The 55879-nt window shown below is 64.7% G+C and carries 52 protein-coding genes and 3 tRNA genes (2 of these 55 only partly in view); 33 read left to right on the top strand and 22 right to left on the bottom strand.

Annotation, left to right across the window (positions count from 1 at the left end):
• From J3U95_RS04960 to moaD, 4 genes are all read left to right on the top strand, one after another.
• On the top strand, window positions 1–1066 hold the 3' portion of the coding sequence (locus tag J3U95_RS04960) for an L-serine ammonia-lyase (RefSeq protein ID WP_208277533.1). Its footprint begins 323 nt before the window's first position; only the last 1066 of its 1389 coding nucleotides appear in the window; its start codon lies off the left edge, out of view; the stop codon is at window positions 1064–1066.
• A 146-nt stretch (window positions 1067–1212) separates the two neighbouring features.
• Entirely contained in the window at window positions 1213–2688 is a 1476-nt protein-coding gene (gene thrC / locus J3U95_RS04955; protein ID WP_208277532.1) for a threonine synthase, read from the top strand.
• A complete protein-coding gene (locus tag J3U95_RS04950) occupies window positions 2688–3935 on the top strand; it encodes a molybdopterin molybdotransferase MoeA (protein WP_208277531.1) in 1248 nt (415 codons plus the stop codon). Before thrC ends, J3U95_RS04950 begins: the two co-directional genes overlap by 1 nt.
• 7 nt (window positions 3936–3942) lie before the next feature.
• Window positions 3943–4200, top strand: coding sequence for a molybdopterin converting factor subunit 1 (gene moaD / locus J3U95_RS04945; RefSeq protein ID WP_208277530.1), 258 nt, complete (start codon window positions 3943–3945; stop codon window positions 4198–4200).
• Window positions 4201–4239: 39 nt separating this feature from the next.
• Here the strand turns inward: moaD and dctP are convergent, their stop codons facing one another.
• The 5 genes from dctP to J3U95_RS04920 form a co-directional block, all read right to left on the bottom strand.
• On the bottom strand, window positions 4240–5280 hold the full coding sequence (dctP, locus tag J3U95_RS04940; protein WP_208277529.1) for a TRAP transporter substrate-binding protein DctP: 1041 nt from the start codon (window positions 5278–5280) through the stop codon (window positions 4240–4242).
• Window positions 5281–5497: 217 nt separating this feature from the next.
• Complete coding sequence (locus J3U95_RS04935; RefSeq protein ID WP_208277528.1) at window positions 5498–5716, bottom strand: hypothetical protein; 219 nt, start codon at window positions 5714–5716, stop codon at window positions 5498–5500.
• Window positions 5717–5730: 14 nt separating this feature from the next.
• Window positions 5731–6687, bottom strand: coding sequence for an alpha/beta fold hydrolase (locus J3U95_RS04930; protein ID WP_208277527.1), 957 nt, complete (start codon window positions 6685–6687; stop codon window positions 5731–5733).
• Window positions 6684–6887, bottom strand: coding sequence for a helix-turn-helix transcriptional regulator (locus J3U95_RS04925; RefSeq protein WP_123071259.1), 204 nt, complete (start codon window positions 6885–6887; stop codon window positions 6684–6686). The genes J3U95_RS04930 and J3U95_RS04925 overlap by 4 nt, the downstream gene beginning before the upstream one ends.
• Window positions 6884–7282 carry a hypothetical protein gene (locus J3U95_RS04920; protein ID WP_208277526.1) on the bottom strand — a complete coding sequence of 133 codons (399 nt, stop codon included), beginning with the start codon at window positions 7280–7282 and terminating at the stop codon, window positions 6884–6886. The genes J3U95_RS04925 and J3U95_RS04920 overlap by 4 nt, the downstream gene beginning before the upstream one ends.
• Before the next feature lie 137 nt (window positions 7283–7419).
• Here J3U95_RS04920 and J3U95_RS04915 point away from each other — a divergent pair, with 137 nt between their 5' ends.
• The 5 genes from J3U95_RS04915 to J3U95_RS04895 all read left to right on the top strand — a co-directional run bounded on the left by J3U95_RS04915 (window position 7420) and on the right by J3U95_RS04895 (window position 11965).
• On the top strand, window positions 7420–8670 hold the full coding sequence (locus J3U95_RS04915; RefSeq protein ID WP_208277525.1) for a TIGR03862 family flavoprotein: 1251 nt from the start codon (window positions 7420–7422) through the stop codon (window positions 8668–8670).
• 90 nt (window positions 8671–8760) lie between these two features.
• Window positions 8761–9183 (top strand): YsnF/AvaK domain-containing protein, encoded by a 423-nt coding sequence (locus tag J3U95_RS04910; protein WP_208277524.1) that lies wholly within the window; start codon window positions 8761–8763, stop codon window positions 9181–9183.
• A gap of 24 nt (window positions 9184–9207) precedes the next feature.
• Entirely contained in the window at window positions 9208–10320 is a 1113-nt protein-coding gene (locus tag J3U95_RS04905; RefSeq protein WP_208277523.1) for a YsnF/AvaK domain-containing protein, read from the top strand.
• 79 nt (window positions 10321–10399) lie between these two features.
• Window positions 10400–11581, top strand: a complete 1182-nt coding sequence (locus tag J3U95_RS04900) for a tetratricopeptide repeat protein (protein ID WP_208277522.1) — start codon at window positions 10400–10402, stop codon at window positions 11579–11581.
• A gap of 54 nt (window positions 11582–11635) precedes the next feature.
• Window positions 11636–11965: a hypothetical protein gene (locus J3U95_RS04895; RefSeq protein ID WP_208277521.1), complete on the top strand. Its 330-nt coding sequence runs from the start codon at window positions 11636–11638 to the stop codon at window positions 11963–11965.
• Between the two features lie 9 nt (window positions 11966–11974).
• Here the strand turns inward: J3U95_RS04895 and arfB are convergent, their stop codons facing one another.
• Entirely contained in the window at window positions 11975–12370 is a 396-nt protein-coding gene (gene arfB, locus J3U95_RS04890) for an alternative ribosome rescue aminoacyl-tRNA hydrolase ArfB (protein ID WP_208277520.1), read from the bottom strand.
• An 86-nt stretch (window positions 12371–12456) separates the two neighbouring features.
• Between arfB and J3U95_RS04885 the strand changes: the two genes are divergently transcribed.
• The 5 genes from J3U95_RS04885 (at window position 12457) to J3U95_RS04865 (ending at window position 15752) form a co-directional block, all read left to right on the top strand.
• Complete coding sequence (locus tag J3U95_RS04885; protein ID WP_208277519.1) at window positions 12457–13674, top strand: YeeE/YedE family protein; 1218 nt, start codon at window positions 12457–12459, stop codon at window positions 13672–13674.
• A 96-nt stretch (window positions 13675–13770) separates the two neighbouring features.
• The gene (locus tag J3U95_RS04880; protein WP_208277518.1) at window positions 13771–14124 is read left to right on the top strand and encodes a helix-turn-helix domain-containing protein; all 354 of its coding nucleotides are present in this window, start codon (window positions 13771–13773) and stop codon (window positions 14122–14124) included.
• A 92-nt stretch (window positions 14125–14216) separates the two neighbouring features.
• Window positions 14217–14624 carry a hypothetical protein gene (locus J3U95_RS04875; RefSeq protein WP_208277517.1) on the top strand — a complete coding sequence of 136 codons (408 nt, stop codon included), beginning with the start codon at window positions 14217–14219 and terminating at the stop codon, window positions 14622–14624.
• 76 nt (window positions 14625–14700) lie between these two features.
• A complete protein-coding gene (locus J3U95_RS04870) occupies window positions 14701–15078 on the top strand; it encodes a hypothetical protein (protein ID WP_229519644.1) in 378 nt (125 codons plus the stop codon).
• On the top strand, window positions 15075–15752 hold the full coding sequence (locus J3U95_RS04865) for a hypothetical protein (protein WP_208277516.1): 678 nt from the start codon (window positions 15075–15077) through the stop codon (window positions 15750–15752). The genes J3U95_RS04870 and J3U95_RS04865 overlap by 4 nt, the downstream gene beginning before the upstream one ends.
• Before the next feature lie 144 nt (window positions 15753–15896).
• Here J3U95_RS04865 and J3U95_RS04860 read toward each other — a convergent pair whose 3' ends face one another.
• From J3U95_RS04860 to hpnC, 8 genes are all read right to left on the bottom strand, one after another.
• A complete protein-coding gene (locus tag J3U95_RS04860; RefSeq protein ID WP_208277515.1) occupies window positions 15897–16166 on the bottom strand; it encodes a hypothetical protein in 270 nt (89 codons plus the stop codon).
• A 148-nt stretch (window positions 16167–16314) separates the two neighbouring features.
• A complete protein-coding gene (locus tag J3U95_RS04855; RefSeq protein WP_208277514.1) occupies window positions 16315–16527 on the bottom strand; it encodes a DUF7661 family protein in 213 nt (70 codons plus the stop codon).
• Window positions 16528–16558: 31 nt separating this feature from the next.
• A complete protein-coding gene (locus J3U95_RS04850) occupies window positions 16559–17353 on the bottom strand; it encodes a head GIN domain-containing protein (RefSeq protein ID WP_229519643.1) in 795 nt (264 codons plus the stop codon).
• Between the two features lie 19 nt (window positions 17354–17372).
• The gene (locus tag J3U95_RS04845; protein ID WP_208277512.1) at window positions 17373–18170 is read right to left on the bottom strand and encodes a DUF1700 domain-containing protein; all 798 of its coding nucleotides are present in this window, start codon (window positions 18168–18170) and stop codon (window positions 17373–17375) included.
• Window positions 18171–18187: 17 nt separating this feature from the next.
• On the bottom strand, window positions 18188–18337 hold the full coding sequence (locus J3U95_RS04840) for a hypothetical protein (RefSeq protein ID WP_177185558.1): 150 nt from the start codon (window positions 18335–18337) through the stop codon (window positions 18188–18190).
• 31 nt (window positions 18338–18368) lie between these two features.
• A complete protein-coding gene (gene hpnE, locus J3U95_RS04835) occupies window positions 18369–19778 on the bottom strand; it encodes a hydroxysqualene dehydroxylase HpnE (protein ID WP_208277511.1) in 1410 nt (469 codons plus the stop codon).
• Window positions 19765–20598: a presqualene diphosphate synthase HpnD gene (gene hpnD, locus J3U95_RS04830; RefSeq protein WP_208277510.1), complete on the bottom strand. Its 834-nt coding sequence runs from the start codon at window positions 20596–20598 to the stop codon at window positions 19765–19767. Before hpnD ends, hpnE begins: the two co-directional genes overlap by 14 nt.
• A 108-nt stretch (window positions 20599–20706) precedes the next feature.
• A complete protein-coding gene (gene hpnC / locus J3U95_RS04825) occupies window positions 20707–21516 on the bottom strand; it encodes a squalene synthase HpnC (protein WP_208277509.1) in 810 nt (269 codons plus the stop codon).
• A gap of 142 nt (window positions 21517–21658) precedes the next feature.
• On the opposite strand from hpnC, the gene J3U95_RS04820 reads away from it, so the two are divergent.
• The 11 genes from J3U95_RS04820 to J3U95_RS04770 all read left to right on the top strand — a co-directional run bounded on the left by J3U95_RS04820 (window position 21659) and on the right by J3U95_RS04770 (window position 35201).
• Window positions 21659–22798 carry an efflux RND transporter periplasmic adaptor subunit gene (locus J3U95_RS04820; RefSeq protein ID WP_208277508.1) on the top strand — a complete coding sequence of 380 codons (1140 nt, stop codon included), beginning with the start codon at window positions 21659–21661 and terminating at the stop codon, window positions 22796–22798.
• Window positions 22795–25884: an efflux RND transporter permease subunit gene (locus tag J3U95_RS04815; protein WP_208277507.1), complete on the top strand. Its 3090-nt coding sequence runs from the start codon at window positions 22795–22797 to the stop codon at window positions 25882–25884. Before J3U95_RS04820 ends, J3U95_RS04815 begins: the two co-directional genes overlap by 4 nt.
• Window positions 25885–26127: 243 nt before the next feature.
• Window positions 26128–26214: transfer RNA gene (locus tag J3U95_RS04810), tRNA-Leu, on the top strand.
• Window positions 26215–26245: 31 nt separating this feature from the next.
• On the top strand, window positions 26246–27586 hold the full coding sequence (gene tig / locus J3U95_RS04805; protein ID WP_208277506.1) for a trigger factor: 1341 nt from the start codon (window positions 26246–26248) through the stop codon (window positions 27584–27586).
• Between the two features lie 70 nt (window positions 27587–27656).
• On the top strand, window positions 27657–28274 hold the full coding sequence (gene clpP / locus J3U95_RS04800) for an ATP-dependent Clp endopeptidase proteolytic subunit ClpP (protein ID WP_109343602.1): 618 nt from the start codon (window positions 27657–27659) through the stop codon (window positions 28272–28274).
• 196 nt (window positions 28275–28470) lie between these two features.
• Entirely contained in the window at window positions 28471–29739 is a 1269-nt protein-coding gene (clpX, locus tag J3U95_RS04795; protein ID WP_109343601.1) for an ATP-dependent Clp protease ATP-binding subunit ClpX, read from the top strand.
• A gap of 272 nt (window positions 29740–30011) precedes the next feature.
• Complete coding sequence (gene lon / locus J3U95_RS04790; RefSeq protein ID WP_208277505.1) at window positions 30012–32426, top strand: endopeptidase La; 2415 nt, start codon at window positions 30012–30014, stop codon at window positions 32424–32426.
• Window positions 32427–32592: 166 nt separating this feature from the next.
• Complete coding sequence (locus J3U95_RS04785) at window positions 32593–32904, top strand: HU family DNA-binding protein (protein WP_162819654.1); 312 nt, start codon at window positions 32593–32595, stop codon at window positions 32902–32904.
• Window positions 32905–32986: 82 nt separating this feature from the next.
• Window positions 32987–33063: transfer RNA gene (locus tag J3U95_RS04780), tRNA-Asp, on the top strand.
• Between the two features lie 26 nt (window positions 33064–33089).
• A tRNA-Asp gene (locus J3U95_RS04775) sits at window positions 33090–33166 on the top strand.
• A 115-nt stretch (window positions 33167–33281) separates the two neighbouring features.
• Window positions 33282–35201: a SurA N-terminal domain-containing protein gene (locus J3U95_RS04770; RefSeq protein ID WP_208277504.1), complete on the top strand. Its 1920-nt coding sequence runs from the start codon at window positions 33282–33284 to the stop codon at window positions 35199–35201.
• Window positions 35202–35267: 66 nt separating this feature from the next.
• On the opposite strand, the gene mnmH is transcribed toward J3U95_RS04770, so the two are convergent.
• Together mnmH and J3U95_RS04760 are read right to left on the bottom strand one after the other, a co-directional pair.
• Window positions 35268–36320 (bottom strand): tRNA 2-selenouridine(34) synthase MnmH, encoded by a 1053-nt coding sequence (gene mnmH, locus J3U95_RS04765; protein ID WP_208277688.1) that lies wholly within the window; start codon window positions 36318–36320, stop codon window positions 35268–35270.
• Window positions 36321–36332: 12 nt separating this feature from the next.
• Window positions 36333–36959, bottom strand: a complete 627-nt coding sequence (locus J3U95_RS04760) for an arylesterase (RefSeq protein ID WP_208277503.1) — start codon at window positions 36957–36959, stop codon at window positions 36333–36335.
• Here J3U95_RS04760 and J3U95_RS04755 point away from each other — a divergent pair.
• On the top strand, window positions 36958–37686 hold the full coding sequence (locus tag J3U95_RS04755) for an ABC transporter ATP-binding protein (protein ID WP_229519642.1): 729 nt from the start codon (window positions 36958–36960) through the stop codon (window positions 37684–37686). The two genes, J3U95_RS04760 and J3U95_RS04755, sit on opposite strands and share 2 nt — an antisense overlap.
• A 5-nt stretch (window positions 37687–37691) precedes the next feature.
• Here the strand turns inward: J3U95_RS04755 and J3U95_RS04750 are convergent, their stop codons facing one another.
• The gene (locus tag J3U95_RS04750) at window positions 37692–39191 is read right to left on the bottom strand and encodes an NAD(P)H-hydrate dehydratase (protein ID WP_208277502.1); all 1500 of its coding nucleotides are present in this window, start codon (window positions 39189–39191) and stop codon (window positions 37692–37694) included.
• Window positions 39192–39300: 109 nt separating this feature from the next.
• On the opposite strand from J3U95_RS04750, the gene J3U95_RS04745 reads away from it, so the two are divergent.
• Complete coding sequence (locus tag J3U95_RS04745; RefSeq protein ID WP_208277501.1) at window positions 39301–42903, top strand: hydantoinase B/oxoprolinase family protein; 3603 nt, start codon at window positions 39301–39303, stop codon at window positions 42901–42903.
• Between the two features lie 19 nt (window positions 42904–42922).
• Here the strand turns inward: J3U95_RS04745 and J3U95_RS04740 are convergent, their stop codons facing one another.
• A complete protein-coding gene (locus J3U95_RS04740; protein ID WP_208277500.1) occupies window positions 42923–43294 on the bottom strand; it encodes a hypothetical protein in 372 nt (123 codons plus the stop codon).
• A gap of 166 nt (window positions 43295–43460) precedes the next feature.
• On the opposite strand from J3U95_RS04740, the gene J3U95_RS04735 reads away from it, so the two are divergent.
• A complete protein-coding gene (locus J3U95_RS04735) occupies window positions 43461–43775 on the top strand; it encodes a hypothetical protein (protein ID WP_208277499.1) in 315 nt (104 codons plus the stop codon).
• Between the two features lie 22 nt (window positions 43776–43797).
• On the opposite strand, the gene J3U95_RS04730 is transcribed toward J3U95_RS04735, so the two are convergent.
• Window positions 43798–44754, bottom strand: coding sequence for a LysR family transcriptional regulator (locus tag J3U95_RS04730; protein ID WP_208277498.1), 957 nt, complete (start codon window positions 44752–44754; stop codon window positions 43798–43800).
• Between the two features lie 121 nt (window positions 44755–44875).
• Here J3U95_RS04730 and J3U95_RS04725 point away from each other — a divergent pair, with 121 nt between their 5' ends.
• From J3U95_RS04725 to J3U95_RS04715, 3 genes are read left to right on the top strand one after another with little or no spacing between them, the layout of a single operon-like run.
• On the top strand, window positions 44876–45640 hold the full coding sequence (locus J3U95_RS04725) for a 3-oxoacyl-ACP reductase family protein (RefSeq protein WP_208277497.1): 765 nt from the start codon (window positions 44876–44878) through the stop codon (window positions 45638–45640).
• Window positions 45641–45660: 20 nt separating this feature from the next.
• Complete coding sequence (locus J3U95_RS04720; protein WP_208277496.1) at window positions 45661–46275, top strand: NADPH-dependent F420 reductase; 615 nt, start codon at window positions 45661–45663, stop codon at window positions 46273–46275.
• Between the two features lie 35 nt (window positions 46276–46310).
• Window positions 46311–47522 (top strand): MFS transporter, encoded by a 1212-nt coding sequence (locus J3U95_RS04715; RefSeq protein WP_208277495.1) that lies wholly within the window; start codon window positions 46311–46313, stop codon window positions 47520–47522.
• A gap of 11 nt (window positions 47523–47533) precedes the next feature.
• On the opposite strand, the gene J3U95_RS04710 is transcribed toward J3U95_RS04715, so the two are convergent.
• Window positions 47534–49165, bottom strand: a complete 1632-nt coding sequence (locus J3U95_RS04710) for a response regulator (protein ID WP_208277494.1) — start codon at window positions 49163–49165, stop codon at window positions 47534–47536.
• Window positions 49166–49375: 210 nt separating this feature from the next.
• Here J3U95_RS04710 and purL point away from each other — a divergent pair, with 210 nt between their 5' ends.
• Together purL and J3U95_RS04700 are read left to right on the top strand one after the other, a co-directional pair.
• Window positions 49376–53395, top strand: a complete 4020-nt coding sequence (gene purL / locus J3U95_RS04705; protein WP_208277493.1) for a phosphoribosylformylglycinamidine synthase — start codon at window positions 49376–49378, stop codon at window positions 53393–53395.
• A gap of 100 nt (window positions 53396–53495) precedes the next feature.
• Window positions 53496–54212 (top strand): hypothetical protein, encoded by a 717-nt coding sequence (locus J3U95_RS04700; RefSeq protein ID WP_208277492.1) that lies wholly within the window; start codon window positions 53496–53498, stop codon window positions 54210–54212.
• Between the two features lie 331 nt (window positions 54213–54543).
• Here the strand turns inward: J3U95_RS04700 and J3U95_RS04695 are convergent, their stop codons facing one another.
• Together J3U95_RS04695 and J3U95_RS04690 are read right to left on the bottom strand one after the other, a co-directional pair.
• Entirely contained in the window at window positions 54544–55167 is a 624-nt protein-coding gene (locus J3U95_RS04695) for a hypothetical protein (RefSeq protein WP_208277491.1), read from the bottom strand.
• 328 nt (window positions 55168–55495) lie between these two features.
• Window positions 55496–55879, bottom strand: partial view of a GNAT family N-acetyltransferase gene (locus tag J3U95_RS04690; RefSeq protein ID WP_229519641.1) — the 3' portion only. 48 nt of this gene lie beyond the right edge of the window; the window shows 384 of its 432 coding nt (coding positions 49–432); its start codon lies off the right edge, out of view; the stop codon is at window positions 55496–55498.

Here is a 55879-nt window from a genome sequence, read left to right as displayed (position 1 = left end):
CAACCTGGTCTGGCATAAGGCCTCGACCCTGCCGGAACACCCGAACGGCATGCGCTTCGTGCTCCATCTGCAGGACGGCAGCATCATCGAGCGCATCTATTATTCGGTCGGCGGCGGCTTCATCACCGCGGCCGGCGAAAGCCAGGTGCGCGCCGCCGAGACGCCAGCGGCGCCAGTGCCGTACCCGTTCGATACGATGGCCCAGCTGCTCGAGCATGGCCGCCGTCATGGCCTGAGCATCACGCACATGCTGCGCGCCAACGAGTGCGCGCGCATGGGCAACGAAGAACTGGACGCGGGCCTGGACAATATCTGGCGCGTGATGCGCGAGTGTATCTGCCACGGCCTGGTGACCGAGGGCCGCCTGCCGGGTGGCCTGGACGTGCGCCGCCGCGCGGCCGGCCTGTGGAAACAGGCGCAGCAAGCCCAGCAACAACCGCTGAACGCCTTGCCGCATGACGCGGTGCAGCAGGTGAGCCTGTACGCGATGGCGGTCAACGAAGAAAATGCGGCCGGCGGCCGGGTCGTCACTGCGCCGACCAACGGTGCGGCCGGCATCATCCCGGCGGTGCTGCGCTACTACGCCGAGGATTGCCGGCCGATCGATCCGCAGCGCGGCGTGCGCGATTTCCTGTTGGCATCGAGCGCGATCGGCATGCTGTGCAAGAAGAACGCCTCGATCTCGGGCGCCGAAGTCGGCTGCCAGGGTGAAGTCGGCGTGGCCTGTGCGATGGCGGCGGCCGGCCTGGTGGCGGCGCTCGGCGGTACGAACGAACAGATCGAAAACGCGGCCGAGATCGGCATCGAGCACCACCTGGGCATGACCTGCGACCCGATCGGCGGCCTGGTGCAGATTCCCTGCATCGAGCGCAATGGCATGGGAGCGATCAAGGCGATCACCGCCGCCTCGCTGGCGCTGAAGGGCGACGGTACCCACTTCGTGAGCCTGGACAGCGCGATCGAGACGATGCGCCAGACCGGCGCGGACATGCAGGTCAAGTACAAGGAGACATCGCTCGGCGGCCTGGCGATCCATGTGGTGACGGTCAACCACGCGGCTTGCTGAACCGCAGCCCGGCAATTCCTGGGCGGCCCCATCCGGCGCCGCCCAATTTTATTCACCCAAACAACTTTTTTGCAGCACAGCATACATTTCCGCCCGCTCCCACTATAATAAAGTTTCAATGTGAGCCAACCGGATCTTCAAACTGTATGCACTATGTGTCCACCCGCGCGACGAGCGCGTCCGCAGCACGCAATCCCCAGCAATTCTCCGACATCCTGCTAGGCGGCCTGGCCCCGGACGGTGGCCTCTACCTGCCGGCCGAGTACCCGCAGGTGACCGGCGCCGAGCTCGATGCATGGCGCAAGCTGTCGTACGCCGACCTGGCCTATGAAATCCTGCGCAAGTTTGCCACCGACATCCCGGACGCCGACCTGAAGGCCCTGACCGCACGCACCTATACGCCGGAGGTCTACCGCAACGCCCGCGCCGACGAATCGAACGCGGACATCACCCCGCTGCGCGTGCTGGAAGACGGCCCGCAGGGCAAGCTGGTGCTGCAGGCGCTGTCGAACGGCCCGACCCTGGCCTTCAAGGACATGGCGATGCAGTTGCTGGGCAATCTGTTCGAGTATGCGCTGGCCAGGAACAACGATGAACTCAACATCTTCGGCGCCACCTCGGGCGACACCGGCAGCGCAGCCGAGTACGCGATGCGCGGCAAGCGCGGCGTGCGCGTGTTCATGCTGTCGCCGCACAAGAAGATGAGCGCCTTCCAGACCGCCCAGATGTTCAGCCTGCAGGACCCGAACATCTTCAATATCGCGGTGGAGGGCGTGTTCGACGATTGCCAGGACCTGGTCAAGGCGGTCTCGAACGACCTCGAATTCAAGGCGCGCCAGAAGATCGGCACCGTCAATTCGATCAACTGGGCGCGCGTCGTGGCCCAGGTCGTGTACTACTTCCGCGGCTACCTCGCAGCGACCACCAGCAACGATCAGAAGGTATCGTTCACGGTCCCGTCGGGCAACTTCGGCAATATCTGCGCCGGCCACATCGCCCGCATGATGGGTCTGCCGATCGACAAGCTGGTGGCCGCCACCAACGAGAACGACGTGCTGGACGAGTTCTTCCGCACCGGCGTCTACCGCGTGAGAAAGCCGTCCGAGACCTTCCACACCAGCAGCCCGTCGATGGACATCTCCAAGGCCTCGAACTTCGAGCGCTTCGTGTATGAACTGGTGGGCCGCGACGCCGAGCGCACGCATGCCTTGTTCCGCAAGGTCGACACCCATGGCGGCTTCGACCTGTCCGGCGCGCCGGGCAGCGATGGCGACGAATTCAAGGACGTTGCGAAGTTCGGCTTCCTGTCGGGCCGCTCGACCCATGCCGACCGACTGGCCACGATCCGCGACGTCGCCGACGACTACGGCATCACGATCGACACCCATACCGCCGACGGCATCAAGGTCGCGCGCGAGCGCCTGGAGCCGGGCGTGCCGATGATCGTGCTCGAGACCGCGCTGGCGGCCAAGTTCAACGAGACGATCCTCGAAGCGCTGGGCCAGGATGCCGAGCGTCCCGCCGGCTTCGAGGACATCGAGTCGCTGCCGCAGCGCTTCGTCGTCATGCCGGCCGACGTCGTTCGCATGAAGGCCTATATCGCCGAACACACGGGGCTGTGATGAACGCACCGGTACAGAAAGCCCCCATGCTGTCGGTGCGCGAGGCGCTCGACTTCCTGCTGGCAGCCGCGCGGCCCGTCGAACAGGTGGAAACCATCCCGACCCTCGAGGCAAACGGTCGCGTGCTGGCCGCGGACCAGCTGGCAACGATCGATGTGCCGTCGGCCGACAATACGCAGATGGACGGCTACGCCGTGCGCGCGGAGGATTGCGCGAGCGGCAGCGCCACCCTGGAGGTCAGCCAGCGCATCCCCGCCGGCAGCGTCGGCCATGAGCTGGAACCCGGCACCGCGGCGCGCATCTTCACCGGCGCCCTGATTCCACCGGGCGCCGATGCGGTCGTGATGCAGGAGCAGGCCGAGGCGGTCGGCGACAGCGTCACCATCCACCATGCGCCGCGCGCCGGCGAGTGGATCCGCCGCAAGGGCGAGGACATCAGCGCCGGCGCCGTGATCCTGCCGGCGGGCAGCCGCCTGCGCAGTCAGGAACTGGGATTGGCGGCCTCCGTCGGCCTGGCCAGCCTGCCGGTGCGCCGGCGCCTGCGCGTGGCGGTGTTCTTCACCGGCGACGAGCTGACCATGCCGGGCGACGTGCCGCCCGAAGGGCTGAAACCCGGCGCGATCTACAATTCGAACCGTTTTACCCTGCGCGGCCTGCTGGAGAACTTCGGGTGCGAGATCAGCGACTATGGCATCGTGCCCGATTCGCTGGAAGCGACCCGCGCCACCTTGCGTGAGGCGGCGCGCGAGAACGACCTGATCATCACCTCGGGCGGCGTCTCGGTCGGCGAGGAGGACCACATCAAACCCGCCGTGGAAGCGGAAGGGCGCCTGTCGATGTGGCAGATCGCTGTCAAGCCTGGCAAGCCGCTGGCGTTCGGCGAGGTGCGCCGTGACGATGGCTCCGCGTTCTTTCTAGGCCTGCCCGGCAATCCGGTCTCGAGCTTCGTCACCTTCCTGCTGTTCGTGAGGCCTTTCCTGCTGCGCCTGCAGGGCGTGACGGGCCAGGTCGAGCCGCAGGGATACACCGTGCGCGCCGATTTCGAGCTGCCGAAGGGCGACCGCCGCAACGAGTTCCTGCGTGCGCGCCTGAACGCGGCCGGGGGACTGGATCTGTTCCCGAACCAGAGCTCGGGCGTGCTCACCTCGACGGTGTGGGGCGATGGCCTGGTCGACAACCCGGCGGGCAGCCGCATCGCCGCGGGCGATCTGGTGCGCTTCATCCCGTTCGCCGAATTACAGTATTAGGAAAGACATGAAGATCAGTTTGAAATACTTCGCCGCGCTGCGCGAAGCAGTGGGTATCGCGCAAGAGCAAATCGACCTGCCTCCGGATGTCACGACGGTGGGTGGCGTGCGCGAATTGCTGCGCGCACGCGGCGGCGTGTGGGCGGAAGCCCTGTCGTCCGAACGCGCCGTGCGCATGGCCCATAACCAGGTCATGTGCGACGGCGATACGCCGGTCAAGGAAGGCGCCGAAGTAGCGTTTTTCCCGCCGGTGACCGGCGGTTGAAAGAAGCCGGCCAAGGTTTATCCGGGGCCGGCTTTTCCTTCACAGGGCGGCGATCGATTCCTCGGCCAACGCCATCAACTTCGCGCAATTGCTGTTGCGCGCCGCGAAATCCTTCCACGCCGTATTGCGCGCCACCGACTGCCAGCCGCGCAGGGCTTCCGGATTGAGGTCGACCACGCGCGCGCCGACGCCGCGATAGACCGACACCACCGCCGCATCGTCGATGCGCGCCATCTTCATCGCGAATTGCTCCAGGTCGGCGCCGACCTTGAGGATGGCTTCCTGCTGCGGCTTGGCCAGGCGCTCGAACACGGTGCGCGACATCAGCAGCGGCTCGAACATGAACCAGTACGAGCCGCCGCGCGCCGTGGTCAGCGAGCGCGCCGTCTCCTGCAGGCGGAAGGAAATGAGCGACGTCGACGAGGTCAGGGCGGCGTCGAGCGCGCCGCTGCGCATCGCGTTGTGGATCTCGTTGGACGGCAGGCTGACGACGGTCGCGCCGGCGTCCTGCAGCAGCATGTCCATTTCGCGCGAGCCGCCGCGCACCTTCAGGCCGCGCACGTCCTCGGGCGTGACGATCGGATCGCCGCGCGAGGCAACCTCGCCGGCCTGCCAGATCCAGCTGACGATCACCAGTCCCTGTTCGCCCAGGATGCGCGCCAGCTCGCGCCCGACCGGGGCGTTCTTCCAGCCATAGCCCTGTTCGTAGGACGTGACCAGCGCCGGCATCAGCCCGATATTCGCTTCCGGCGCCTCGCCACCTGCATACGACAACGGCACCAGGGCCATGTCGAGCGAGCCGCTGCGCAGCGCGCCGAACTGGGCGTTCGGCTGCATCAGGCTCGACCCCGGGTGGATAGAGAACTTCAGGCCGCCGCGCGTGCGCTTCTCGACCTCGGCCGCGAACATGCGGCACAGCCGGTCGCGAAAATCGCCCTGGGCGATGCTGCCGCCGGGGAACTGGTGCGAGATCTTGAGATTGCTGGCCTGCGCCCAGGCGGACTGCATCCATAAGGGACTGGTCGCGATCGCGCCCAGCATTGCCCTGCGGGTCGTAAACGACCGGTTGATTACCGACATATACATCCTCCAAGATGTTTTAACGGACTGCCGGGTGAATCGTGGCTGACCTCGTCGAGCGGGCGCCATCGTTCACATTGGCGTGTACAAGAATATTCCTGCTACACGGCATGTCAAGCGGAATATTGCAGCTATGACAAAGGCATACCTATGCCAACGCGGCAGTATCGCGCAGGCCGGTGGAACCGGTCTTGATGCAACTTGGAGAATGTCCTGGTCAGCGCGCCTTGTCGGTGATCGCCTGGCTGGCCGAGCGCCAGCGCGCGGCGACGAAGATGGCGGCCGCGGCAAGCGACCACAGCAGGGTTGGCCCCCAGGTGTCTGCCAGGCTGTCGCCGCGCATCAGGTCGATCGCGCACAGCAGCAGGAACATGGTGGCGGCGGCCAGCAGGTACTGGCCGATCCAGTGGAATAGAGGACGGGATGCAGGACGCATGAAACGGATTCCTTTCAACGGCGGTCGAGATAACGGCGCAGGATGCCGGCCAGCGCCAGCGGCTGGTCGATCATCAGGAAGTGGCGAGACGGCGCGATCGGCACCACCTCGACCGATGGAATCCCTTCGACCAGCATCCGGTAGTGCTCGACCTTGTCGTTGACCGTCAGCGCATCCTGAGCCGCATCGTACTGGTAAACAGGCGCCACGACCAGCACCGGGGCGCTGATTTTCGACAGGCCTGGGCGCAGGTCGAGCGCGAGCAGGTCGGCCACGTAGGCGCCGACTGCCTCGCGGTCGCTGCGCAGCAGCAGCGGCGTGATGTCGTCGGCCTTGCCGATGTCGAGCACGCCCTGGCCGCGCATGTACTGGCGCTGCTCGGCGGCATAGGCATCCGGCCGGCTGGCCGCCATGCGGGTGCGCACATTGATCGCCGCCTGCGGGCGCTGCTGCGGCGGCATGTTCTCGGTGCCGGGGAAGACCGGCAGGCCGTCCAGCGCCACCACGCCGCCGATGCCGTTGCCCAGGTCCTGGGCCACGGCATAGGCCAGCGTGCCGCCCAGGCTGTGACCGACGATGACCGGCTTGTCCAGTTTGCGCTCGGCGATCAGGCCGCGCAGCGCGGCGCGCGCGCTTTCGAACGGCGCCCAGTCGGGAGATCCGCTTGGCGCCGGACGGCCGTCGAAGCCGGGCAGGGTGACCACGTAGAGCGTGAACTCGTCCTTGAACTGGCGGATCGTCTCCTGCCATACCCAGGGGCCGCTGGCCAGGCCTGGAACAAGGATCACGGGCCGGCCGCGACTACCATGGCGCTCGACCAGCAGGCCGCCGGATTCGAAGCGTTCGGCAGGTTCGATGGTGGCGGCGAAACGATTGGCGACAGGCGCCGCCGGGGGCGAGACCTGCGCCTGGGCCTGGACGATGGAAGTCGCGCCGAGCGCGAGCACAAACAACAGGGAAGCTTTCTTCATGCGGTCTCCTGATCGGGGGAAAAGATGGCTTCGACCGGCAGGCCGAACAACCGTGAAATGGCGAAGGCGAGCGGCAGGCTGGGGTCGTAGCGCCCGGTCTCGATCGCGTTGATGCTCTGGCGCGAGACGTCCAGGCGTTCGGCCAGGTCGGCCTGGCTCCAGCCGTGTTCGGCGCGCAGCTCGCGGATGCGGTTCTTCATCGCTGGCGCAGCGCCCGCACCGTGCAGACCAGGGCGGTGGTCGCCCCGAGCACCATCCAGACCGCGAACATCGACAGGCGCGGGTAGCCGGCGGTCTCGAGGAAGCCGTAGCTGAAGGTGAGCCCGGCGGTAAGCGCGGCGGCCAGCGCGAACGATTCGAGCAGGTAGCGGCGCAGATATTCGTCGACCCGATTCAGGTGGCGCGCGATGGCCCACAGCATGAGGCAGAATCCCAGCATCGGCGACAGCAGGACTACGGTGCGCAGTACGCCTTCCTCCATTGGCCGGCCGTAGCGGATGGTCGCTACCAGCAGGATCGCGTACACCGCGAAGGAGATGCCGAGTTCGCGCAGGTAAGCCTTGCCGACCCGTCTTTCATGCGTGTTTGCTTTCATCGTCCGAACCTCATGTAGTAAAGGATGCTTTACATCGTAGGCCCGTAGAGGCGCCATGTCAAGCATCCTTTACATCGCCTTTGGCTGCCCGAACTCGACTACAATGCTGGTCCTTCTTTGCCTTACCCCGCACCGTCATGACCCAGTCTTCCATTTCCTCCAAGCGTGTCGCCGTGATCGGCGGCGGCCCCGCCGGGCTGATGGCGGCCGAGGTGCTGGCGCAAGGCGGCGCGCAGGTCGACGTCTACGATGCGATGGCCAGCGTGGGCCGCAAATTCCTGTTGGCGGGGAAGGGTGGCATGAATATCACGCATTCCGAACCCTATCCCGATTTCGTGCGCCGCTACGGCGCGCGGCAGGACGAGGTGGCGCGCTGGCTGGACGGCTTCGACGCCGACGCCGTCCGCGCCTGGATCCACGACCTCGGCATCGAGACTTTTATCGGCACCTCGGGCCGGGTTTTCCCGCGCGAGATGAAGGCCGCGCCATTGCTGCGCGCCTGGCTGCACCGCCTGCGCGACGCCGGCGTACGCTTCCACATGCGCCACCGCTGGCTGGGCTGGCAGGATGGCCGGCTGCGCCTGGCCACGCCGGAGGGCGAGCGCCTGGTCGAGGCCGACGCCACGATCCTGGCGCTGGGCGGCGCCAGCTGGGCGCGGCTCGGCTCGGACGGGGCCTGGCAGCCGCTATTGGCCGAACGCGGGGTTGCGTTGTCCCCGCTGGCGCCCGCCAACTGCGGCTTCGACGTCGGCTGGAGCGAGCATTTCAGCAGCCGTTATGCCGGAGAACCCCTGCTCACGGTGGCCGCCGGTTGCCAGGACCAGGATGGCGGAATTGCCTGGCGCAAGGGCCAGTTCGTCATCACCGCGGGCGGCGTCGAGGGCAGCCTGGTGTACGCGCTGTCGGCGCCGCTGCGCGACGCGATCGCGCGCGATGGCAGCGCCACCCTCTGGCTCGACCTGGCCCCCGACCACGATGCCGACAGGGTATTCGACGAAGTGACGCGCCCGCGCGGTTCGCGCTCGATGTCGAGCCACCTGCAAAGCCGGCTCGGCATCAAGGGCGTCAAGGCCGGGCTGCTGCACGAATGCCTGTCGCGCGAGGACTATGCCGATCCCGCGCGCCTGGCCGCGGGCATCAAGCGCCTGCCGCTCAAGCTGCTGCGCACGCGCCCGATCGACGAAGCGATCAGCAGCGCCGGCGGCGTGCGCTTCGATGCGCTGATGGATGACACCGCGATGCTGGCTGCGCTGCCCGGCACCTTCGTGGCGGGCGAGATGGTCGATTGGGAAGCGCCGACCGGCGGGTATCTGCTCACCGCCTGCTTCGCCAGTGGCCGCGCCGCGGGACGCGATGCGCTGGCGTGGCTGGAGCGGGCCGGCGCTTGAGCGGGTAATTGAACACCAACGGTGCGCATGCCGTTCGTGGATTGGCGTAGGCTGAATCGTTCTTCTCGCAGCCTTGCCCAGGAGCGGACCATGTCGAGCACGCCTACCGAGCCGAGCGAACAGGAGCCGATGCGTATTCCTGTCGTCGAGGAGCAGCTTGCGGTCGGTACCCGCATGGTGGATACCGGCCGCGGCGTACGCATCCACAAGACCGTTACCGAACATCCCGTTACCGTCGACGAGCGGCTGCTGCGCGAGGAGCTGCGCATCGAACACGTTCCGGTCGACCGCATCGTCGGCGCCGACGAGGCGTCCGGTCACCGCCATGAAGGCGACACCCTGGTCATTCCCGTGCTCGAGGAAGTGCTGGTGGTCGAGCGCAAGGTCCGCATCAGGGAAGAACTGCACATCACCCGAGTCCGGCACGAGGAGCGTCACCTTGATACCGTTCCGCTCAAGGCGGAACGGGTCGAGGTCGAACGTTTCGACGAGACCGGCCATTCGGGCGCCTGAAGTCATCACCCAAGGAGGCACATCATGCACCATACGCTAGTCGCGGTTTTCGACAACCGCACCGACGCGCAAAGCGCGTACGACCAGCTGCTGTCTTCCGGTTTCAGCCGCGACAGCGTGCGGCTTTCCGACGCCAATGCCGCCTCTGGCGGCGCCGCCACTGCCGAAGGCATCGGTACGGGCATCAAGCACTTCTTCCAGGACCTCTTCGGCGACGAGCACAAACACCACGCGAGCCGCTACGAAGGCGCGCTCGCGCGAGGGCAGCACGTAGTGACGCTGAGCGCCGATTCGCTGCCCGACGTCGAGCGCGCCGCCGACGTCGTCGAAGCGTTCGGGCCGGTCGACATCGACGAGCATTCGGAAGGCGTCGCTACGCCGGGCGCGCTGCTGACGGGCGCCGGGTCCAGGCAGGGTACGACGCAGGGCGCGGCGCTATCGAGCCAGTCGGCGGCCGGCCAGTTGCAGGGCGGCGCCAGCGGCGCTTCGCTGCAGCGGGATACGTCGACCAGCGCGACCATCCCGGTGGTCGAAGAGCAGCTGCGGGTCGGCAAGCGCGAAGTCCAGCGCGGCGGCCTGCGCATCTTCTCGCGCATCGTCGAGACGCCGGTGCACGAAACCATCGGCCTGCGCGAAGAACACGTCGACGTCCAGCGGCGCAAGGTGGACCAGCCGATCAGCCCGAGCGATGCGGCGGCATTCAAGGAACAGACCATCGAGATGCGCGAGAGCGCCGAGGAGGCCGTGGTCGAGAAATCCGCCCGCATCACCGAGGAAGTCTCGATCGGCAAGCAGGTCAGCGAACGCCAGCAGCAGATCGACGACACGGTGCGCCACACCGAGGTGGACGTGGAACGGCTTGGCACGAGCATGGGCGACGACGAGCGCTACTACCGCGAGCACTTCAAGCTGACCTATGGCGCGAGCGGCGGCGCATACGACGACTATGCGCCGGCCTACCTTTACGGCTCGCAGATCGCGGGCAGCGGCAGGTACGCGGGGCGCCGGTGGGAAGAGATCGAGCCCGAGCTGCGCACCGACTGGGAAAAGCGTCATGGCGGCGTCTCGACCTGGGAAAAGATGAAGTCGGCCGTGCGCCACGGATGGGACCGCATGACGGGCAAACTCGGAACCTGAACCGAGCCGGCATGTGACATTCCGTGATCAATGGGGCCGGGCTGCGCGGTAACATGGGCTTTTGTTGCCTGGCCATCCCATGAAATCGATTCGTGTACTGACAGTTGCCGCGCTGCTGGCGTTCTTCAATGCGACCGCAACCGCCTCCATGCAGTGCGGCGAACCATGCCATACCCTCGTGCGCGAGGCCCACGTGCTCGAGGGGCAGGGCAAATACCAGGAAGCGCTGGACAAGTACAAGGCCGCCGAAAAGGCCGATCCGCAGGCCTCGCTGCCGGTGTCGCTGCAGGCCGGCCTGATGCTCAAACTGTCCAGCGTGGCCCCGAAAGACAAGGCGGCGCAGGTGCGCCGGACGGCGCGCGCGCTGGCCGAGCGCGCGACCACGCTTGCCGCCGACGATCCGATCGCGCACGAGGTCTTGCGCATGCTGGACGACGGCGGCGCCTCGCCCCTGCACACGCCGAATCCTCGCGCCGCGAGGCTGCTGGCTGAAGGCGAGGCCCTGTTCGCGCAGCGCAAGCCGAAGGAATCCCTGCTCAAGTACGAAGCGGCGATAGAGGCCGACCCCAAGGCGTCGAGCGCCTGGGTGGGGGCCGGGGACTGTTACTTCGTCCAGGGCGACTGGCCGCGCGCCGAGGCGCTGTTCCGGCGCGCCACCGAGATCGAGCCGAAGAATGCGCAGGCGTGGCGCTTCCTGTCCGATGCCTTGCTGGCGCAAGGCCAGCGCGGGCCGGCCGAAACGGCCTTGTATGCGTCGATCGCGGCCGATCCATCGCAGCGCCCGAGCTGGGGCAAGCTGGCCAGGTTGCGCGCCGCCGCCGGCCTGCCGCTCAAGTCGCTGGCGTTCAGGCGCGGCGTGCGCGTGGAGCAGGGGGCGGACGGCAAGTACACGATCCAGGTCGACGAGTCGGCCGCAGGCCAGGCCGACACCCCGAACTATGCCATGCGTCTCCTGCTTGGATTCAGCGAGTCGAACCAACGCCAGTCCGAAAATGCCGGCAGCAAGTCGCCCTTCGAGATCGAACTCGGCGCATGGCGTACCGCGCTGAAGGTCATGGACGAGACCACTGCGCTCGGCAGCCAGCGCGTGACCGACCCCGCGCTGCTGGAGATGCAGGCGCTGGGAAGGGATGGGCAACTGGAACCGGCGATCCTGCTGCTCATGTTCCGCCAGGCGTATCGCCCGGCGCTGGAAGCCTGGCTGGAGGCCAATCCGGGCGGCGTCAAAGGGTTCATCGATCGCTACGGTCTTCGGCCTTGATTCATTGGTAGTAAGCGAACGGCTGCGCACGCCCCCTTTGGGTATAGTGCGGCCATGCCTTCACCCGACAAACATCCCACTACGCCCGACGGGCGGTATTTCGTCGTCTCGGGCCGCCTGTGGCGAGCCAGTAATCCCGGCCTTGCCCCGGACGAGCGCCAGCAGCTGGTCGACCGGCTCATGAAGGCGCGCCGGGACGTCGGCGCCGCCCTGAAGGCGCGCGACGGCAATGCCGAGCGGACCGCGCGCCAGGCGGTCGACGCGGCCAAGCGCGCGCTGGGAGAACGTGGGCCGGTGTGGTGGACCGATGGCGCGCCGGATTTCAATCGGCGGATCGTGGCGAATACGCCGTACGCGGCGTGGTTCGCGTCGCTCCAGGCCTGAAGGCGAAGATCAGTCGCTGACCTTGCCGCGCAAGGCCTTGGTCTGGCTGCTGCGCGCCTTAGCGTCCAGGCGCCGCAGTTGCGACCCACGCGTCGGCCGGGTAGGGCGGCGCGTCACCGGCACGATCGACGCCTTGTCGACCAGCTCCTGCAGGCGGCGCAGGGCGTCTTCCTTGTTCTGTTCCAGGCTGCGCGACTGCTGCGCCTTGAGTACCAGCACCCCTTCCTGCGTGATACGGGCGTCGCTCGACGCCAGCAGGCGTTCCTTGACGTGCTGCGGCAGCGACGAGGCGCCGATGTCGAATCGCGCATGCACGGCGCACGAAACCTTGTTGACGTTCTGGCCACCCGGACCCTGGGCCCGGATTGCGCTGAATTCGACTTCGAGAGGATTGATGACGGCCATGCCGGCATTGTAAACCGGCCGCTTGCCTGCACGGAACGCGAAGATGTTAGAAAATAGAGGGTTCCGTCTCATCTTCATCGACTTTCATGACCAATTCTGCATCCTTGTCAGGCGCCCGACGCGCCGACATCAACCTGCGGCCCTTCGGCGTCGCGTTCGTGCTCATCGTCCTCGGCGCCTGGTACCTGACGCAGGTCGTCGGCCCGCGCCAGGCCGCGCTCTATGTGGTCGGCGCGCTGCTGGGCGTGGCCCTGTACCACGCGGCGTTCGGCTTCACGTCGGCCTGGCGCGTGTTCATCGCCGACGGCCGCGGCGATGGCCTGCGCGCGCAAATGCTGATGCTGGCCGTTGGCGTCGTGCTGTTCTTCCCGGCGCTCGCCGCCGGCACGCTGTTCGGCAACCCGGTCACCGGGCTGGTGCAGCCGGCCGGCACGTCGGTCGTCGTTGGCGCCTTCATCTTCGGCATCGGCATGCAGCTGGGCGGCGGTTGCGCCTCGGGCACGCTGTACACGGTCGGCGGCGGCAGCACGCGCATGATCGTCACGCTGATCTTCTTTATCGTCGGTTCGCTGATCGGCACTGCCCACATGCCGTTCTGGACCGCGATGCCACAGCTGCCGCCGCTGTCGGCGGTCAAGGAACTGGGCCTGGCCCCGGCGCTGGCGCTGAACCTGGTCGTGTTCGCGCTGATCGCGGCCGCCACGGTCGTGGTCGAAAAGCGCCGCCACGGCCGCCTGGTAATGGGGCAGTCGCAGCCGACCGGCGGCGCGCGCTGGCTGCGCGGCCCGTGGCCGCTGGTGGCCGGCGCGCTGGCGCTGGTCGTGCTCAACTTCGCCACCCTGGCCCTGTCGGGACGTCCATGGGGCGTGACCTCCGCGTTCGCGCTGTGGGGCGCCAAGGCGGCATCCGTCGTCGGCATCGACGTCGCCAGCTGGACCTACTGGTCGAGCGGCGCCAACGCCGCCGCGTTGGCCGCGCCGGTCTGGAAGGACGTGACGTCGGTGATGGACATCGGCATCGTGCTCGGCGCGATGGTCGCGGCTGCGCTGGCCGGCCGCTACGCGCCGGTGTGGCGCCTGCCATTGCGCTCGCTGATCGCGGCGATCGTCGGCGGCCTGCTGCTCGGCTACGGCGCGCGCCTGGCCTATGGCTGCAATATCGGCGCGTATTTCAGCGGGATCATCTCGGGTAGCCTGCATGGCTGGCTGTGGCTGGTGCTTGCGTTTGCCGGCAATGTCGTCGGTACGCGCTTGCGGCCCTTGTTCGGGCTGGAAGTGGAGCGCGTGAAACCGAGCGGTTGCTGAGTGGGCGTACGGCGGGCCGGTCTGACCATGCACTTAGTAAGTTGACAGAAAAAAGATAGCTCAGCATACTGTCGCAGCTACTTTCTCCGACCGACCATGAATTCACTGCCTTCCGTCACCGATCCCACGTTTCGCGAAAAGCTGCGCGAGGCTCGCGAAGCACGCGGCCTCTCACAGTACGCGTTGGCGAAGCTGGCCGGTATAGCAGGCGTCATGCCCAAGCGCTACGAGGATGCGTCCGACTGCTACGCCACTCTGCCGAACGTCAGCACATGGAATAAGCTGAATGCGGTTCTATTCCCAACCGCGGCGCAGCCGAATACAGGGCCGGGCAATGCTCCTGGGGGTACCGATGTCGAGCCACGCAACTTATTAGCGGAGGCGACTATCGAGGACATCGTCGCTGAGCTCAAGCGGAGGGGAGCCTCGGCTGTCGTCATCAATTGGTGATTACTTGACTAATTACGTATATTAGTGAGATGCTATGTTTGTGCTGCGTGGAGTGATTGCTCCCCGGGCCTCCAAACGATAGGGCATAAAATATGGGTACCTCCAAAACAGCACTCGAAGCGATCTGGAATCACATCGCTCATGCATGCGATGGCATCCGGCTGGAAACGCCTGCGAAAAAGTCCGCATTCACAGTGTCCGAAGTGCGGGCGGACGAGCTCGTCATTATCTTGAGTTCGGATAACACCATGAAGATCGGCAAGGCCGCGTTCGAGGACGCGCTCCGTTACCTTCTCGAGAACGGACATCACGACGGAGCGCGTTGCCAGATCCAGTCCAGTTCGGACCATGAGCGGGCCGGGCCCCTGTGCCGAGCAGTACGCACTAACGGAACGCGCAATATCACCTATGTGCTGCCGATCCTCGAAAGAATGGGATTGGTCGGTATTGATGCAGGCACTTCCCGCGATGATGTCAGCAAGGCCTGGTACATCGCCTGATACCAACTGACCACTTGAGGGGTGGTCTGATACCTTGATCCATCATCCTCCTGCTCAGCCATCGGACGTTGCTGCAATGATTTTTCCAACTTACGCCAACCTCGAATCCCGCACCAATGACGCGCAACCGCGCATCATGTTCACATCCGGTTCGCTTCAACCGCTCGGCAACCCCAGACACTACAAGTACATCTGGCAGGTATTCAGCACTGATTCACCCTATGAGGGCGACGAGTTCTTCGAGCGGGCGCCGCGGCTTTGCAATGCAGAGTTCGAAAAGGAGAAGGTCCGCCTTATCGACCAAGGCATGTCATGCCTGGTGTACGGTTTTCGCCTGCCGCGCCGGGATCCAGCAAGCCCATGGGATCTTTCTCACGCTAGATGGATAGGTAGGGAGTTCGCGCCCTCCTGGGATGACGACACGGACCCAGTCGTCTCCGGAGGCCACAAATGACTGGAGCCGCGCCAGCGCACGACTTCTTGTGCGAAGTGGCCGACCTGGCCAGCTTCATCGACGACGTACTCGTTATGCCGCGGGGGAGCCGCTGGCACTGGCCTACGTATTATTTGTTCTATGTCGAGGTCGATCGGCTACAGGGCCTGCTCATTCGGACTCGATTGCTGTTCGAAACACCCTGCGTCGAGCTTGGGGAGCCGTCCGCCGGGCGGGAAGAAGTGGATGGCGCCAACCAATTGTTCGCACAGCTCGACCAGCGCCAGCAGGCAGTCGTCGATTGGCTGTCACAGATGTTGCGGAATACCCGGATCGCGACCGGACCTGCTGCGGCACACGAACGGCTCGAAGCCCATTTCCATCCAAAGAGCGGCTGGTATCAGTTGTTCAGGCAGCGCCATTCTGTCGGCCGAGTGTCGGCAGACGGCGCGATGCTGGAGCGCGCGGTCCTTGGCATCGACACCGGCAGTTCTCGCGGGCATATTTCGTACTCAAGCGCCGAATCGATGATCCGGCATCAGTCATTCGATCTTCATGCGCCGGGAATAAAAGCAGCGTTGATGCATGCGGCCGAACATGCGGAATGGCGCCTAGGACAGACCCTAACCGCGATGGCCGCGCTGCTCGCCGGGCACTGCACGATAGAGGACCTGCTGCATCCCTCGTCGCGCTAACAGCTACCGTGCGAGTTTGCAATGAGCAGGTCCTGCATTTTGCTGCAGCGATTTGTCTGCCAGCTTGTGCAGATGCATCGGAGCGATTGCTAAACCGATCGGGTGACTGCTGGGCCTGCCGACCCAGCACCATGCGGTTCCTGGCTAAATGTGCGGGAGTCGTTCACGATACTTGTATGACAATATTCCTGATGCCACCAGATCGACGAGCACAAGCCAGTGTGGGAAGGGCACATCGTCAGCAATGAAAAGAAACTCCATCGTGACACTAAGAACGATCAGAATAATAACCGTCCAAGCGATCCAGTGAATGAATTCAATCGGAAGCGAAAGCCCTCCGGAGCTGGCATGCTCATCGGCCTTGTAGTTTGCAGAGAGCACGGAACGGCAGTGCGGGCATATCTGGGCAAGCATTGATGTCTGCTCACGACAATAAGGGCATTTCATCGTTATAGATTCTTTGTGGAAACGTGCGTGGTCAGTTTAGCATAATCCTGCCTCGGGCTGACGCCCTCCGGCCTGCTCTGGCGCTATGTTAGAAGGGTGGGCCAGGAACGCTGGATCAGTTCTCAATCAGTTCTACACGTTCACCGAATCCAGCGTATTCATGGAATATATCGTCGAGGTATATGGCGATATCCCGCGCATCCAGTTCGGCAGGGATGACCAGCTCATCCACCCTTGCACGCTTGCCTGATTCCGAGCGATAAGCAACCCAGCCCTCATCCTCCCGCCGCACTTCGATATGAAACCTGCCATAGATGCTGAACTTCATATCGTCCGCCCTCCATCGCGACCCTGGCCGCCTAATCGTGGTAACTCACGCTCCCGCTCCCCGCCCGGCTCGTGCTGCGCTCCCCCGGATTCCCATACACCTCAACGTCGCCACTGCCGCTGAGCGACACTTTCACCTTGCTACGCGCCTGCACCGCGCTGTCGCCCGAGCCGCTCTGGCTCAACGTGACTTCCTCGGCCCGCAAGTGCTCGGCATCGAGGTGCCCCGAGCCGGTGGTACTGGCATCGAGCTCACGCGCCGTGCCGACCACGGTGATGCGCCCCGATCCCATCAACCGCGTCTCGACCCGGTCCATGGCGGCGCCGCCGTTCACGTCCAGGTCGCCGCTGCCGGAGAGGCCCACCTTGGCGGTGCGGAAGCGCCCGTTGAAGCGCACGCTGCCCGAGCCATTCAGTTGGACGGCGATCTCGTCGCCGGAGAAGCCATTGATGCTGCTGTCGCCGCTGCCGTCGATCCGCACCGAGCTCAAGGCAGGCAAGGTCAGGTCGACGGTCAGCGGTTCGCGGTGGCGCAGCACCATGCCGCGGATGCCGATGCGCAGCACATTGCCGTCGCCCTGGACCTCGACGTTGCCCAGCATGCGCTGCTCGCCGCTGACCTGCAGCGACGGCGTGGCGCCATAGCGCAGGTTCAGGTCGATCGGGCCGTCGACCTCGACGATGTCGACGCCGGCGGGTACGGTGCGCCGGTCCTGCGCCACTTCGCGCCGCTCGGCGGCGGTGCTGACGCCGGTGGCGCGCAGCATGCTGTAGCTCAGCGCCACCAGCACGGCGGCCAGCAGCAGCAGGGCGAATCCGATTCTCATCAAGGCGCGCATGGTGTCCTTATCCCTTCAGCAGCGACAGGTTCATGTTCACGTAGCGGCGGATGCCCAGCAGCGTGTACTTGGTGAGCACGATCGACAGCAGGAACAGCGCGATGCCACCCAGGATCAGCGCACAGCCGAGCGCCACCTGCGTGGTGCGCGAGCCGGGATCCAGCTCGGTCGTGATCTGGATCTTGCGTTCCGCCACCGCCTCGGCCCCGCGCATGAAGCGCGAGTTGCGGTCGTCGCGCTCGGCGCGCGTCTGGGTATTTTCCTCGTCGGCATCAGGCGCCGGTTCGTCGAACACGTGAATGCCGTTGGCGCCGATCGTGACCCGGGTCTGCGATTCGACCGCTTCGCCGTCGTCGCTGATCACCATGCGGGTGAGCGGGGCGCTCAAAATGAGTTCATTCGAGCCGGCCAGCCCGCTGGCGGTCACGGCGATGCCCGAGACGTAGACGCCGAAGGCCGACAGGTACAGCGACATCAGCAGCGAAGCGAACACCGCGGCCGGGATCAGCATGAATAGATTGAAAATCAACAGGCCGATGCCCGAGACGACCGTGCGCGCGATATTGCCCGACGGCTTCTTGTCCTTGTTGCCGTCCTTCAGGTCGGCCAGGTGGGCGCTGGTGCGCAGGGTCACCGCGACCTGGCGCGGATCGCCCAGCTCGGCGGCCACCTCGTGTTCCGGCCGGCCGGCGGCGCTGCCGTCGACGAAGCGCTGCTCGTACCAGGCCAGGGTCCTGGCCTGGGTTTCCGGCGGCAGGCCCATCAGGGCCCGCTTGAGCGCATCGAGGTATTCCAGCTTGCCCATGTAGTTGCGGCGCTCCGTCAGTGGTGGCCGAGGGCCGGGATGGAGCCGATCGCCAGGACGGTCGCATGCGCCGAGCCGCCGATCAGTTCGGGCTTCACCAGCACCAGGGTGCTCAGCGCCACGATGGCGAGAATGGCAACGGCATGCAGGCCGAGACGGGGTTTCATAGTCATTTCCATAAGACGGGTTTTGATGCTGCTACCTTACGGAATCGCTTGATGCGGCGCCATCGGCGTGCGACAGGCTGCGCTTTTCGCGGGGCAGGGCGCCGTAGGCGCGGATGGCCGTTGCTGCCGCCTGGCCGCTGCGCACCGCCGTCTCCAGGGTGGCCGGGTAGTCGCTGGCCGTGTAATCGCCGGCCAGCACCAGGCCGGGCAGGGCGGTGGTGTTGCCTGGGCGCACTAGTGCAGGTGTGCAGCTGAAGGTCGCGCGTTTCTCGGTGATCAGCTGGGTCCAGCTTGGAGTGGCTAGTTCCGGCCGCCCGAAATCCTCGGCCAGCTGGGATGCGATGGCGGCTGCCAGCTGTTCGCGCGGCAGGCTCGCCGCCTCGGCGGCGGCGCTCACCACCACCGCCAGCAGGCCGTCCTGGGCCCCATCCAGCTGGGCGCGGTCGAATACGAACTGGCCCCAGCGGTTTGCCGCAGGGTCGTCCAGCAGGGCGTAGAACGGCAGCGCCAGCCGGGTGCCGGGCGCGTATTGCAGGTAGCAGGTGGCGATCGGCTCGTGGGTGAAGGCGTCCAACTGGGCGGCCAGCGCCGCGGCCTCGGGCAACCCCGCCAGCAGCGCGGCGCTCACCGGCGCCGGGGTGGCCAGCACCACCGCGTCGAAGCGCTCGGCCGGGGCATCGCCGCCGGGTTCCACCAGCCAGCCGCCGCCGTCGGGCTTGAGGCCAGCGACCTTCACGCCCAGACGGACGGCATGACCCTGGCGTTCGAGCCAGGCGCCGGCGGGCTCCGGGAACAGCGCCCCCATCGGCAGCCGTGGCAGCAGCATGTCGGAGGCTGCGCGCCTTTTGGCGCCCAGGCTGTCGCGCAGCACGGCCAGGAATACATTGGCCGAGGCCCGTTCCGGTGGCGTGTTCAGGGCCGCGATGCACAGTGAACGCCACATCAGCCGGGTCAGGCGCTCGGTCTGGTCGAAGCGGGCCAAGAGCTCGAGCACCGTGCAGTCGTTGTCGAGCTGCCAGCCCATCCAGCGCCCGGCGCTGTTGAAGCGGGCCAGCGCCAGCTTGTCGGCGCGGTCCAGGCCCTTCGCGCGCAGCAGGGCGAACGCCAGGTGCAGCGGCGCCGGCAGGCGTGGTGCGGCGAAATCCATGCCGTCGCCGCCCTCGGGATAGCGCATCTGGACCGGCAGGCGCAGGAAAGCGGTCGTTTCGTCGACGCCCACCTTTTTCATGAGGCGCAGTGATTCGCGGTAGGCGCCCAGCAGGATGTGCTGGCCGTTGTCCAGGGCCAATCCGCGCACCTCGACGCCGCGCGCCCGGCCGCCCAGGCTGCGTGCGGCCTCATACAAGGTCACCTGGCAGCCCTGGCGCGCCAGCTCCACCGCCGCTGCGCAACCGGCCCAGCCGCCGCCGGCGACTGCGACCCGCAATTCAGGTGCGGACATAGGTCTTCCACGCCAGCCAGAGCTTACGCAGCGGCGTGAGCGAAATGCGCTGGTTGAGCACGTGGAAGCCGTCGCGCTGGATCTCGTCCAGCAGGGTGCGGTAGATGGCGGCCATCATCAGGCCGGGACGCTGGGCGCGCCGGTCTTCCTTCGGTAGCAGGGCCAGGGCCTCGTCGTAGACGGCTTGCGCGCGCTCGGCCTGGAAGCGCATCAGCGCCTCGAACTTGTCGCTGTGCTGCAGCTTGAGCAGGTCGTTGGCGGTGACGCCGAACTGCTGCAGCTCGTTGACCGGCAGGTAGATGCGGCCCTTGCGCGCATCGTCGCCGACGTCGCGGATGATGTTCGTCAGCTGGAAGGCCAGGCCGAGCTTTTCGGCATAGGCCAGTGTCCGCGGATTGGTGTAGCCGAAGATGCTGGCCGACAGGATGCCGACCACGCCCGCCACGTGCCAGCAATAGCGCTGCAGGCCCGGATAGTCGAGGTAGCGGCTCTGGTCGAGGTCCATCTCCATGCCGTCGACGATGGCCAGCAGGTGTTTTTCTTCCAGTTGATAAGTGGCGATGTGCGGCTGCAGAGCCAGCATCACCGGATGGGTCGGGGTGCCCGAGTACATCTTCGAGACCTCGGTGCGCCACCAGGCCAGCTTGATGCGCGCCACCGAGCCGTCGGTGGCCTCGTCGACGGTGTCGTCGACTTCGCGGCAGAAGGCGTACAGCGCCGTGATCGCGCGCCGGCGCTCGGGCGGGAGGAACAGGAAGCTGTAGTAGAAACTGGAGCCGCTTTGGACGGTCTTTTGCTGGCAGTATTCGTCTGGAGACATGAAATTGTCGTGTAATGCTGGTCGGGGCGCGGCCGAATCCGGGTATGCCGCGCAGTCAATCCGCTATCTTAGCCGATGAGTGTGAAATCGGGGTTGCTCGAAGGGTTACTACATGCGCAAGGCGCCCCAGCCGACCATGAACCAGTCGGGCGCCGACAGCACCGGGCGGCGGCGGAACACGTCGTAGCCGGCCTGCTCGATGCGGTCGAGGATGCGCAGGCCGCCGTGGACGATCATCCTCAGCTCCCAGCCGATCCGGCCCGGCAGGCGCTTGGCCAGCGGGGCGCCCGACAGCATCAGCGCACGGGTGCGCTCGACCTCGAAGCGCATCAGGGCCTGGAACGGCGCATCGACCGTGCCGGCGCGCAGCGCCGCCTCGCTCACCTTGAAGCGGGCCAGGTCTTCCAAAGGAATGTAGATGCGCCCCTTCTCCAGGTCGATCGCCACGTCCTGCAGGAAGTTCGTCAGCTGCAGCGCACTGCAGATGGCGTCGGAGTCGCGCACATTATCGGCGTCGTCGGCGCCGTACAGCGCCAGCATCAGGCGCCCGACCGGATCGGCCGAGCGGCGGCAATAATCGAGCAGGCTGGCATAGTCGGCATAGCGCTGGGTGACGACATCCTGCTTGAAGGCCGACAGCAGGTCGCGCATCGGGTCCAGCCGCAGGCGGTATTGGGCGACGACGCCGGCCAGGCGCGCGAACATCGGGTCCGACGACGTCGCGCCGACATCGATCTGGTCCAATTCGCGTTCGTAGGCTTCGAGGGCGGCCAGACGCTCGTCGGGCATCGCCTTGCCTTCGTCCGCCAGGTCGTCGGCGCTGCGGGCGAAGGCATAGATCGCCTCGACCGCCGGCACCAGGCGGCGCGGCAGCAGGATCGAGGCGACAGGAAAGTTTTCGTAGTGGTCTACGGCCATTTTGGACGGATGACTCTAAAGTCACCTGATTTATCTATTTGCATGATTATAATTGCTGGAATACAAACTGGCGCTAATGTGACCCTACTGCGCAGCCAGCTCCGGCCCGAGACGCCGCAAGATCAGCCAAAGGATTGCCACTGTGTTTTCCCGATTTTCTTCTTCTGCCCTGCGCGCGGCCGTGCTGGCGCCGCTTGCCGCCGCCGCCCTGGTTGCCTGTTCCAAGCCTGCCCCACCTCTTGAGGACGTGCGTCCGGTCCGCGTGGTCACCCTGGCGTCCGACACCGCGGGCGAGCGCCTGGAATTCTCGGGCGACGTGCGCCCGCGCTACGAATCGCAACTCGGTTTCCGGGTCGGCGGCAAGATCGTCGAACGCAAGGTGGACGTCGGCGCCACCGTCAAGCGCGGCGACGTGCTGATGCGGCTCGACCCGCAAGACCTGCGCCTGGCCGAAAGCCAGGCCCGCGCCACCCTGCGCGCCGCCGAGACCGAGCGCGACCTGGCTAGAGCCGACTACAAGCGCCACGTCGACCTGCGCGCCCAGAATTTCGTCAGCCAGGCCGTGCTCGACACCAAGCAGAGCGCCCTGAAGGCGGCCCAGGCCAATGTCGACGCCGCCCGCGCCGGCCTGCGCGGCCAGGCCAACCAGTCCAACTATACGAACCTGGCGGCCGACGCCGACGGCGTGGTGACCGCGATCGAGGCCGAAGTGGGGCAGGTGGTGCAGCCCGGCAGCCCGGTGGTGCGGGTGGCGCGAACCGTCGAGAAGGAAGTGGTGATCGGCATCCCCGAAGACAAGGTCGGGCAGCTGCGCGCGGCCAGCGACGTCACCGTGCGGCTGTGGGCCAACGAGGCGGTGGCGATCCCCGGCAAGATCCGCGAAGTCTCGCCGGTGGCCGATCCGGCCACCCGCACCTATACGGTCAAGGTGGCCATTCCTGAGAATGCCGAGGTACGCCTGGGCATGACCGCGACCGTCGAACTGGCGACCGGCGGCAATGGCGCGGCCGGCCTGCGCCTGCCCTTGAGCGCGCTGGTCCAGCACAAGGGCGCCAGCTCCGTCTGGATCGTCGAGAACGGCGCCGTCAAGCTGGTGCCGGTGCAGGTGGTGGGCCAGGTGCGCAATGACGTGCTGGTCACGGGCCAGGTCGCCGCCGGCCAGAACGTCGTCACCGCCGGCGTCAACCTGCTGAAGAATGGCCAGAAGGTGCGCATCCTCACCGCCGACGTCTCGCGTCGCGCCGACACCGAAGCGATCGTGTCGGGCGAGGTCGGCAAATGAAGGGGTTTAATCTTTCGCGCTGGGCGCTGGAGCACATCCCGCTCACGCGTTTCCTGATCGCCGCCTGCATGCTGTTCGGGATCCTCAGTTATTTCGAGCTGGGCCAGGACGAGGATCCGCCCTTCACCTTCCGCGCGATGGTGGTGCGCGCCGTCTGGCCGGGCGCCACCGCGCTGCAGATGGCCGAGCAGGTGACCGACCCGCTCGAGCGCAAACTCCAGGAGACGCCCTACATCCACACGATCCGCAGCTTTTCCAAGCCGGGCGAGACCACCATCATCCTCGAGCTGCGCGAATCGACGCCGCCGTCCGAGACGGCGCCGGCCTGGTACCAGGTGCGCAAGAAGATCGGCGACATCGCCGGCACCCTTCCGCAAGGCGTGATCGGGCCATTCTTCAACGATGAATTCGGCGACACCTACGGGTCCATCTTCGCGCTGTCGGGCGACGGCTTCACTTACGCCGAGATGCGGGACTATGCCGACTTCGTACGCCAGCAAATGCTGCGCGTGCCGCTGGTGGCCAAGGTCGAGCAGTTCGGCGTGCAGAGCGAGAAAGTCTATATCGAGTTCTCGAGCAAGAAGTTCGCCCAGCTGGGCGTGCCCTTCGAGCAGATCGTCAACCAGATCGCGACCCAGAACCAGGTGGAAGCGAGCGGGGTGCTGGTGACGGCGACCGACAACCTGCAGGTGCGGGTCACGGGCGCCCTGCGCACGCTGGGCCAGATCGAAGACCTGCAATTGCGCGCGGGTGGCACCACCTTCCGCCTGGGCGACTTCGCCACCGTCAAGCGCGGCTACCAGGATCCGCCGGCGGACAAGATGCGCTTCAACGGCAAGGAGGTCATCGGCCTGGGCGTGTCGATGCAGAAGGGCGGAAACATCATCACCATGGGCGAAGGCTTGAGCGAGACCGTGGACCGCATCCGCTCCCAGCTCCCGGTCGGCATCGAACTCGAACGGGTGGCCGACCAGCCGGAGGCGGTGACGGCCTCGGTGGGCGAATTCGTCAAGGTGCTGATCGAGGCGGTGGTGATCGTGCTGATCGTGTCCTTCCTGGCCCTGGGCCTGCATACCAAGCCGAAGTGGCGGGTGGACGTGTATCCGGGCCTGGTGGTGGCGCTGTCGATCCCGCTGGTGCTGGCGATTACCTTCCTGTTCATGCGCATGCTGGACATCTCGCTCCATAAAATCTCGCTCGGCGCCCTGATCATCGCCCTCGGCCTGCTGGTGGACGACGCCATCATCGCGGTGGAGATGATGGTGCGTAAGATGGAAGAGGGTTTATCTCGCTTCGAGGCGGCGACGTTCGCCTATACCTCGACCGCGATGCCGATGCTGACCGGGACCCTGATCACGGCGGCGGGCTTCCTGCCGATCGGCCTGGCCGAATCGGCGGCCGGCGAATATACGTTTACGATGTTTTCGGTGAACGGGCTGGCGCTGCTGATCTCGTGGGTGGTGGCTGTCACGTTCACACCTTACATCGGCTTCCTGCTCTTGAGGGTGAAACCGCATGCCGCCGGGGAGGGCGGTCATCACGACGTCTTCGACACGCCCGGCTACCAGCGCTTCCGGCGCCTGGTGAACCGCTGCGTCGAGTGGCGCAAGACCACCATCGCGCTGAGCCTGGGCGTGTTCGCGCTGGGTGTGTTCGGCTTCAATTTCATCGAAAAGCAGTTCTTCCCGGATTCGAGCCGCCCCGAGCTGATGGTGGAGCTGTGGTCGCCCGAAGGCACGAGCTTTGCCGCCAACGAAGCCGTCGTGAAGCGCTTCGAGGCCTTCCTGGCCAAGCAGGAGGGCGTGCAGAGCGTGACGAGTTACGTCGGCACCGGCAGCCCACGCTTCTATCTGCCGCTGGACCAGATCTTCCCGCAGTCGAACGTGTCCCAGTTGGTGGTGCTGCCCGTCGATACCGAGGCGCGCGAGCGCCTGCGCATGAAAATCATCGAAGTATTCAAGACCGACTTCCCCGAGGTGCGTGGCCGGGTAAAGCTGCTGCCGAATGGGCCGCCGGTGCCGTATCCGGTGCAGTTCCAGGTGCTGGGGCCGGACATCGGCGTGGTGCGCACCATCGCCGACCAGGTCAAGGAAGTCATGGCCGCCAACCCGAACACGCTGGGCGTGAACGACAACTGGAACGAATCGGTCAAGGTGCTGCGCCTGGACCTCGACCAGGACAAGCTGCGCGCGCTGGGCGTGACCTCGCAGGCAGTACGGCGGGTGGTGCAGACCACCCTGACCGGCACCCCGATCGGCCAGTTCCGCGAATCGAACCGCCTGATCGACATGGTGGTGCGCCAGCCGTTCGAGGAGCGTTCGACCATCACGCGCCTGCAGGAAGCGCTGGTGCCGACCGCCGGCGGCCGCGCCGTCACCATCGGCCAGGTCGCGCGGGTGCAGTTCGTGTGGGAGCCGGGCGTGGTGTGGCGCGAGGGCCGCGAGTGGGCGATCATGGTGCAGTCCGACGTGGTCGAGGGCATTCAGGGGCCGACCGTGACCGACCAGGTCGATGCCAAGCTGGCCGACATCCGCGCCAAGCTGCCGGCCGGCTACCGCGTGACGGTGGAGGGCGCCGCGGCCGACAGCTCCGAGGCCGAGGCCTCGATCATGGCCAATGTGCCGCTGGTGCTGTTCATCACCTTCACCTTGCTGATGCTGCAGCTGCACAGCTTCTCGCGTTCGCTGCTGGTGTTCCTCACCGGCCCGCTGGGCGTGGCGGGCGCGGCGATGGCGCTGTTGATCCTGGACCGGCCGTTCGGCTTTGTCGCCAACCTGGGCGTGATCGCGCTGTTCGGGATGATCATCCGGAATTCGGTGATCCTGGTGGACCAGATCGAGCATGACATCGCGAACGGCAGCCATCCGTGGGATGCGATCGTGGAATCGGCAGTGCGGCGTTGCCGGCCGATCCTGTTGACGGCGGCGGCTGCGGCGCTGGCCATGATCCCGCTTTCCCGGTCGACCTTCTGGGGCCCGATGGCGGTGGCGATCATGGGCGGATTGATCGTGGCGACGGCGTTGACCTTGTTGTTCTTGCCGGCGCTGTATGCGGCGTGGTTCCGCGTCAAGAAGCCGGAGCCGTGATTGGCAGGGGCAGGGTAGGGTGGACCGGGGCGCGTAGCCGGGTTCCCCGTCCACGCGTCCAATATACGGATGAGCTGCAATATTCATTGCGCGATACCCCGCACCGCTAAAAATGATGCCCAATAGTGTCAGAAATTCCAGTAAAATAATCGTTTGAAGTTGTAGCCCCTAAACATTGGAGTGCAGGGCGGCCGGTTTCACTGTCGGTCGTCCTTTGTTTTTGTGGCAATTATGCAATCCTGAGCGAGGATGGCGAAATTGGTAGACGCACCAGGTTTAGGTCCTGACGCCAGCAATGGTGTGGGGGTTCGAGTCCCCCTCCTCGCACCACGAATAATTATTTTTTTGGACGATTTTTACAATGGCAACTGCAGTCGAAACCCTGGGTAAACTCGAGCGTCGCTTGACGATCTCTTTTCCGGTCGCTGACGTCCGTACCGAAGTCGAAAAGCGCCTGAAGCAGCAGGCCAAGACGGCCCGTGCGCCGGGCTTCCGTCCAGGCAAAGTGCCTATGAAGATGGTCGCTGCCCAGTACGGCTACCAGATCGAAACCGACGTGCTGAACGACAAGGTCGGCCGCGCTTTCAACGAAGCCGCCGTCGAGAACGAGCTGCGCGTTGCCGGTTTCCCGAAAATCGAGCCTAAGCAAGACGCCGAAGAAGGCACCCTGTCCTTCGACGCCACCTTCGAAGTGTATCCGGAAGTCGTGATCGGCGACCTGGCTGCCGTCGAAGTCGAAACCGTCAGCACCGACGTCAGCGACGTCGAGATCGACAAGACCATCGACATCCTGCGCAAGCAGCGCGTGCACTACCACACCAAGGGTGAAGCAGGCGAGCACGGCACCGGCGGCGAAGCCGTGGCTGCCAACGGCGACCGCGTGACCGTCGACTTCGTCGGCACCCTGGACGGCGTCGAATTCGCTGGCGGCAAGGCGGAAGACTACGCCTTCGTGCTGGGCGAAGGCCGCATGCTGCCGGAATTCGAAGCCGCGACCGTCGGCCTGAAAGTCGGCGAAGCCAAGACCTTCCCGCTGGCCTTCCCTGAGGACTACCATGGCAAGGACGTGGCCGGCAAGACCGCCGAGTTCACCATCACCCTGAAGGCCCTGGAGTGGGCGCACCTGCCGGAAGTCGACGCCGAATTCGCCCAATCGCTGGGCATCGAAGACGGCTCGATCGAGAAAATGCGCGAAGACATCAAGGTCAACCTGGAACGCGAAGTGCGCGCCCGTGTCAAAGCACGTAACAAGGAAGCCGTGATGGACGCCCTGGTCAAGTCGACCGAACTGGACGTGCCGCAAGTCATGATCGAGCAGGATTCGGAGCGTCTGGCCGAAATGACCCGCCAGGACATGGCGCAGCGCGGCATGGACGTGTCCAAGCTGCCATTCCCGGCCGAGATGTTCAAGGACAAGGCAGAGCGTCGCGTGCGCCTGGGCCTGATCCTGTCGCAACTGGTCGCCGACAACAACCTGCAAGCTACCCAAGAGCAGGTGAAGGCCCAGATCGAAGACTTCTCGCAAAGCTACGAAGACCCGAAAGAAGTGCTCAAGTACTACTTCAGCGACCGTCGTCGCCTGGGTGAAGTCGAAGCTCTTGTATTGGAAGAAAACGTCGTCAACTATGTACTCGGCAAGGCGAAAGTGTCGACCAAGACCATCGCTTTCGATGAACTGATGGGCAGCGTCCCACAGGCCTAAAGAATCGAACTTGCCGGCCTGCGTGGCCGGCATTTTTTTCAATGGCCTCTTTATAAGGAACGAGACAGGTATGATTCGTAATCCGGCATTGGATACACAAGCACTCGGCATGGTGCCGATGGTGATCGAACAGAGTGGCCGCGGCGAGCGCGCCTATGACATCTATTCGCGCCTCTTGAAGGAGCGCGTGATCTTCCTGGTCGGTCCTGTCAACGACCAGATGGCGAACCTGATCGTCGCCCAGATGCTGTTCCTGGAAAGTGAAAATCCTGACAAGGATATTTCGCTCTACATTAATTCCCCGGGCGGTTCCGTCTCGGCGGGCCTGGCGATCTTCGACACGATGAACTTCATCAAGCCGGACGTCTCGACGCTGTGCACGGGCCTGGCCGCCTCGATGGGCGCCTTCCTGCTGGCCGCCGGCGCCAAGGGCAAGCGCTTCTCGCTGCCGAACTCGCGCGTCATGATTCACCAGCCATCGGGCGGATCGCAGGGTATGGCTTCGGATATCGAAATCCAGGCCAAAGAGATCCTGTACCTGCGCGAGCGCCTGGCGCGCATCATGGCCGACAACACCGGCCAGAGCATCGAGCAGATCCACAAGGATACCGACCGCGACCGCTTCATGTCGGCGGAAGAATCGGTCGAATATGGCATGATCGACAAGGTCCTGACCAGCCGCGGGTAGGTTTCAACCCCGTACCTCGAAAGAGGTGTTGGAAAAAAACGCCCGGACGCGATCACGTTCGGGCGTTTGTTTTTTATTTCGGGTAGCATGTTCGTAGGTGCACAGGTTGCGCTGCCTTCAGGGCATGTCACATTCGCACTTGTTGCATACTCGTATAAGCGTTATATTCACAGCAATTCAATAGAGTCCTGCCCCCATGTCAGACAAAAAATCCTCCAGCGGCGAAAAACTTCTGTACTGCTCCTTCTGCGGAAAGAGCCAGCACGAAGTCAAGAAGCTGATCGCGGGACCGTCGGTGTTCATCTGCGATGAATGCATCGACCTGTGCAACGACATCATCCGCGATGAAACGTCGAACGTCGAAACGGTGGCGGGCGCCAAGTCCGACCTGCCGACGCCACACGAAATCACCGAACTGCTCGACCAGTACGTGATCGGCCAGCAAACGGCCAAGCGTATCCTGTCGGTGGCCGTGTACAACCATTACAAGCGCCTCAAGCACCTGGGCAAGAAAGACGAAGTCGAACTGGCCAAGAGCAATATTCTGCTGGTTGGACCGACCGGTTCGGGTAAAACCCTGCTGGCCCAGACCCTGGCGCGCATGCTCAACGTTCCCTTCGTGATCGCCGACGCGACCACGCTGACCGAAGCCGGCTATGTCGGCGAGGACGTCGAGAACATCATCCAGAAGCTGCTGCAGAGCTGCAACTATGAAGTGGAAAAGGCGCAGCGCGGCATCGTCTACATCGATGAGATCGACAAGATCTCGCGCAAGTCCGACAATCCATCGATCACCCGCGACGTCTCGGGCGAGGGCGTGCAGCAGGCGCTGTTGAAACTGATCGAAGGTACGATGGCATCGGTGCCGCCACAAGGTGGCCGCAAGCATCCGAACCAGGACTTCGTGCAGATCGACACGACCAACATCATGTTCATCTGCGGCGGCGCCTTCGACGGCCTGGCCAAGGTGATCCAGAACCGTTCGGTCAAGAGCGGCATCGGTTTCGGCGCCACGGTCAAGAGCCTGGACGACGGCTATAACGCCGAGATCCTGCTCGAAGCCGAGCCAGAAGATTTGATCAAGTTCGGCCTGATCCCCGAGCTGGTCGGCCGCCTGCCGGTGGTGGCTGCCCTCTCCGAGCTGACCGAAGAAGCGCTGATCCAGATCCTGGTCGAGCCGAAGAACGCCCTGATCAAGCAGTATTCGAAGCTGCTCGAGATGGAAGGCGCCGAGCTGGAAATCCGTCCCGCCGCCCTGCATGCGATCGCCAAGAAGGCGCTGGCGCGCAAGACCGGCGCCCGCGGCCTGCGTTCGATTCTCGAACACGCGCTGCTGGACGTGATGTATGAATTGCCAAGCCAGCAAAACGTCGTGAAAGTCGTCATCGATGAAAATACGATCACGAATGGCGCGAAACCTTTGCTGATTTATAGCGAAACCGCGAAGGCATCCGGAGAGAACTGAAAAAAGCCCGCACGCACGCCACAAAAGGCTTGCCGTGCGGACTCAACTAGGTACAATCAATCTCAATAAAAGACTTCGGCTTCAATCGAAAAGCCACTCGCGGTGCGCCGCGCGGTGGCTTTTTCTATTTAAAATCGAGCTTTTATTGGAACGGCTATATTCTTCGGCAAGTTGAAACTTTTTTACTTGTAGAAAATATTTTCGCTGGGTGGCCCTTGTGTTTTCACTGCCCAGCGCCCAAGTTCAGCAACACGCTTTCTATAAGGTATGCCATGACAACTTCGAAATTAACCGAGCAAACGACGCTGCCGCTTCTGCCGTTGCGCGATGTGGTTGTGTTCCCGCATATGGTGATACCTCTGTTCGTCGGCCGTCCAAAATCCATCAAGGCGCTTGAAGCTGCGATGGAGCAGGGCAAGAGCATCATGCTGGCTGCCCAGAAGGCCGCCGCCAAGGACGAACCCTCAGCCGCAGACATCTACGAGATCGGCTGCGTGGCCAATATTCTGCAAATGCTGAAACTCCCGGATGGCACCGTGAAGGTGCTGGTGGAAGGTTCCCAGCGCGCGCGCATCGATAATATTACCGATGGCGCCACCCATTTCGTGGCCGACCTCACGCCGCTGAATTCGGAAATCGGCGACGATTCCGAAGTCGAAGCCATGCGCCGTGCGATCGTCCAGCAATTCGACCAGTACGTCAAACTCAATAAAAAGATTCCGCCCGAGATCCTGGCTTCGCTGGCCGGCATCGACGACGCCGGCCGCCTGGCCGATACCGTCGCCGCCCACCTGCCGCTCAAGCTCGAGCAAAAGCAGGTAATCCTGGAGATCTTCAACGTCGCCAAGCGCCTGGAGCACCTGCTCGGCCAGCTGGAAGGCGAACTGGACATCCTGCAGGTCGAAAAGCGCATCCGCGGCCGCGTCAAGCGCCAGATGGAAAAATCGCAGCGCGAGTACTACCTGAACGAACAGGTCAAGGCCATCCAGAAGGAACTGGGCGAAGGCGAAGAGGGCGCCGACATCGAGGAGCTCGAGAAGAAGGTCATCGCAGCCAAGATGCCGAAGGAAGCCATGGAAAAAGCCCAGGCCGAAATCCGCAAGCTCAAGCTGATGTCGCCGATGTCGGCCGAAGCCACCGTGGTGCGCAACTATATCGACACCCTGGTCTCGCTGCCGTGGAAAAAGAAGTCGAAGGTCACCGCCGATCTCGAGAACGCCCAGAACGTGCTCGAGCAGGATCACTACGGCCTCGACAAGATCAAGGAACGCATCCTGGAATACCTCGCGGTGCAGCAGCGCGTCGACAAGCTGAAGGCGCCGATCCTGTGCTTCGTCGGTCCTCCGGGCGTGGGTAAGACCTCGCTGGGCCAGTCGATCGCCCGCGCCACGAACCGCAAGTTCGTGCGCATGGCGCTGGGCGGCGTGCGCGACGAAGCCGAGATCCGCGGCCACCGCCGTACCTATATCGGCTCGATGCCGGGCAAGGTGCTGCAGTCGCTGGCCAAGGTCGGCGTGCGTAATCCACTGTTCCTGCTCGACGAGATCGACAAGATGGGCGCGGACTTCCGCGGCGACCCGTCGTCGGCCCTGCTCGAGGTGCTGGACCCGGAACAGAACCACACGTTCTCGGACCACTACCTGGAAGTCGACTTCGACCTGTCGGACGTGATGTTCGTGGCGACCTCGAACTCGTTCAACATCCCGCCGGCGCTGCTGGACCGGATGGAAGTCATCCGCCTCTCGGGTTACACCGAAGACGAGAAGACCTCGATCGCCCAGCGCTACCTGCTGCCGAAGCAGATGAAGAACAACGGCCTGAAGGAAGACGAAATCAAGGTCGAAGAGTCGGCGATCCGCGACATCATCCGCTACTACACCCGTGAAGCCGGCGTGCGTTCGCTCGAGCGCGAAGTGTCGAAGATCTGCCGCAAGGTGGTCAAGATGCTGCTGCTGAAAAAAGGTTCGACCGCGGCCGAGAAGCGTGTGATCGTCAATGCCAAGAACCTGGATAAATTCCTGGGCGTGCGTCGTTACGACTTCGGCGTGGCCGAGAAGGACAACCAGATCGGCCAGGTGGTCGGCCTGGCCTGGACCGAGGTCGGCGGCGACCTGTTGACCATCGAGGCGGTCAACGTGCCGGGCAAGGGCGGCATCATCCGCACCGGTACGCTGGGCGACGTGATGAAGGAATCGATCGAGGCTGCCCGCACCGTGGTGCGTTCGCGTGCGCAGCGCTTCGGCATCAAGAACGAAGTGTTCGAAAAGACCGACATCCACATCCACGTGCCGGAAGGCGCGACGCCGAAGGACGGTCCGTCCGCCGGCATCGGCATGACGACCGCGCTGGTCTCGGCGTTCACCGGCATCCCGGTGCGCGCCGACGTGGCGATGACGGGCGAGATCACGCTGCGCGGCGAAGTGCTGCCGATCGGCGGCCTGAAAGAGAAGCTGCTTGCGGCCCACCGCGGCGGCATCAAGACGGTCTTGATCCCCGAGCAGAACGTGAAGGACCTGGCCGAGATCCCGGACAACGTCAAGAACAAGCTCGAGATCGTGCCGGTGCGCTGGATCGAGAAGGTCCTCGAGGTGGCGCTGGAGCGTCAGCCGGAAGCGCTGTCCGACGTGCCAGCGGTCGCCGTGGCGCCGGCCCCGACCGAGGGGCAGGGAGAAGTGGTCAAGCACTGAGGCCTTTCGCAGTAACCGAAGCAGGCGCCCACGCGGCGCCTGTTTTTTTGCCTGCACCGCCTGTATTGACGGGCGCCGTTGCGTATCGACCGAGGTGTTCCTCGACCATGCTCGCTTGACATCCCTATGTTGCCCTTGTTTAATATGCGCTTGCACTTTTGCAGCAATGGCGCGGTGTGCGTCACGAACGAAAACGAGGAAACGAGTGAACAAGACAGAACTGATCGAAGAAATCGCGAAGTCCGCGGACATTACGAAGGCCTCGGCGACGCGTGCACTCGACGCCATGATCGAAGCGGTCACCGAAAGCCTAAAGAAGAACGACAGCGTCACGCTGGTCGGCTTCGGCACCTTCACCGTGGGCGAGCGCGCAGCGCGTACCGGCCGCGATCCACGCACCAAGGAACCCATCAAGATCAAGGCTGCGAAGGTTCCGAAATTTAAGGCTGGTAAAGCGCTGAAAGATGCTGTAAACTAATGCCTTCTTCGCGATGACAAGCGTAGAAAGCAGCAGGATAATGTCGTATCCGTCCTGATGCTTGTTGTAGTGTTTATTTGCTGGAGCGGTAGTTCAGTTGGTTAGAATACCGGCCTGTCACGCCGGGGGTCGCGGGTTCGAGCCCCGTCCGCTCCGCCACCAAATAAACGCGATGACGAAAGTCTGGAGCGGTAGTTCAGTTGGTTAGAATACCGGCCTGTCACGCCGGGGGTCGCGGGTTCGAGCCCCGTCCGCTCCGCCAGAATTCGAGTAGTATGGAGTGCCCTGAAGGGTAGCTCCGCAAGAAGGGGCGAACGCAAGTTCGCCTTTTTTTTTAACTGTGCTGTTAATGCATTCTCAACCTTGAATGGCTGACCATGTTTGAATTTATTCGGACCCACAAGCGCTGGATGTACGGGATCCTGCTGCTCTTGATCATTCCCTCGTTCGTGTTCGTGGGGATGGAAAGTTACCAGAGCAATGACGGCGGCGCCGGTGTCGCTACCGTCGATGGCCAGAAGATCACCCAGCAGGAATGGGAAGACGCGCAGCGCCGCCAGATCGACCAGGCGCGCCAGATGATGGGCGCGCAGTTCGACCAGAAGCTGTTCGAAACCTCGGAAGCCAAGCAGGCGATCCTGAACAACCTGGTGGCCGAGCGCGCCATCAACGCCGAGATCAACCGTGCGCACATGACCGTGAGCGATGCGACCCTGCAGAAGACCATCATGGACATCCAGCAGTTCCGCTTGCCGGACGGTGGCTTCGACATGGAAGGCTACAAGGCCGCACTGGCCGCACAGGGCATGACGCCCGAGATGTTCGACCAGCGCCTGCGCCGCGACCTGACCGTGCAGCAGCTGTCGGGTTCGATCCAGGCGACCGCCTTCGCGCCGCGCACCGTCGCCAACCGCCTGTCGGACATCAACGACCAGGAACGTGAAGTGCAGGAAGTGCTGTTCCCGCTGTCGACCTATCTGCCGCAGGTGAAAGTCACCGACGAGATGGTCAAGGCCTATTACGACAAGAACGCGCAACTGTTCCAGATCCCGGAGCAGGTGAAGGCCGAGTACGTCGTGTTCGATGCGTCGACCGTCGAGGGTCAGGTGCAGGTCACCGACGCCGAAGTCACCGACTACTACAACAAGAACCTCAAGAACTACACCACGCCAGAGCAGCGCAGCGCGAGCCACATCCTGATCACGGTGTCGCGCGATGCCGACGCCGCAACCCAAGCCGCCGCCAAGAAGAAAGCCGAGGCCGTGCTGGCCGAGGTGCGCGCCAATCCGGACAACTTCGCCGCGATCGCCAAGGCCAACTCGCAAGACCCGGGCTCGGCCCAGTCGGGCGGCGACCTGGGCGTGGTGGAGAAGGGCCTGTTCGTGAAGTCGGTCGAGGACTCGATCTACGCGCTGAAAGAGGGCGAAACGAGCGGCCTGGTGCAGTCGGAATTCGGCTGGCACATCATCAAGGTCACCGGCGTCAAGCCGTCGACGCAGCGTTCGCTGGACGATGCGAAGAGCGACATCGCCGCCGACCTCAAGAAGCAGAAGATGTCGGCCAAGTACACCGAGCTGGCTGGCGTGTTCAGCGAGACCGCGTACGACCAGTCCGAAAGCCTGAAACCGGTCGCGGACAAGCTCAAGCTGCAGATCCAGACCGCCGACAACCTGACCCGCACGCCGAACCCGGCGCTGGGCGACTCGCCGATCAACAACGCCAAGTTCCTGACCGCCCTGTTCAGCAACGACGCGATCAAGAACAAGCGCAACACCGAAGCGGTCGAAGTGGCGCCGAGTGTGCTGGTATCGGGCCGCGTGGTCGAGTTCCGTCCGGCGACCAAGCGTCCGCTGGCCGAGGTGGACGCGCAGATCCGCCAGCGCGTGACCCTGGAAGAAGCGGCCCGCCTGGCGCGCGCCGCCGGCGAAGCGAAGCTGAACGCCGCCAAGGCCTCGGGCGACGCCGCCGGTTTCGGCGCGCCAGTGAGCGTGTCGCGCACCAAGGAGCCAGCCATCAACCAGACCGCCGCGATCGCGGTGCTGAAGGCTGACGTGACCAAGCTGCCGGCCTATGTCGGTGTCGAGGTGCCGGGCCAGGGTTATGGCGTGTACCGCATCGGCAAGGTGTCGCAGCCGGCTCAGCCGGATACGGCGCGCCGCAAGCAGGAATCCGACCAGATCGGCAACCTGGTGGGCCAGCAGCAGATGTATGACTATGTCGAAGCGCTGAAGGCCAAGGCCAAGGTGAAGATCAACGTCAAGCCGACTGAACTCGGCGCGAATACCGACGGTCAGTAAGTAGATCGTTGGATGACAAAAAGCCCGGCTGCGCGAGCAGCCGGGCTTTTTGCTTTCGGTCGGTCGTTACAGGTGGAGCCGACGTGCCGCGGACAGGAAGTCGTCCGGCCCGATGTCGTCCAATTCGAGCACCTCGGCCTGCGGGTAGCGCACGAAGTTGCGGTCGATCGAGCGCAGGTAGGCCGGATCGTAGTGCTGCACCAGCAGCTGGTCGACCAGTTCCGCCATCTCGCCGCTATTGGCCATCGCGTGCCAGGCATCGATCTGCGCGCGGCCATGCAGCTGCACCAGGTGATCGAGCTGGGTGTTGAGGGCCGATGGATCGGCGCAGAAGTGCTCGTAGTCTTCCATCAAAAGGCGCACGCGGTTCGGGCGCGACAGGTTGACGGCGATACAGGGCGACGCGCGCATGCGCTCCATGACCAGGCCAGGCACGCGCAGGTTGCCGACCTTCTTGCTCTCGGATTCGACGAACACTGGCTTTTCGGGATCGAAGCGGCGCAGCTTGTCCCATACCAGGCTTTCGAACATCTTCTGCGTCGGTTGCGGCTCGTTCGGCAAGTGGCCCAGCACCGAACCGCGGTGGGCGGCAAGCTTTTCGAGATCGAGCACCTGGGCCTCGATGCCGTCGAGCGTTTCCAGCAAGCGGCTCTTGCCGCTGCCGGTGGTGCCGCAGATGACGCGGAAATCGAGTTCGGGGGGATTCTCCAGCGCCGCGCTCACGTGCGCGCGATACGTCTTGTAGCCACCTTCGAGCTGTGCCACCGGCCAGCCGATGCGCGCAAGGACGTGCACCATCGCGCCGCTGCGGTTGCCGCCGCGCCAGCAGTACACCAGCGGACGCCAGTCGCGCGGCTTGTCGGCGAACAGGGTCTCGATGTGGCGCGCGATATTGTGGGCGACGATCGGCGCGCCGACCTTCTTGGCTTCAAAGGCGCCGGTCTGCTTGTACAGCGTACCGACGCGGATGCGCTCCTCGTCGTTCAGGACGGGGCAGTTGATCGCGCCGGGAATGTGGTCGAGGGCGTACTCGGCCTCGCTGCGCGCATCGATGATCGCATCGAACGTATCGAGCTGCGGCAGCAGGGCGTCGAACCCCAGGACTTCCGGATACTTCATGCTCATTGAAACTTACTTTTTGATGAGGGCCGCGAACTGCGGCCAGATGTTGTTGAGGATGATCGGATGCGCTTGCGCTGTTGGATGCAGGCGGTCTTGCTGGAACAGGGCCGGCTTGTCGGCCACGCCTTCGAGCATGAACGGCACCAGCGGCGACTTGGTGGATTTGGACACCGTCTCGAACATATTGAAGAAGCGTTCGGTGTATGCACGCCCATAATTCGGCGGCATGCGCATGCCGACCAGCAGCACGCGCGCCTTGGTGTCCTGCGCCATGGCGATCATGGCGCGCAGGTTCGCTTCTGCTGACGGCACCGGCAGGCCGCGCAGGCCGTCGTTGGCGCCCAGTTCGATGACGACGATGTCGGGACGATGCTGCTTGATCAGGGCCGGCAGGCGTGCGCGGCCGCCGCTGGTGGTCTCGCCGCTGATGCTGGCGTTGACCACCTTCGCCTCGATCTTCTCGGATTTGAGTTTTTGCTCCAGCAGTGCCACCCAGCCCGCGCCGCGCGCGATGCCGTATTCGGCCGACAGGCTGTCGCCCACCACGAGCACGGTTTTTGGTGCAGAATAGGCGCTCGCCGTCGCGGCCAAGGTGAGGAATGCGACGACAGTTAAATTTTTAAGAAAAGCTAGCATGCGTGATCATCCCGAGGCATTCAAAAACGGCGTCAGCGACGCCGGCGTACATGCAGGCCGTCCGCCCGCGATCCAGGTAAGCGGTTTGTCGAAGAAGGTGGCCGACGCCAGCGGCGAGCTCACCATCCTGCAAAACATCGATTTTACCGTGCAACCGGCCGAGACGCTCGCGTTGGTGGGCGCATCAGGCTCGGGCAAGTCGACCCTGCTCGGCCTGCTGGCCGGCCTCGACACGCCGTCCTCCGGCACCGTGCTGCTCGATGGCACCGACATCTTCGCCCTCGATGAAGACGGCCGCGCGGCTTTCCGCAAGGCCAAGCTGGGCTTCGTGTTCCAGTCGTTCCAGCTGCTGGCCCACCTGACCGCGCTCGAGAACGTGATGCTGCCGCTCGAACTGCGCGGCGACGCCGGGGCGCGCGAGAAGGCCACCGAGATGCTGGGTCGCGTTGGGCTGTCCAGCCGCCTGAAGCACTATCCCAAATTCCTGTCCGGCGGCGAGCAGCAGCGCGTCGCGCTGGCGCGCGCCTTCGTGACCGAACCGCCGCTGTTGTTCGCCGACGAACCGACCGGCAGCCTCGACGCCGCCACCGGCGAATCCGTGATCCAGCTGATGTTCGAGCTCAATCGCGAACGCGGCTCGACCCTGGTGCTGGTGACCCACGACCCCAGCATGGCGGCGCGCTGCGGCCGCACGGTCACGATCGCGGCCGGCCGCCTGGTGGAATAAAACCTTCACCGGCTGGCGGCATCCTTCACCAGCCGGTTCAACACCTTGCGCACGGCTGCCGGCAACTCGCCGGCGGTCATGCCGATCGGGCCGACGCCTTCGTCCACCAGCGCATCGGCCGCCGCGCCATGGATCCAGGTTGCAGCCGCGGCCGCCTCCCATCCAGTCCACCCTTGCGCCAGCAGGGCGCCGCATATTCCCGCCAGTACGTCGCCGCTGCCCGCCGTGGCCAGGCCGGCATTGCCCGTCGGGTTGACCAGCACTTCACCGTCGGGCCGCGCGATCACCGTGCCCGAGCCCTTCAGGATCACCGTCGCATTGGTCCGCAGCGCCATTTCGCGCGCGGAGGCCAATCGGTCGGACTGCACGACTCCCGCAGTCATCCCGAGCAGGCGCGCGCCTTCGAGCGGATGCGGCGTCAATACTGCCGGCGCGGTGCGCTGCGCCAGGCGCGATTGCAGGTCGGGGCTGGCGCCGATCAGGTTCAATGCGTCGGCGTCGATTACCAAGGGGCTGTCGCTGTCGAGCGCCTTGGCCAGCAGGCGGATCGCATTGGCCGAGTCGCCCATGCCGGGGCCAATCACCAGGGTGCGGCCGAAGAAATCGAAATCGTCGGCCGAGCGGAACATGATCTCGGGCTGGCTGCTGTCGTAGCCGGGCGGCGTGTTCAGCGCGGCGACGTAGACACGGCCGGCGCCCGCGTACAGCGCGCCGCGCGCGGACAGCACCGGCGCGCCGGCCATGCCGTGGGCGCCGCCGACGATGGCGACGTCGCCGAAGCTGCCTTTATGGGTGTTGTGGCGGCGCGCCGTGAAGCGGCCGGCGAACAGCGGCATGCCGTTCAGTTGCGCCATCGCACGCGGCAGCGCCTCGATGCCGACGCCGAGCATGTCCACGCTGACCTCGCCGGCATGGTCGCGCCCATCGGCGGTGTGTAGGCCGGGCTTGTCGCCCAGGAACGTGATCGTGTGCGTGGCGCGCACCGCGATGCCGTCCGGGCCGATCACGGCGCCGGTGTCGGCATCCAGGCCGCTCGGCACGTCGAGCGCCAGGACCGGGCAGTGGATCGTCTCGAGACCGACCACCACTTCACGATAGTCGCCGTCGACCGGCCGCTCCAGCCCGATGCCGAACAGGCCGTCGATGACAAGGCCCCATTCGGCGCCGGGCGGCAGCATGTCGATCCAGCCGACCGAGCCGGCGCGGGCGCGTTCATACGCGGCCGCGGTCTCGGCCGAGGCGTCGCGCCGGCCCGGCAAATGCAGGACGGTGGCGTCGACGCCGGCTTCGGCCAGGTTGGCCGCGGCTTCGAGCGCATCGCCGCCATTGTTGCCGGGACCGGCCAGCACCAGCACCGGTCGGTCGCGCCGGTCGCCCAGCAGTTCGAGCGCGTAATCCGCGGCGGCCTTGCCGGCGCGCTGCATCAGGGTGCCCGGCACCAGGTTGGCGTAGGCCGCTTGTTCGATGGCGCGCAGTTGCGCGACCGTGTAAAGATGTCGTTCCATGCTCGTTCATATCATTGGTGGTATCGATTCATTGTCGTGCATTTCCGCCAACGTTGTCGCGCCGTCCGATCTACAATAGGCGCTTCACCCGCGACAAGAGGAGCAAGGCATGGATTGGCAGTTCTGGATCGACCGAGGCGGCACCTTCACCGATATCGTGGCGCGGCGCCCGGATGGACAACTCGTCACGCACAAGCTGCTGTCGGAGAATCCGGAACAGTATCGTGACGCCGCCGTGGCCGGCATCCGCCATCTGCTGGGCGTGGCGGCGGGGGAACCGTTGCCGGCCGCAAGCGTCGAGGCCGTCAAGATGGGCACCACGGTGGCCACCAATGCGCTGCTCGAGCGCAAGGGCGAGCCGACCGCGTTGGCCATCACGCGCGGCTTCCGCGACGCGTTGCGCATCGCCTACCAGAACCGGCCGCGCCTGTTCGACCGCCACATCGTGCTGCCCGAGCTGCTGTATGCACAGGTGATCGAGATCGACGAGCGCATGGGCGCCCACGGCGACGTCGTGCAGCCTCTGGACGAAGCATCCGCCCGCGCCGGCCTGCAGCAAGCCTATGACGCTGGCCTGCGTTCGCTGGCGATCGTGTTCATGCATAGCTACCGCCACACGGCGCACGAAGCCGCGGTGGCGCGCGTCGCGCGCGAGATCGGTTTTACGCAGGTATCAAGCTCGCACGAGGTGAGCCCGATGATGAAGCTGGTCGCTCGCGGCGACACCACCGTGGTCGACGCCTACCTGTCGCCGATCCTGCGCCGTTACGTCGACCAGGTGGCGGGCGAGCTGCCGGGAGTGAACCTGCAGTTCATGCAGTCCAACGGCGGACTCACCGATGCGCGTTCCTTTCAGGGCAAGGACAGCATCCTGTCTGGTCCTGCCGGCGGCATCGTCGGCATGGTGCGCGCCAGCCGCCTGGCCGGCTTCGAGCGCGTGATCGGCTTCGACATGGGCGGCACCTCGACCGACGTGTCGCACTTCTCGGGCGAGTTCGAGCGCGTGTTCGAGACCCAGGTCGCCGGCGTGCGCATGCGCGCGCCGATGATGAGCATCCATACGGTCGCCGCCGGCGGCGGCTCGATCCTTCACTTCGACGGCAGCCGCTATCGCGTTGGGCCGGACAGCGCCGGCGCCAACCCGGGCCCGGCCAGCTACCGCCGCGGCGGACCGCTCGCCGTCACCGACTGCAACGTGATGCTCGGTAAAGTGCAGCCGAATTACTTCCCACGCCTGTTCGGGCCGCGCGGCGACGAAGCGCTCGACGCGGATGCGGTGCGTGCGCGCTTCGACGAGATGGCCGATCAGATCGGCGCCGCGCTAGGGGAGCGGCCGGCCCCGGAGGCGGTGGCCGAGGGTTTCATCCAGATCGCCGTGGGCAATATGGCCAACGCGATCAAGCAGATCTCGGTGCAGCGCGGCCACGACGTCACCGACTACGCGCTCACCAGCTTCGGCGGCGCGGGTGGCCAGCACGCCTGCCTGGTGGCCGATGCGCTGGGCATGAAGACGGTGTTCATCCACTCGCTGGCCGGCGTGCTGTCGGCCTATGGCATGGGCCTGGCGGACCAGACCGCGATGCGCGAGCAGGCGGTCGAAGAAAAGCTGTCGGATGCGGCGCTCGATGCGCTGGCCACGCGCCTGTCGGCGCTGGGCGAGGCGGCGCGCGGCCAGTTGCTTCATCAAGGGGTGGAGCATGGGCGCATCGTGCTGGTCGAGCGCGTGCACCTGCGCTACGAGGGCACCGATTCGGCGCTGGTCGTGCAATTCGACGATGTGGCATCGATGCAGGCGCAGTTCGAGCAGGCGTATAAACGCCGTTACTCGTTCTTGATGCCGTCGCGCGCGCTGATCGTCGAAGCCGTGTCGGTGGAAGCGATCGGCCAGTCCGATGCGCCGCCCGAGCAGCAGGCGAGCGCGCCGACGCAGGGAGCCGCTCCGGCGCCTCAGGAAACCGTGCGCATGTTCAGCGGCGCGCAGTGGCACCAGACGGGCATCTACGCCCGCCGCACGCTGCAGCCCGGACACGTGGTGCGCGGTCCGGCCATCATTGCCGAAGACAATGCGACCACGATCGTGGAGCCGGGCTGGCAGGCGCAGGTCACAAGCTACAATCACCTGGTGCTGCAGCGCGTGGAAGCGCTGCCGGAACGGCGCGCGATCGGCACCACGGCCGATCCGGTGATGCTCGAGATCTTCAACAACCTGTTCATGTCGATCGCCGAGCAGATGGGCCTGCGGCTCCAGAACACGGCCTATTCCGTCAACATCAAGGAACGCCTGGACTTCAGCTGCGCGATCTTCGACCACGACGGCAACCTGGTCGCGAACGCGCCGCACATGCCGGTGCACCTGGGCTCGATGGGCGAGAGCATCAAGACCGTGATGCGCGAGAACGCCGGCCGCATGCGCTCGGGCGACGTCTATGTGCTCAACGATCCGTACAACGGCGGCACCCACTTGCCGGACGTGACCGTCATTTCGCCGGTGTTCGACGAAGCAGGGCGGGAGATCCTGTTCTACGTCGGCTCGCGCGGGCACCACGCCGACATAGGCGGCACTACGCCGGGCTCGATGCCGCCCGACTCGGATCACATCGAGCAGGAAGGCGTGTTGATCAACAATTTCAAGCTGGTCGATGGCGCGGACGGCATCCTGCGCGAAGCGGAAGCACGCGCCATGCTGCGAGGCGCGCGCTACCCGGCGAGGAATCCCGACCAGAACATGGCCGACCTGCGCGCCCAGGTGGCCGCGAACCAGAAGGGTGTCGAAGAGCTGCGCAAGATGGTGGCGCACTTCGGCCTGGACGTCGTGCGCGCCTACATGGGCCATGTGCAGGACAACGCAGAGGAGGCGGTGCGGCGCGTGATCTCGGCGCTCAAGGACGGCAGCTTCCACTACGAGCTCGATAACGGCGCCCACATCGACGTCGCCATCCGCGTCGACGGGGCCACGCGCAGCGCGGAAGTCGATTTCACCGGGACCTCGGGCCAGCTGCCGAACAATTTCAATGCGCCGTCGAGCGTGTGCATGGCGGCGGTGCTGTACGTGTTCCGCACGCTGGTGGACGACGAGATTCCGCTGAACGCCGGTTGCCTGAAACCGTTGAAGGTCATCATCCCGCCCGGCTCGATGCTCAACCCGCATTATCCGGCCTCGGTGGTGTCGGGTAACGTCGAGACCTCGACCTGCATCACCAACGCCCTGTATGGCGCGCTGGGCGTGATGGCGGCGGCGCAGGGCACGATGAACAACTTCACCTTCGGCAATGCGCGCTACCAGTACTACGAGACCATCTCGGGCGGCTCGGGCGCGGGCGAAGGTTTTGACGGCACCGACGTGGTGCAGACGAATATGACCAACTCGCGGCTGACCGATCCCGAAATACTGGAATTCCGCTTCCCGGTGCGGCTCGAGAGCTACGAGATCCGGCAAGGATCGGGTGGCGCGGGGCGCTGGCATGGCGGCAATGGTGGCGTGCGCAAGGTGCGCTTCCTGGAACCGATGACGGCGGCGATCCTGTCGAATAACCGTATCCACGCGCCGTTCGGGATGGCCGGTGGACAGGATGCGGAGCGAGGTCGCAACCGTGTGGAGCGTGCCGACGGCCGGGTCGAACAGCTGGGCCATATCGGCAAGACCGATATGGCGGTGGGCGATGTGTTCGTGATCGAGACGCCGGGCGGGGGCGGGTACGGGGAGCCTGCCTGAGCCGGCTAGTTCCATTTACTCAGCGGCGCGGATGACCACGGCCGTGGCCCCTGTGGTGATGGCCGCCATGTCCGCCATGGTGGCCACCCCAGCGATGACCGCCGTGCCCGTGGCCCGAGCCATGGTAACGGCCGTGCCCGTAGTGGCGCGGGCCGCGGTCGTAGTACGAGAATCCCAGGCCGAGCGTGACTGGCGGATAGACGTAGGCAGGGCTGCTGTAGGGATAGGCGCCGTAATAGGGGTAGGCTGGATAGCTCGAGTAACCGTAAGCAGGCGCGTACGTGCCATCATAGGCCGCGTAAGGCGGCGCATACACGCAGCCTCCGAGACCGCATGCCAGCAATAGCGAAAAGGTCAGGCGCTTCGCCGCGCCGTGGATCTGCGGGTTCATGGCAGACCTTCATTGGAGGACGATGATTCATTCTATTCCCGCGCCAGCTTCCCGTCGGCGGCGGATTTGTAAGGAATTGCTACGGCGATAGGGGCGACGGGCGCGGAAGGCGATGATCTGCAGGTTCGCCCAGGCGGGCGCGTCATCACATCGAAAAGGAAAATGCATGTCGCATCGACCGGTTCCACGATTTGTCCTGCTCGCACTGTGCGGCGTATTGGCTGCGTGCGGCAGCACGAAGCCCGAAACGCGGTCCACGGCGGGCGCCGCATTCCCGGCGCCAGGCGCAGCCGCGCCGCAGGCCGTCGTCGGCACCGCCTGGGACAACTTCAACCACCGCGGCACCGTCATGTGGGCTTGCCGCGACCTGGCCAGCGGCGCCATGGTCTCGACGAGCATGTGTCACGGCCTGGTCAAGGACGACCGCCATTGGCCTGGCATGGCCGTGCCTCCGGATTATCGGGGCATGCCCGACGCCTGACGCCCGTCCAGCGCCGGGATGCTCAGACTGGCCCCGTCATCCGCCGGCCCGGCTCCAGGCTGCCGGCGAACCGCCGGGCATACTCTTCGGCGCCGAACGCCTCGACCACGAAATCGACGAAGGCGCGTGTCTTGCCCGGCAACAGTTCGCGCCTCGCATAGTAAAGCGAGATCGCCCCCGCATCCGCCCACCAGTGCGGCAACACCCTTACCAGTTCACCCGACTCCAGCGATGACAGCACATCGGGCACGGCCAGCATGGCCACGCCCAAGCCCAGGCGTGCGCACTCCCTGACGGCAGCCGGATCGTTGACGACGATCGTCTCCCGCGTCAATGCGGCGACCTCGTCGCCCTGGGCATTGCGCATATTCCAGGTGCGGATGCGGCCGGACGCCAGGGAACGCATGACGATGCAATCGTGCTCCAGCAAACCCGACGGGTCCACCGGCGGCGTGCGCCCTGCCAGGTAGGCGGGAGAGGCGACGGCGATGACGTGCGCCGGCGCCAGCGGCCGGGCGACCACGGCGGGAGCAAGCTCGAAGCCGCCGCCGATCGCGGCGTCGTAGCCTTCGGCGATCAGGTCGACCGGACGGTTCTCGAAATGCCACTCGGGGCGGATACGCGGGTAACGCTGCAGGAAGGCCGGCAGCAGCGGCAGCAGCCAGTCGATCCCGAGGGAAGGGGAGACGCTGATCTTGAGGACGCCGCCCGGCGAGCCTTCGTCCGTCGCGACCGCCTCGATGGCGTTTTGCAGCGATGCGAGATTGTCGCCGATCGCCGCCAGGAAGGTTTCGCCCGCCTCGGTCAGCGTCAGCTTGCGGGTCGAGCGCTGGAACAGCCGCACGCCCAGGTTGCGCTCGAGCATCGCGACGTTCCGGCTCACTGCCGCCGGGGTGAGGGCAAGGCGGCGCGCGGCGGCGGAAAAGCTGCCGCCTTGCGCGCTGCGTACGAACGACTCCAGGTTTGCGAGGGTCTCCATCCGTCAATATTAAACGAATGATTGAAAATAATTCAAATATTTCCCTACTAATCAATCATGAACAATACGGCGAAAGTAGCGCTACCGAATCCCTCGGCAATGACATCCAAAGGAGCGCCACATGAACCACCCGATTTCCAAGCAAACCCTTCCCCTGGCCGGCAAGACCGCCTTCGTCACCGGCGGCTCGCGCTCGATCGGCGCGGCCATCGCCAGGCGGCTCGCCGCCGATGGCGCCAGCGTGGCATTCACCTACGCCGGCTCGCCGGACCAGGCCAAGTCGGTTGCGGCGGCGATCGAAGACGCCGGCGGACGCGCGCTCGCCATCCAGGCCGATGCGCGCGAGCCGCAGGCGGTGCGTGCCGCCATCGCCAGGGCGGTGGAGACCTTCGGCGGCCTGGACATCCTGGTCAACAACGCCGGCGTCGCTGCCGCCCACCAGATCGAAGACATGACGCTCGAGGACTACCATGCGATGGTCGCCGTCAACGTGACCGGCGTCTTCGTCGCGACCCAGGAAGCGGTGCGCCACATGAAGGAGGGCGGCCGCATCGTCCACATCGGCAGCACGATCGTCAGCTATGCCGGGGTGCCCGGCCTCGCGGTGTACGGGCTGACCAAGGGCGCCGTCGCCGGCTTCAACCGCAGCCTGGCGCGCGACCTCGGGCCGCGCGGCATCACGGTCAATACCGTGCATCCCGGCCCGGTCGATACCGACATGAATCCCGGCGACAGCGACTTCGCCAAGCTCCTGACCCAGGGCATCGCGCTTGGCCGCTACGGACAGCCGAACGAGATCGCCAGCGTCGTGGCTTTCCTGGCCAGCCCCGAAGCGTCGTTCGTCACCGGCGCCGACATCATGGCCGACGGCGGCTTCACTTCCTGAACCCCACGAGGAGAACCATCATGAGCCAGGTACTTCCCACGATCGGCATCATCGGCGCCGGCCACATCGGCGCCGCCTTCGCCCGCGCGCTTGCGCGCCGCGACATCGAGGCAATTATTTCCAACAGCCGCGGTCCGGAGAGCCTGCGGGCGCTGGCCGCATCCATCGGACCCGGCATCCGCGCCGGCGCCCGCGAAGAAGCCGCCGCCCAGGACATCGTGCTGGTCGCGGTGAACTGGTCGAAGCTGCCGGCCGCGCTGGCCGGACTGCCGCACTTCGGCGGACGCATCGTCATCGATGCCAACAATCCGATCGAAGCGCCGCTGTTCAAGCCCATTGCGCTGCAAGGCCGCACGTCGAGCGAGGTCGTCGCCGATCTGGCGCCCGGCGCCCATGTGGTGAAAGCCTTCAACCACCTCGATCCGCGACTGCTCGAGGCCGATCCGGCCGAGCGCGGCGGCCGGCGGGTCCTCTTCCTGGCCGGCGACGATGCGCGCGCCAGGGCGCAGGTGGGCATGCTGATCGAGCGCCTGGGTTTTGCCGGCATCGACCTCGGCACGCTGTCCGTGGGCGGTCGCATGACGCAGTTCCCGGGCGGGCCGCTGCCGTCGCTCGAGCTGGTGCAGCACGGCTGATGTTGGACTTTCAATCAAAGGACAAGGACGAATCGATGTCTCACGCAAGCGATCCGGGCGCTCTCGAAGCGGCCGCCTCGGCGCCGCCAGCCGCCTGGCTGGCCGTCTTCTCCCTCGCCTTCGGCGCCTTCGGGCTGGTGACGGCGGAATTCCTGCCCGTCAGCCTGCTGACGCCGATGGCGGCCGAGCTGGGGGTATCCATCGGCACGGTGGGGCAAGCCATCACCGCCACCGCCGTGGTGGCGGCGATTGCCGGGCCGCTGTTGATCCTCGGCGCCGGCCGCACGGACAGGCGCAAGATCGTCTGGGGATTGATGGCGCTGCTCGTGCTGTCGGGCGTCCTGTCGGCGTATGCGTCGACGATTGCGGTCCTGCTGCTCGCGCGCGGCCTGCTGGGCTTCGCCCTGGGCGCCTTCTGGGCGATGATGGCGGCCCTGGCCCTGCGCCTGGTCCCCGCCGACAAGGTGCCGCGGGCGATCTCGATCATCATCATGGGGGTGTCGCTGGCGACGGTGTTCGCGGCGCCGCTGGGGGCTTTCCTGGGAGAGCGCTGGGGATGGCGCGCCACCTACCTTGCGGCGTCCGGCATCGGCGCGCTGGCGCTCGGGGTCCAGATGCTGGCGCTGCCGGCCTTGCCGGCCGTCGCGGCGCCGGGCCTGGCGTCGTTCAGGGTGGCGCTGTCGCGTCGTTCGGTGGCGCTCGGCCTTGGGACGGCGCTGCTCGTGATCTCGGGGCATTTCGCCGGGTTCGCCTTCATTCGGCCGTTTCTCGAAGAAGTCCCGCGCCTCGACGTCCCGACCATCTCGCTGGCGCTGCTGGTGTTTGGGCTCGGAGGCTTTATCGGGAACTTCATCGGCGGGGCGATCGCCGCGCGCAGTCCGGCGCTGGCGGTGGCCAGTGCCTCGTTCGTGATCGGTGCGGTCGCTCTCGCGCTTGGCCTGTTCGGAGAAAGCGCCGGCGTCGCGCTGCTGGCGACGGCGCTGTGGGGTGGCGCGTTCGGCGCCTTCCCGGTGTCGATATCGATCTGGAATGCACGTTCGGCGCCCGACCATGCCGAGAGCGCCGGTGCGCTGCTGTCGTCCGTATTCCAGGTCGCCATCGCCGCCGGGGCGGTGCTCGGGGGATTGGTCATCGACCGGTTCGGCCCCGCCGCGGTATTTGCCTATGTGGCGTTCGCCGCGCTGGCCGGGGCAATCGCGATGTTCATCCCAGGCCGCGCCGAGGAACGGCGAACCGGGGCCGCGTGAACACCGCGGCCTCAGGCCGTTGCGATACCGTACTTGCGGCGCGCGGCCTGGTACTCGTCGGTCAAGGCCACCAGGCGCGGATGCTGCGCATCCTGCGCCCGAATCCCCTCCAGCAGCTGGGCCGCGGTGTCGCCCAACGGATGGTCCCACCCCAGCTCGTTCACCTGGCGCAGGATGCCGCCGGCGGTGGCCACCATCACCTGCAGGTTGTTGGGCGCGATGTGCAGCGCCTCGAGCAGGGTCTGCACCGCGCCGCGCACGTCGCCCATATTGCGCTTCTCGTCGGCGACGCCGAGCAGGATCTGCGCCTGCGCTCGCAATTGCTGGCCCATGCCCTCGACCATGTCGGTGCGGCCGGCGTTGACGAACACGTGCATCGCCTGGTCGACCGAGACGTCGCTGTTGGTCTCGTTCATCACCGTCAGCATGACGTTCGACGCCTGCTCGTCGAGCTGGTGATCCAGGCACGCCTTGGCCAGGTCCATGCGCAGGCCGGGCGAGGTGGCGCCGCCGGCGCGCACCGCCGTCACCGCCGCCTGCAGTTCGGCCACCGCCGCGCCGGCGTTGCCGCTCTTGTCGAGCACGAGCGAGTTGGCATAGGCGCGGCAGGCGTCCGCCGCCGGGTTGCCGCGCATCGAGCGTTCCAGGTCGCGCACCACGCCGGTGGCGCCGAGCAGGTCGTTGCGCGTCACCAGCGCCTTGACCAGGTTGACGTGGTCCTCGGGATTGCGGAACTCGGAATAGCGCGCCTTGGTCACCACTTGGCGGAAGGATTTTTCGGCGCCGTCGACGTCGCCCGCCGCGAGCGCCACTTCGCCCAGTTTGCGCAGGCGCCGCACCACGTGCGGCGAGATCGCCACCGCGTCTTCGAGCACCTTCTTGGCCAGCTCAGGCTCGTTGCTGGCCTCCAGGCAGCGCGCCAGCAGGTCGTAGCCGGCCATCAGGCGTGGATTGGCGACCAGCAGTTCTTCGAGGATGGTGCGGGCGTCGTCGACCTGGTCGAGGGCGAACAGCGCGCGCGCCATGCCCAGCGCGGCCCAGCCGAGAGGGCGCTCCGTCAACACCTCGCGGTAGACCGCGGCGGCCTCGTGGTGCTCGTTCAGGCTGGTGTGCAGTTCGGCGCGGATGCGCGCGAAGTCGGCGGCGTAGCGCGGTTGGGCGCCGGCGCCGTCGCGGCAGGCGGCGATCGCCTCGCGCAGCTTGCCCTGGGCCGCCAGTTGCCAGGCCGGGAGCAGGGCGGCGCGGCGCTCCAGCGCGCGCTTGATGCGCCCGCTGAGCATCTCCACCGTGAAGGGCTTGAGGACGTAGTCGGTCGGCGTCAGCTCGGCCGCGCTGACCACCTTGTCGTAGACGCCCTCGGAGGTGAGCATGATGAAGATCGTCGAGGCCGAGATCAGGCGGTGGTGGCGCAGGTCTTCCAGCAGCTGCTGGCCGTCTTGCCCTTCGCCGCTGCCGCCGGCCAGGTCGTACTCGCACAGGATGACGTCGTAGGCGCGCCGCTGCAGCTGGCGGATGGCCGTGTTGGCGTTGATCGCGTACTCGACCTTGCCGATGCCGGCCAGGTTCAGCATGTTCTGCAGGCTGGTGCGCATTCCCGGGTTCGGGTCGACCACCAGCACCGCCAGGTTTCCATTCTCTTGCATCGTCGCTCTCGTCCAGGTCATCCGGCGCCACGCAAAAGGGGCGCGTTTAAATATTGTCTACCGTAAAGATACCGGCAAGTTTCAATCCGATCAAGGAAACTGGAGTAGCATATTGTCAGTCGGCCGAGGGCCCGACCATAGTGCAACACTGTATAATAGCGGGCTATCTTCCACCCTAGCAGCCACGCTGCATCAACGACTGTCCAAGCCATGTTGATTCTGCCGGGTTCCAATGCCCTGTCCGCCTTCCGTAGCCAACGCCTCCTGAGCCAACTGCAAGCCGTCGCCCCGTCGATTGCCGCCGTCCAGGGACGCTTCTACCACTTCATCGACACCAGCGCGCCGCTCTCCACCGACGATACGCAACGTCTATCGGCCATGCTCACCTATGGCGAGCCGGCGCTGGAAACGCTGTACGAGGGCGTGACCGAGGAGTTCTTCGTCATTCCGCGCCTGGGGACGATTTCGCCCTGGGCCTCGAAGGCGACCGACATCGCCCACAACTGCGGCATGGGCCACGTGCACCGCATCGAGCGCGGCGTCGGCTACACCGTCGTGCTCAAGAGCGGCATCCTGGGCAGCAGCATCGGCGCCGCCAAGAAGCTCACGAGCGAGGAACTGGAAGCCGTCAGCGCGCTGCTGCACGACCGCATGACCGAATCGGTGCTGCGCAGCGCCGACGACGCCCAGCACCTGTTCAACGAACTCGAAGGCAAGCAGCTGGAGAGCATCGACGTGCTGGGCGCGGGCCGCGACGCGCTGGTGCGCGCCAATACGGAGCTCGGCCTGGCGATGTCGGAAGACGAAGTCGACTACCTGCACGAGGCTTTTACCCGCGCCCAGCGCAACCCGACCGACGTCGAACTGATGATGTTCGCCCAGGCGAACAGCGAGCACTGCCGCCACAAGATCTTCAACGCCGATTGGATCATCGACGGCGTCAAGCAGGATAAATCGCTGTTCGGCATGATCAAGAACACGCACCAGCTGAACCCGCGCGGCACCGTGGTCGCCTACAGCGACAACTCGTCGATCATCGAAGGCGCCACCGTCACCCGCTTCTTCCCGCGCGACGGCCAGGAATACGGTGCGTCGACCGAGCTGGTGCACACCCTGATGAAGGTCGAGACGCACAACCACCCGACCGCGATCTCTCCATTCCCGGGCGCCTCGACCGGCGCCGGCGGCGAGATCCGCGACGAGGGTGCGACCGGCCGCGGCGCCAAGCCGAAGGCGGGCCTGACCGGCTTCACGGTGTCGAACCTGCTGCTGCCGGATGCGCAGCGTCCGTGGGAAAACGCGTCGGACGTCACCAAGGGCGAGCGCAGCGATAGTGTCTACGGCAAACCGGAGCGCATCGCCTCGCCGCTGCAGATCATGATCGACGGCCCGATCGGCGGCGCCGCTTTCAGCAATGAATTCGGCCGTCCGGTCCTGGGCGGCTACTTCCGCGCCTACGAGCAGAACGTGGGCGCCGCGAATGCGGTCTACGGCTACCACAAGCCGATCATGATCGCCGGCGGGATCGGCAATATCTCGGCCAAGCATACCCACAAGGATGAAATCCCGGTCGGCAGCCTGCTGATCCAGCTGGGCGGCCCGGGCATGCGCATCGGCATGGGCGGCAGCGCCGCCTCGTCGATGGCGACCGGCACCAATACCGCCGACCTGGACTTCGACTCGGTCCAGCGCGGCAACCCGGAAATGGAACGCCGTGCCCAGGAAGTCATCAACGGCTGCTGGCAGCTGGGCGAAGACAATCCGATCATCTCGATCCATGACGTCGGCGCTGGCGGCCTGTCGAACGCCTTCCCGGAAATCGTCAACGACGCCAAGCGCGGCGCGATCTTCGAGCTGCGCAAGGTGCCGCTGGAAGAGAGCGGTTTGGCGCCAAAGGAAATTTGGTCTAACGAGTCGCAAGAGCGATATGTGTTGGCGATTTCGCCGGATAACCTTGCAAAATTTGCATCGCTGTGCGAGCGCGAGCGCTGCCCGTTCGCCGTGGTCGGCACCGCCACCGAAGAGCGCCAGTTGAAACTGATCGACGACCAGGAAGGCAACTCGCCGGTCGACATGCCGATGGACGTCCTGCTCGGCAAGCCGCCGAAGATGCTGCGCGACGTCGAACATGTCCAGCACGCCTTCCCGCCGGTGGACCTGACCGGCATCGAGCTGCCGGAAGCCGCGCGCCGCGTGCTGCTGAACCCAGCCGTGGCCGATAAATCCTTCCTGATCACCATCGGCGACCGCACCGTCGGCGCCACCAGCGTGCGCGACCAGATGGTCGGCCCATGGCAGGTGCCGGTCGCCGACTGCGCCGTCACCGCGATGGCCTTCGAAGGCTTCGTGGGCGAGGCGATGGCGATGGGCGAGCGCACCCCGCTGGCGGTGATCGACGCCGCCGCATCGGGCCGCATGGCCGTGGGCGAGGCGATCACCAATATCGCGGCCGCCGCGATCGACGACATCTCGGACATCAAGCTGTCGGCCAACTGGATGGCGGCCTGCGGCCAGCCGGGCCAGGACGCGGCGCTGTTCGACACCGTCAAGGCGGTCGGCATGGAACTGTGCCCGGCGCTGGGCGTGTCGATCCCGGTCGGTAAAGATTCGCTGTCGATGCGCACCACCTGGAATGACGAGGGCAAGAACAAGGCCGTGATCTCTCCGGTGTCGCTGATCGTGTCCTCGTTCGCGCCGGTTACCGACGTGCGCCGTTCGCTGACCCCGCAACTGCGCACGGACAGCGGCGACACCGCCCTGATCCTGGTCGACCTGGGTCGCGGCAAGAACCGCCTGGGCGCTTCGATCCTGGCGCAAGTGACGCAGCAGCTGGGCGACTCGGTGCCGGACGTCGATTCGCCGCAAGACCTGAAAGCCTTCTTCGTCGCGATCCAGCAGCTGAACAAGGATGGCAAGCTGCTCGCTTACCACGACCGCTCGGACGGCGGCCTGTTCGCGACGCTGACCGAGATGGCCTTCGCCGGCCGCACCGGCGTGTCGGTCAACCTCGACATCCTGACCATGGAAGGCGAGCACGCATCCGACTGGGGCGACGCCAAGAACTGGGCCGGCCAGGTGGCCGAGCGCCGCAACGAGATGACCCTGCGCGCGCTGTTCAGCGAGGAGCTGGGCGCCGTGATCCAGGTGCGCGCGGACGACAAGAGCTTTGTCATGAACGTGCTGCGGGACCAGGGCCTGGGCGCCTGCAGCCACATCATCGGCAAGCTGAACGACCGCGGCGCGATCGAGTTTACGCGCGATGCGAAAGTGATCTACAACGAATCGCGCAGCAGCCTGCACCGCCTGTGGAGCGAGACCAGCTGGCGCATCGCGCGCCTGCGCGACAACCCGGCTTGCGCCGATTCGGAATACGACCGCCTGCTAGATGAAACCGATCCAGGCATGCAGCCGAAGATCACCTTCGACCTGGCGGACAACGTCGCCGCACCGTTCATCGCGACGGGCGTGCGTCCGCGCGTGGCGATCCTGCGCGAGCAGGGCGTCAACTCGCATATTGAGACCGCGTGGGTGATGCACCAGGCTGGCTTCGCCGCGGTCGACGTCCACATGAGCGACCTGATCGCCGGTCGCGCCAAGCTGGACGACTTCCACGGCATCATCGCCGTCGGCGGTTTCTCGTACGGCGACGTGCTGGGCGCGGGCGAGGGCTGGGCCAAGACCATCCTGTTCAACCCGCAGCTGTCCGAGCAGTTCGCCAAGTTCTTCCAGCGCCAGGACACCTTCGGCCTGGGCGTCTGCAACGGCTGCCAGATGATGAGCAACTTGAAATCGATCATCCCGGGCGCGCATGCGTGGCCGAAGTTCACCCGCAACAAGTCGGAGCAGTTCGAAGCGCGCTTCGGCATGGTCGAGGTGCTGGATTCGCCGTCGATCTTCTTCGCGGGCATGGCCGGCACCCAGGCGCCGATTGCCATCGCCCACGGCGAAGGCTTCGCCGACTTCTCGCTGACCGGCGATTTCGACGCCGCCCACAAGGCGATGCGTTTCGTGAACAACCGCGGCGAAGCGACCGAGACCTATCCATTCAACCCGAATGGTTCGCCGGGCGGCCTGACCTCGGTCACCACCGACGATGGCCGCTTCACGGTGCTGATGCCGCACGCCGAGCGCGTGTTCCGTGCCGCGACTCACTCGTGGGCGCCGGAATCGTGGGGTGACGAGTCGCCGTGGATGCGCATGTTCCGCAATGCGCGCAAGTGGGTTGGCTGATATTTACCTTAGCCTAATAAGTGCCTCGCGAGAGGCACTTATTTTTTCAGGGCTCCATAAGAACGGCTTATATAAGGTCTGTGTTGCTGCTAAAACTTGAATGAAAAAATCTTTGGTTCTCGCCGCATTAGTTGCAGTTTTGATCATCTCCATCGCTGTAACGTTGCATATGGCAACATTTGGGACGTCTCTGTCCATAAACCGTGAGCATTGGGGCCAGTTTGGAGATTACTTTGGCGGTTTGCTAAACCCTATTTTCGCATTCGCAGCGTTTATGTCCGCACTGTGGTCGATTAACGTGCAACGACTGGAAGTACGCGAGATGGCGGTCCAGCTAACAAATCAAACGGCGGTTGCGAAATTGGAGTTGGAGGAGCTTGTCAGTGATCGTCGTAGTCAGGAATTTCTTCTTGTTGTCCGCGATATCGATGTACGTCTAGCGGCGCTACGTGGACGGACTGTTTCAGTTGCTGGGGCCTTGCCAGTGCTAAACATAGATCACATGGCTTCTGAGGCTGAGCGGGTTTCTGTCTTCGGTGGATTTTCTCCGGTATTGGACGAATTTGTACGCTTAGCGAGTGAGAGAGGGTCGGTTATCGAGTCAGATATCCGAGAGATACAGTACTTGTTGGAAAAGTTACGGCAGTTTTTAGAGCAGTACGCAAGCTTACAGTCGAGAAGCTATGCGCCAGTATTGATATACTACGTCGACAAGGCAAGCAGGCTGCTCTATCTGATGGAGCGAATAGGAGGTATTCATGCAGACACACGAAAGTACTTCGCTGATGTCAGTCACGTCATTAATCGGAATCGATAAAAATAAAAATAAGGGTGATCTGCTTGTGGATAGGTCGGGTTTTTTTGAATGTACTGATCACTAAATCGAAGGTCAAATAAAGAGTGATGGGTCAGATCAAGGGTCAGATCTGACATTCGGGCATGGTCTTGAAAATGTCCATTCTAAGCGATTCCAATATTCAGAAATCTGGTCCGGCACCTTTTACTTAAGCCGAGGTTGAATCCGGGTGTCGGAGCTTACTCTCGCTATGGAGGTGATATGCGAATGTCAGGCCGGATCCTCGCTACACAACCTTCACTATTTTCCTATATGGTTTGCTTGGAGATCGTTATTGGCACGAGTATGGATTCTAAGTGCCAGGCTTATAATTGTATATGCATGGGCAGATTGTCCCGCGCTGCTCCAACGCCAATCCATCGATTTCAGTCCACTGCTCACAATACAAAAACGCACTAGAAATCCCGGCAGTCAGCACCGCCAAGCATGTGAAGATCGTTCCTTCCCATTTATGCGATTCAGACTGGGCAAGCTTCGGGGCTGCAGCGGCAAGCCAAAAAACAGCACAGAGGGACGTGAATAAGAATAAGAGGTGAACTGCTGGAGCAATGGCAAGTGTTATCGAGGTCTCAACAGCAATACCTCCGTATAGGCCCGCCCCGACACCGGCGGCGGTAGCGCTCGTGATAAAGCCGATTCCTGCCACCCACTCACCAAGGGTATGCAGAGGCGAGTGGACCATCCGGGTCTTACGGAAGATAAAAGCGATTGATAGAATTATAATTCCAATATAAAAGCACACTTTTAATAGTGTAATCGCCAGTTGTCCGTTGATGATCGAGATCATGATTTTTGAGATCGTACCGCCAGATAGTGCGCCTGCAAGACCGCAAAGCATGGTTATGATAAATGGCAATGCCGCAATTTTTAGGAATTGATTTGAGATTTCTCGGAAGCTTTTTTCGGCGATTTTCATTTGCAATAAGTGCCTAGTGTGGGGAGAGCGATCGTACACCTTGGATTCACTAACAATCTCACCTATTGTCACATGTTTGAAATTAATCTGGAGAGATGAAAAAGGAATCTCCTCACCAGCGAACATGGGGCTCGCGCAGGATTGAGGAGCAGGTCTGACGTTCAGACACGGCCTTGAGAATTGCCTTCCTGATCTATTCCGAGATTGAGAATTCTGGTCAGATGCTTTCTACTCCAGATGAGGTTGAGTCCGAATGTCAGACGCGCCCCTTGCTATGTGACCCTCGCTAAATGTAACTCTCGCTATGCTCGGCCACTAAGGCGTGATATTAGGCAGTGCGTTTCAAGACATACTCGACATCCGAACCGTCTCCTTCGATACGTTCCCAGCCCACACGGGCATAGAAGCCATCGGCCCTGGTGCCGGCGCCCGTACTTAGCTTGAGCTCGTCGAAGCCGAGCGAGAACAGCCAATCGGTCGCCAGCACAAGTAAGCTCTTCGCCAGGCCCCGGCCTTCGTGGCAAGGCTCGACGAACAAGGCCCAGATCGATCCATCGGTGCGGTTTGCGTAGCTGAACGCCACCGTCACACCATCGATCTGCGCCACCCAGCCGTGCCCGTCCCGTTCCAGGAAATCCTCGTACATCTGTCGCGTGATGCGACTCGGATCGCGCAGGCGGTTCTCATTGACGGCCAGTCTTATGCGCGACAT

The sequence above is a fragment of the Massilia oculi genome, from assembly GCF_017582745.1.
Lineage (GTDB): Bacteria > Pseudomonadota > Gammaproteobacteria > Burkholderiales > Burkholderiaceae_D > Telluria > Telluria oculi_A.
Note: the sequence above shows the minus strand (reverse complement) of the source record. Positions and strands in the feature narration are given on the sequence as shown.

Coding starts and splice junctions, on each gene's coding strand:
- thrC (WP_208277532.1), top strand. CDS start 1,213: ATGCACTATGTGTCCACCCGCGCGACGAGCGCGTCCGCAGCACGCAAT.
- J3U95_RS04950 (WP_208277531.1), top strand. CDS start 2,688: ATGAACGCACCGGTACAGAAAGCCCCCATGCTGTCGGTGCGCGAGGCG.
- moaD (WP_208277530.1), top strand. CDS start 3,943: ATGAAGATCAGTTTGAAATACTTCGCCGCGCTGCGCGAAGCAGTGGGT.
- dctP (WP_208277529.1), bottom strand. CDS start 5,280: ATGTCGGTAATCAACCGGTCGTTTACGACCCGCAGGGCAATGCTGGGC.
- J3U95_RS04935 (WP_208277528.1), bottom strand. CDS start 5,716: ATGCGTCCTGCATCCCGTCCTCTATTCCACTGGATCGGCCAGTACCTG.
- J3U95_RS04930 (WP_208277527.1), bottom strand. CDS start 6,687: ATGAAGAAAGCTTCCCTGTTGTTTGTGCTCGCGCTCGGCGCGACTTCC.
- J3U95_RS04925 (WP_123071259.1), bottom strand. CDS start 6,887: ATGAAGAACCGCATCCGCGAGCTGCGCGCCGAACACGGCTGGAGCCAG.
- J3U95_RS04920 (WP_208277526.1), bottom strand. CDS start 7,282: ATGAAAGCAAACACGCATGAAAGACGGGTCGGCAAGGCTTACCTGCGC.
- J3U95_RS04915 (WP_208277525.1), top strand. CDS start 7,420: ATGACCCAGTCTTCCATTTCCTCCAAGCGTGTCGCCGTGATCGGCGGC.
- J3U95_RS04910 (WP_208277524.1), top strand. CDS start 8,761: ATGTCGAGCACGCCTACCGAGCCGAGCGAACAGGAGCCGATGCGTATT.
- J3U95_RS04905 (WP_208277523.1), top strand. CDS start 9,208: ATGCACCATACGCTAGTCGCGGTTTTCGACAACCGCACCGACGCGCAA.
- J3U95_RS04900 (WP_208277522.1), top strand. CDS start 10,400: ATGAAATCGATTCGTGTACTGACAGTTGCCGCGCTGCTGGCGTTCTTC.
- J3U95_RS04895 (WP_208277521.1), top strand. CDS start 11,636: ATGCCTTCACCCGACAAACATCCCACTACGCCCGACGGGCGGTATTTC.
- arfB (WP_208277520.1), bottom strand. CDS start 12,370: ATGGCCGTCATCAATCCTCTCGAAGTCGAATTCAGCGCAATCCGGGCC.
- J3U95_RS04885 (WP_208277519.1), top strand. CDS start 12,457: ATGACCAATTCTGCATCCTTGTCAGGCGCCCGACGCGCCGACATCAAC.
- J3U95_RS04880 (WP_208277518.1), top strand. CDS start 13,771: ATGAATTCACTGCCTTCCGTCACCGATCCCACGTTTCGCGAAAAGCTG.
- J3U95_RS04875 (WP_208277517.1), top strand. CDS start 14,217: ATGGGTACCTCCAAAACAGCACTCGAAGCGATCTGGAATCACATCGCT.
- J3U95_RS04870 (WP_229519644.1), top strand. CDS start 14,701: ATGATTTTTCCAACTTACGCCAACCTCGAATCCCGCACCAATGACGCG.
- J3U95_RS04865 (WP_208277516.1), top strand. CDS start 15,075: ATGACTGGAGCCGCGCCAGCGCACGACTTCTTGTGCGAAGTGGCCGAC.
- J3U95_RS04860 (WP_208277515.1), bottom strand. CDS start 16,166: ATGCTTGCCCAGATATGCCCGCACTGCCGTTCCGTGCTCTCTGCAAAC.
- J3U95_RS04855 (WP_208277514.1), bottom strand. CDS start 16,527: ATGAAGTTCAGCATCTATGGCAGGTTTCATATCGAAGTGCGGCGGGAG.
- J3U95_RS04850 (WP_229519643.1), bottom strand. CDS start 17,353: ATGAGAATCGGATTCGCCCTGCTGCTGCTGGCCGCCGTGCTGGTGGCG.
- J3U95_RS04845 (WP_208277512.1), bottom strand. CDS start 18,170: ATGGGCAAGCTGGAATACCTCGATGCGCTCAAGCGGGCCCTGATGGGC.
- J3U95_RS04840 (WP_177185558.1), bottom strand. CDS start 18,337: ATGAAACCCCGTCTCGGCCTGCATGCCGTTGCCATTCTCGCCATCGTG.
- hpnE (WP_208277511.1), bottom strand. CDS start 19,778: ATGTCCGCACCTGAATTGCGGGTCGCAGTCGCCGGCGGCGGCTGGGCC.
- hpnD (WP_208277510.1), bottom strand. CDS start 20,598: ATGTCTCCAGACGAATACTGCCAGCAAAAGACCGTCCAAAGCGGCTCC.
- hpnC (WP_208277509.1), bottom strand. CDS start 21,516: ATGGCCGTAGACCACTACGAAAACTTTCCTGTCGCCTCGATCCTGCTG.
- J3U95_RS04815 (WP_208277507.1), top strand. CDS start 22,795: ATGAAGGGGTTTAATCTTTCGCGCTGGGCGCTGGAGCACATCCCGCTC.
- tig (WP_208277506.1), top strand. CDS start 26,246: ATGGCAACTGCAGTCGAAACCCTGGGTAAACTCGAGCGTCGCTTGACG.
- clpP (WP_109343602.1), top strand. CDS start 27,657: ATGATTCGTAATCCGGCATTGGATACACAAGCACTCGGCATGGTGCCG.
- clpX (WP_109343601.1), top strand. CDS start 28,471: ATGTCAGACAAAAAATCCTCCAGCGGCGAAAAACTTCTGTACTGCTCC.
- lon (WP_208277505.1), top strand. CDS start 30,012: ATGACAACTTCGAAATTAACCGAGCAAACGACGCTGCCGCTTCTGCCG.
- J3U95_RS04785 (WP_162819654.1), top strand. CDS start 32,593: ATGGCGCGGTGTGCGTCACGAACGAAAACGAGGAAACGAGTGAACAAG.
- J3U95_RS04770 (WP_208277504.1), top strand. CDS start 33,282: ATGTTTGAATTTATTCGGACCCACAAGCGCTGGATGTACGGGATCCTG.
- mnmH (WP_208277688.1), bottom strand. CDS start 36,320: ATGAAGTATCCGGAAGTCCTGGGGTTCGACGCCCTGCTGCCGCAGCTC.
- J3U95_RS04755 (WP_229519642.1), top strand. CDS start 36,958: ATGCGTGATCATCCCGAGGCATTCAAAAACGGCGTCAGCGACGCCGGC.
- J3U95_RS04760 (WP_208277503.1), bottom strand. CDS start 36,959: ATGCTAGCTTTTCTTAAAAATTTAACTGTCGTCGCATTCCTCACCTTG.
- J3U95_RS04750 (WP_208277502.1), bottom strand. CDS start 39,191: ATGGAACGACATCTTTACACGGTCGCGCAACTGCGCGCCATCGAACAA.
- J3U95_RS04745 (WP_208277501.1), top strand. CDS start 39,301: ATGGATTGGCAGTTCTGGATCGACCGAGGCGGCACCTTCACCGATATC.
- J3U95_RS04740 (WP_208277500.1), bottom strand. CDS start 43,294: ATGAACCCGCAGATCCACGGCGCGGCGAAGCGCCTGACCTTTTCGCTA.
- J3U95_RS04735 (WP_208277499.1), top strand. CDS start 43,461: ATGTCGCATCGACCGGTTCCACGATTTGTCCTGCTCGCACTGTGCGGC.
- J3U95_RS04730 (WP_208277498.1), bottom strand. CDS start 44,754: ATGGAGACCCTCGCAAACCTGGAGTCGTTCGTACGCAGCGCGCAAGGC.
- J3U95_RS04725 (WP_208277497.1), top strand. CDS start 44,876: ATGAACCACCCGATTTCCAAGCAAACCCTTCCCCTGGCCGGCAAGACC.
- J3U95_RS04720 (WP_208277496.1), top strand. CDS start 45,661: ATGAGCCAGGTACTTCCCACGATCGGCATCATCGGCGCCGGCCACATC.
- J3U95_RS04715 (WP_208277495.1), top strand. CDS start 46,311: ATGTCTCACGCAAGCGATCCGGGCGCTCTCGAAGCGGCCGCCTCGGCG.
- J3U95_RS04710 (WP_208277494.1), bottom strand. CDS start 49,165: ATGCAAGAGAATGGAAACCTGGCGGTGCTGGTGGTCGACCCGAACCCG.
- purL (WP_208277493.1), top strand. CDS start 49,376: ATGTTGATTCTGCCGGGTTCCAATGCCCTGTCCGCCTTCCGTAGCCAA.
- J3U95_RS04700 (WP_208277492.1), top strand. CDS start 53,496: ATGAAAAAATCTTTGGTTCTCGCCGCATTAGTTGCAGTTTTGATCATC.
- J3U95_RS04695 (WP_208277491.1), bottom strand. CDS start 55,167: ATGAAAATCGCCGAAAAAAGCTTCCGAGAAATCTCAAATCAATTCCTA.